Source organism: Sphingobium sp. D43FB (assembly GCF_002312805.1).
Taxonomy (GTDB): domain Bacteria; phylum Pseudomonadota; class Alphaproteobacteria; order Sphingomonadales; family Sphingomonadaceae; genus Sphingobium.
Genome location: NZ_NMUA01000021.1, coordinates 1 through 57,671, shown reverse-complemented (window position 1 = coordinate 57,671; position 57,671 = coordinate 1). Strand labels below are relative to the sequence as shown.

Annotated in this window: 38 protein-coding genes (1 of these 38 running past the window's edge); 11 read left to right on the top strand and 27 right to left on the bottom strand. The window is 62.1% G+C overall.

Translation table 11 applies throughout. From position 1 onward, the window contains the following. Window positions 1-799 carry the 5' end (the start) of a CocE/NonD family hydrolase gene (locus SxD43FB_RS16655; protein ID WP_096063151.1) on the bottom strand. It extends 926 nt beyond the left edge of the window, so the window shows 799 of its 1,725 coding nt (coding positions 1-799); its start codon is at window positions 797-799; its stop codon lies beyond the left edge, outside the window. Between the two features lie 119 nt (window positions 800-918). Here SxD43FB_RS16655 and SxD43FB_RS16650 point away from each other — a divergent pair, with 119 nt between their 5' ends. From SxD43FB_RS16650 to SxD43FB_RS16630, 5 genes are all read left to right on the top strand, one after another. Continuing rightward, the gene (locus SxD43FB_RS16650; RefSeq protein ID WP_096063150.1) at window positions 919-1,572 is read left to right on the top strand and encodes a GntR family transcriptional regulator; all 654 of its coding nucleotides are present in this window, start codon (window positions 919-921) and stop codon (window positions 1,570-1,572) included. A 608-nt stretch (window positions 1,573-2,180) separates the two neighbouring features. Next, complete coding sequence (locus SxD43FB_RS16645; RefSeq protein ID WP_096063149.1) at window positions 2,181-4,895, top strand: TonB-dependent receptor; 2,715 nt, start codon at window positions 2,181-2,183, stop codon at window positions 4,893-4,895. 108 nt (window positions 4,896-5,003) lie between these two features. Next, the gene (locus SxD43FB_RS16640; RefSeq protein ID WP_096063148.1) at window positions 5,004-5,690 is read left to right on the top strand and encodes a DUF6250 domain-containing protein; all 687 of its coding nucleotides are present in this window, start codon (window positions 5,004-5,006) and stop codon (window positions 5,688-5,690) included. A 19-nt stretch (window positions 5,691-5,709) separates the two neighbouring features. Continuing rightward, window positions 5,710-8,427, top strand: coding sequence for a Tat pathway signal sequence domain protein (locus SxD43FB_RS16635; RefSeq protein WP_096063147.1), 2,718 nt, complete (start codon window positions 5,710-5,712; stop codon window positions 8,425-8,427). 14 nt (window positions 8,428-8,441) lie between these two features. Continuing rightward, window positions 8,442-9,755, top strand: a complete 1,314-nt coding sequence (locus SxD43FB_RS16630) for an oligogalacturonate lyase family protein (protein ID WP_096063171.1) — start codon at window positions 8,442-8,444, stop codon at window positions 9,753-9,755. A gap of 23 nt (window positions 9,756-9,778) precedes the next feature. On the opposite strand, the gene SxD43FB_RS16625 is transcribed toward SxD43FB_RS16630, so the two are convergent. The 8 genes from SxD43FB_RS16625 to SxD43FB_RS16590 all read right to left on the bottom strand — a co-directional run bounded on the left by SxD43FB_RS16625 (window position 9,779) and on the right by SxD43FB_RS16590 (window position 18,837). Continuing rightward, on the bottom strand, window positions 9,779-10,948 hold the full coding sequence (locus tag SxD43FB_RS16625) for a PepSY-associated TM helix domain-containing protein (RefSeq protein WP_255245769.1): 1,170 nt from the start codon (window positions 10,946-10,948) through the stop codon (window positions 9,779-9,781). Between the two features lie 17 nt (window positions 10,949-10,965). Then, window positions 10,966-13,089, bottom strand: coding sequence for a TonB-dependent receptor (locus SxD43FB_RS16620; protein WP_176482818.1), 2,124 nt, complete (start codon window positions 13,087-13,089; stop codon window positions 10,966-10,968). A gap of 93 nt (window positions 13,090-13,182) precedes the next feature. Further along, window positions 13,183-14,544 (bottom strand): glycoside hydrolase family 27 protein, encoded by a 1,362-nt coding sequence (locus tag SxD43FB_RS16615; RefSeq protein WP_176482817.1) that lies wholly within the window; start codon window positions 14,542-14,544, stop codon window positions 13,183-13,185. 104 nt (window positions 14,545-14,648) lie between these two features. After that, window positions 14,649-15,311 (bottom strand): glutathione S-transferase, encoded by a 663-nt coding sequence (locus SxD43FB_RS16610; RefSeq protein ID WP_096063167.1) that lies wholly within the window; start codon window positions 15,309-15,311, stop codon window positions 14,649-14,651. 272 nt (window positions 15,312-15,583) lie between these two features. Then, window positions 15,584-16,345, bottom strand: coding sequence for an IclR family transcriptional regulator (locus tag SxD43FB_RS16605; RefSeq protein WP_096063146.1), 762 nt, complete (start codon window positions 16,343-16,345; stop codon window positions 15,584-15,586). A gap of 15 nt (window positions 16,346-16,360) precedes the next feature. Next, window positions 16,361-16,750, bottom strand: a complete 390-nt coding sequence (locus SxD43FB_RS16600) for a nuclear transport factor 2 family protein (RefSeq protein ID WP_176482816.1) — start codon at window positions 16,748-16,750, stop codon at window positions 16,361-16,363. Continuing rightward, window positions 16,747-17,874, bottom strand: a complete 1,128-nt coding sequence (locus SxD43FB_RS16595; protein WP_096063144.1) for a cobalamin-independent methionine synthase II family protein — start codon at window positions 17,872-17,874, stop codon at window positions 16,747-16,749. The genes SxD43FB_RS16600 and SxD43FB_RS16595 overlap by 4 nt, the downstream gene beginning before the upstream one ends. 117 nt (window positions 17,875-17,991) lie before the next feature. Further along, the gene (locus SxD43FB_RS16590; protein WP_096063143.1) at window positions 17,992-18,837 is read right to left on the bottom strand and encodes a p-hydroxycinnamoyl CoA hydratase/lyase; all 846 of its coding nucleotides are present in this window, start codon (window positions 18,835-18,837) and stop codon (window positions 17,992-17,994) included. A 135-nt stretch (window positions 18,838-18,972) separates the two neighbouring features. Here SxD43FB_RS16590 and SxD43FB_RS16585 point away from each other — a divergent pair, with 135 nt between their 5' ends. Continuing rightward, window positions 18,973-19,563, top strand: a complete 591-nt coding sequence (locus SxD43FB_RS16585; protein ID WP_096063142.1) for a TetR/AcrR family transcriptional regulator — start codon at window positions 18,973-18,975, stop codon at window positions 19,561-19,563. Window positions 19,564-19,572: 9 nt separating this feature from the next. On the opposite strand, the gene SxD43FB_RS16580 is transcribed toward SxD43FB_RS16585, so the two are convergent. From SxD43FB_RS16580 to SxD43FB_RS16565, 4 genes are all read right to left on the bottom strand, one after another. Beyond that, window positions 19,573-19,956 carry a cytochrome c family protein gene (locus tag SxD43FB_RS16580; RefSeq protein WP_096063141.1) on the bottom strand — a complete coding sequence of 128 codons (384 nt, stop codon included), beginning with the start codon at window positions 19,954-19,956 and terminating at the stop codon, window positions 19,573-19,575. A 112-nt stretch (window positions 19,957-20,068) separates the two neighbouring features. Further along, window positions 20,069-20,968 (bottom strand): alpha/beta hydrolase, encoded by a 900-nt coding sequence (locus SxD43FB_RS16575; protein ID WP_255245773.1) that lies wholly within the window; start codon window positions 20,966-20,968, stop codon window positions 20,069-20,071. Window positions 20,969-21,047: 79 nt separating this feature from the next. Continuing rightward, the gene (locus tag SxD43FB_RS16570) at window positions 21,048-23,672 is read right to left on the bottom strand and encodes a glycoside hydrolase family 3 C-terminal domain-containing protein (RefSeq protein ID WP_096063140.1); all 2,625 of its coding nucleotides are present in this window, start codon (window positions 23,670-23,672) and stop codon (window positions 21,048-21,050) included. A gap of 140 nt (window positions 23,673-23,812) precedes the next feature. Beyond that, window positions 23,813-24,940: a glycoside hydrolase family 43 protein gene (locus SxD43FB_RS16565; RefSeq protein WP_096063139.1), complete on the bottom strand. Its 1,128-nt coding sequence runs from the start codon at window positions 24,938-24,940 to the stop codon at window positions 23,813-23,815. Between the two features lie 150 nt (window positions 24,941-25,090). Between SxD43FB_RS16565 and SxD43FB_RS16560 the strand changes: the two genes are divergently transcribed. Then, window positions 25,091-27,610, top strand: a complete 2,520-nt coding sequence (locus SxD43FB_RS16560; RefSeq protein ID WP_096063138.1) for a glycoside hydrolase family 9 protein — start codon at window positions 25,091-25,093, stop codon at window positions 27,608-27,610. 20 nt (window positions 27,611-27,630) lie between these two features. Here SxD43FB_RS16560 and SxD43FB_RS16555 read toward each other — a convergent pair whose 3' ends face one another. Next, window positions 27,631-29,175 carry a tryptophan halogenase family protein gene (locus tag SxD43FB_RS16555; RefSeq protein ID WP_096063137.1) on the bottom strand — a complete coding sequence of 515 codons (1,545 nt, stop codon included), beginning with the start codon at window positions 29,173-29,175 and terminating at the stop codon, window positions 27,631-27,633. A gap of 64 nt (window positions 29,176-29,239) precedes the next feature. After that, window positions 29,240-32,161: a TonB-dependent receptor gene (locus SxD43FB_RS16550; RefSeq protein WP_096063136.1), complete on the bottom strand. Its 2,922-nt coding sequence runs from the start codon at window positions 32,159-32,161 to the stop codon at window positions 29,240-29,242. 282 nt (window positions 32,162-32,443) lie between these two features. Here SxD43FB_RS16550 and SxD43FB_RS16545 point away from each other — a divergent pair, with 282 nt between their 5' ends. The 4 genes from SxD43FB_RS16545 to SxD43FB_RS16530 all read left to right on the top strand — a co-directional run bounded on the left by SxD43FB_RS16545 (window position 32,444) and on the right by SxD43FB_RS16530 (window position 37,361). Continuing rightward, window positions 32,444-33,127 carry a SapC family protein gene (locus SxD43FB_RS16545; protein WP_096063135.1) on the top strand — a complete coding sequence of 228 codons (684 nt, stop codon included), beginning with the start codon at window positions 32,444-32,446 and terminating at the stop codon, window positions 33,125-33,127. 3 nt (window positions 33,128-33,130) lie between these two features. Continuing rightward, a complete protein-coding gene (locus SxD43FB_RS16540; protein ID WP_096063134.1) occupies window positions 33,131-34,150 on the top strand; it encodes a cupin-like domain-containing protein in 1,020 nt (339 codons plus the stop codon). A gap of 22 nt (window positions 34,151-34,172) precedes the next feature. Beyond that, a complete protein-coding gene (locus SxD43FB_RS16535) occupies window positions 34,173-35,246 on the top strand; it encodes an alpha/beta hydrolase-fold protein (RefSeq protein ID WP_255245768.1) in 1,074 nt (357 codons plus the stop codon). Window positions 35,247-35,462: 216 nt separating this feature from the next. Continuing rightward, entirely contained in the window at window positions 35,463-37,361 is a 1,899-nt protein-coding gene (locus SxD43FB_RS16530; RefSeq protein ID WP_255245767.1) for a sialate O-acetylesterase, read from the top strand. Between the two features lie 53 nt (window positions 37,362-37,414). Here SxD43FB_RS16530 and SxD43FB_RS16525 read toward each other — a convergent pair whose 3' ends face one another. From SxD43FB_RS16525 to SxD43FB_RS16470, 12 genes are all read right to left on the bottom strand, one after another. Beyond that, window positions 37,415-39,328, bottom strand: a complete 1,914-nt coding sequence (locus SxD43FB_RS16525) for an NPCBM/NEW2 domain-containing protein (RefSeq protein ID WP_096063132.1) — start codon at window positions 39,326-39,328, stop codon at window positions 37,415-37,417. After that, window positions 39,328-41,667 carry a glycoside hydrolase family 95 protein gene (locus tag SxD43FB_RS16520; protein WP_096063131.1) on the bottom strand — a complete coding sequence of 780 codons (2,340 nt, stop codon included), beginning with the start codon at window positions 41,665-41,667 and terminating at the stop codon, window positions 39,328-39,330. The genes SxD43FB_RS16525 and SxD43FB_RS16520 overlap by 1 nt, the downstream gene beginning before the upstream one ends. Continuing rightward, window positions 41,664-43,238, bottom strand: a complete 1,575-nt coding sequence (locus SxD43FB_RS16515) for a glycoside hydrolase 43 family protein (protein ID WP_096063130.1) — start codon at window positions 43,236-43,238, stop codon at window positions 41,664-41,666. The genes SxD43FB_RS16520 and SxD43FB_RS16515 overlap by 4 nt, the downstream gene beginning before the upstream one ends. 12 nt (window positions 43,239-43,250) lie before the next feature. Continuing rightward, window positions 43,251-44,918, bottom strand: coding sequence for a glycoside hydrolase family 43 protein (locus tag SxD43FB_RS16510; RefSeq protein WP_255245766.1), 1,668 nt, complete (start codon window positions 44,916-44,918; stop codon window positions 43,251-43,253). 267 nt (window positions 44,919-45,185) lie between these two features. Then, on the bottom strand, window positions 45,186-47,606 hold the full coding sequence (locus tag SxD43FB_RS16505) for a glycoside hydrolase family 3 protein (protein ID WP_255245765.1): 2,421 nt from the start codon (window positions 47,604-47,606) through the stop codon (window positions 45,186-45,188). Between the two features lie 113 nt (window positions 47,607-47,719). After that, window positions 47,720-48,904 carry an MFS transporter gene (locus tag SxD43FB_RS16500; protein WP_096063127.1) on the bottom strand — a complete coding sequence of 395 codons (1,185 nt, stop codon included), beginning with the start codon at window positions 48,902-48,904 and terminating at the stop codon, window positions 47,720-47,722. Further along, entirely contained in the window at window positions 48,894-49,967 is a 1,074-nt protein-coding gene (locus SxD43FB_RS16495; protein ID WP_096063126.1) for a LacI family DNA-binding transcriptional regulator, read from the bottom strand. The genes SxD43FB_RS16500 and SxD43FB_RS16495 overlap by 11 nt, the downstream gene beginning before the upstream one ends. Then, window positions 49,968-50,894 (bottom strand): glycoside hydrolase family 16 protein, encoded by a 927-nt coding sequence (locus tag SxD43FB_RS16490; protein ID WP_096063125.1) that lies wholly within the window; start codon window positions 50,892-50,894, stop codon window positions 49,968-49,970. Then, window positions 50,891-52,393 carry a tryptophan halogenase family protein gene (locus tag SxD43FB_RS16485; RefSeq protein WP_096063124.1) on the bottom strand — a complete coding sequence of 501 codons (1,503 nt, stop codon included), beginning with the start codon at window positions 52,391-52,393 and terminating at the stop codon, window positions 50,891-50,893. Before SxD43FB_RS16485 ends, SxD43FB_RS16490 begins: the two co-directional genes overlap by 4 nt. After that, window positions 52,390-53,418 carry a cupin-like domain-containing protein gene (locus SxD43FB_RS16480; RefSeq protein ID WP_096063123.1) on the bottom strand — a complete coding sequence of 343 codons (1,029 nt, stop codon included), beginning with the start codon at window positions 53,416-53,418 and terminating at the stop codon, window positions 52,390-52,392. Before SxD43FB_RS16480 ends, SxD43FB_RS16485 begins: the two co-directional genes overlap by 4 nt. Further along, window positions 53,411-54,133 carry a SapC family protein gene (locus tag SxD43FB_RS16475; RefSeq protein ID WP_096063122.1) on the bottom strand — a complete coding sequence of 241 codons (723 nt, stop codon included), beginning with the start codon at window positions 54,131-54,133 and terminating at the stop codon, window positions 53,411-53,413. The genes SxD43FB_RS16480 and SxD43FB_RS16475 overlap by 8 nt, the downstream gene beginning before the upstream one ends. Before the next feature lie 142 nt (window positions 54,134-54,275). Continuing rightward, a complete protein-coding gene (locus SxD43FB_RS16470) occupies window positions 54,276-57,242 on the bottom strand; it encodes a TonB-dependent receptor (protein ID WP_096063121.1) in 2,967 nt (988 codons plus the stop codon). Between the last annotated feature and the right edge of the window lie 429 nt (window positions 57,243-57,671).

The following is a 57,671-nucleotide window of genomic DNA, read 5'->3' as shown; positions in this document are numbered from 1 at the left end:
GGATCGCATCGAGATAGCGATAGACGCCGACCTCTTCCCAGAAGGCGTTGCCGGTCAGCGGCGACACGCTGTCGCGATACGGCATGCCATACCATAGCGCCGCCATCGGCGTGTTCTTCGCATGTTGCTGCACCGCCGCCTGCAATTGCGCGCCGTCGCGGTCGCCATCGACCGGCAGGCTCGCCAGATCGTCGCTCAGCGGCTCGTCCGGCCGAGTGTTGAATTGTGCCGTGATCCCGCCGCGCCGAACGAAAGCATATTTGTCGAGGTCGGACGCGCCGACGAACACCGCCTTGAGCGACGGCGGCGCGGTGGTGGCGGTGTGAAAGGTGGTGCCGCCCAGATAGGAGCAACCGATCATGCCGACCTTGCCGCTGGAAAAGGGCTGCCGCGCCAGCCATTCGACCAGATCATGGCCGTCACGCGCTTCGGTCCTGTCCTGAAAGCCGTGACGGCGACCAAAGGACGCGCCCTTGCCGCGAATATCCGCGACGGCGACGACATAGCCCGCCTTGATCAGCGATCGTAATGCCAGCCGGTCGTCCAGAGCGACTTCCTTGATCGTGCCATCCTTGTCCCGAAACCGTGCCCGATAAGGGGTGAAGACGAAGATCACCGGCAACTTTTCGGCCGCGACCTTGTCCTTGTCGCTGGGGCGATACAGGTTGACGGCCAGCTTCGTGCCATCGCGCACCGGCACATAGACCGAACTGCGCTGCACATCGGCATAGTCCCTGGCCAGCCCCGGCATGGCGACCCCCAAGGCCGCCAGCATTGCGATCGATCGCGCCGCCTGCATCGCTCTCTCCTATTGTTGACAATTTCATCAGCGATCAGGCGGGCCGATGCAACCAAAAACTCGCTGACAATATTGTTGACAATATTGTCCGATGGCGAGACTATCAGCCTATGGACGGTATGGAAAAACGCGCGCCAACGGGCGTGGAAGTGGCGGACTGGGTCCGCAACCGCATCAGAAACGGGCGTTTTTCGCCGGGACAGCGGCTGGTCGAGGTTGATATCATCCGCCAGACCGGGGCCAGCCGCTCAAAAGTGCGCGAGGCGCTGCAACGTCTAGAAGGGGAAGGCCTTGTCCAGATCGAGGAGTTTCGCGGTGCCTCCGTCAAGAGCACGGGCCTGGAGGAAGTCGCGCAAATCTACCGCGCCCGCATCGCGTTGGAAGGAATCTGCGCCGCGGATTTTGCGCGCCATGCCTCGGACGAAGATAAGCGCCAACTGTGCGCGGTGCAGGACCAGCTGGACCAGTGCGTGATCGATCGCGCGCCCGACCGCTTTGGTCGGCTGAATCTCGAATGGCATCGGATCATCGTGCAGGGGTCTGGTAACAGCGTTATCGCCGAATTGCTCAAGCGGCTGAACGTCCCCATCCACCGGCTATTGTTCGAAAGCTTCTACGACGAAGGCCGCCTGCGCACCGCAAACGCCGATCACAAGAAGATGGTCGCCTTGCTGTTGGCGGGCGATGCGGAAGGCGCCGAAGCCGCCATGCGCAGCCATATCGCCGATGGCTTCGACACGCTTTCAAAGATCGAGAGCGAATTTTACGGCTGATCGGCCACGCTGATGATCTCCTCCGATCAGATGCGTTGCAGATTCGCAGCGAGCTAAGGACGCAGGTCGGTCCACCGCTGAAAGACAGCCAGAGCGTAGGTGGCGCAGCTGGCGCCCGACCGCGACCCAGCGCCGCTCCTCGACATACTGAGTGAGGCGACGAAGGGCGAACGGGTGGTTGGCGCGCGACCGGACTTGCGCGAATCGGGTGGGGTTTGATGGCTTGATCCGCTCTGTCGACGCGGTGACCCTGTCATCACCAGCCACCACGCTCAGGCTGAATATCACGAAGGTCTGATCCTTCGTTCGCGCATAGGCTTCCTGCGAAATACGTGCCGGTGCCCGCTCCGCGACTGCGCCGCCACTATCGACAACGCGCGGACGATAACGCCAAATTCTGGGACCACGGTTTGAAAGCGCTTCGCCCGGCGTAACAGGTCGTCGCTCATATGGCTCATTCTGCCGCAAATTTCCCCTTCCCAAAAATATCCATATATAGAGATCTATGTTCAACATATGGAACTAACGGGTTTGAACGAGGCGGCAGGTCAAGTCGCCCACTGGCTCAACGCCCAGCATTATGTGCATTGATTTGGGGAGGATGGTTGATGAAGTTTTCCAGGAACGGCGCCTTGGTTTCGAGCGCTGCCATGGCCGTGTTTCTGCTTTCCGCCGGGACGGCAACCGCGCAGCAGGAGGCAGCCAGCGATAGCGACATCGTCGTCACCGGCATCCGCAGCAGTCTGCAGGGCGCGTTGAACGCCAAGCGCAATGCGCCGCAGGTGCTGGACGCGATTTCAGCCGAAGATATCGGCAAATTCCCCGACAAAAATATCGGCGAAGCGCTGCAGCGCGTGACCGGCGTGCAGCTTTCGCGCGCCGATGGCGAAGGCGCTGGCGTGACCATCCGCGGTGCCGACCCGTCGCTCAATCGCGTCGAGATCAATGGCACGACCGCTTTGTCCACCACGGTAGGCGGCGGCCGCGATGTCGACTTCCGCGACCTGCCCTCCGAATTCGTCAACCGGCTGGAAGTCGTCAAGTCCGCAACGGCCGACATGACGGAAGGCGGCGTCGGTGGCACCGTGCGCGTCATTACCCGGCGCCCGTTCGACAATGGCGGCAAAACCTATGTCGCCGGATCGGCCCAGGCCATCTATTCCGACATTGCCGACTATATGGACCCGCGCGTTGCCCTGATTGCCAGCGACACCTTTGCCGACGGCAAACTTGGCATATTGGTGTCGGGCACGTTCGAAAACCGCAATGTGGAAAGCCATCAGGCGCGTACCACCGGCTGGGTTCGGTTGGACAGCGACCGGACGACGCCGGGCTTGCAGGCCTATGATTTGAACGAAGACGGCGCGGCCGACTTCTTCCCCGACATTCCCCGTTACGTCATCAACCGCCTCGAAACGCGGCGTTATGCGCTGAACGGCATTCTCGAATGGCGGCCGAGCGATGATCTGACCGCTTATATGGAAGGGAATTGGACCCGGTCCAACCAGTCGGTCACATCGCAATTCCTGCAGACAGGGACCAGTGGCGGATTGGTCGATGTCGCCAATACCGTCATTGGCCCGGACAATACCGTCACCCATCTTGAGATGATCAACAACCCGGCTTTGGCGCAGACCAGCCAGCTGGGCGTATCCTATCGCAACATATTGGGCGACATCCGCCGCACCACCTATAATCTCGCCGTGGGTGCCGATTGGACCAGCGGCAATCTGAAGCTCAGCCCCAAAATCTCCTATTCCAAGGCGCAGGCCTATAATAATGAGATCAACGCGACGGCGGCGGTGACCGGCATGTCCCGCCTGATCGTCGACTATGACAATCCCCAGCAGGCGCCCCAGATCATCCTGCCCAATGATCCGACGACGATCGCCGGGATCAACCAGCTAACCGTGCTGCGTCGCCCGCGTTACGACGATCAGGCGGAAAAAATGGCGAAGCTCGACGCTGAATATACGTTCGACACCGGCTTCCTCACGTCGATCAAGGTGGGTGGTCAATATCGCGACCTGACCGTCAAGAGCCGCTTCTTCAGCCGGACGACAACGCTGAACGGCTTTAGCGATCCTGCGGTGCAGAGCCAGATCAGCGCCATTGTCGCCGGCAATGCGGGCCTTGGCACGTCGCCCTTCTTTAACACCGGAAATCTGGGCTTCGATGGCGGCTATACCGGCTGGCTGAACATGACCCAGGCAGTCGCGGATGCGGTGGGTGTGCCCGACCCGTTCGCGCCCGGCGGCTGCCCCGCCAATGCGGACGGCACATGCCAGGTCTTCACCGACACATGGGAAGTGGGCGAGCGCAACATTGCCGGCTATGCCCAGGCATCATTCGCCTTTGATGTCGGATCGGTCGCGGTCAGCGGCGTTGCCGGTGCGCGTGTCGTCAATACGCAGGTGGATACGTCCGGTTTCCTGCGGACGGCGCAGCCAGGCGGTCAGCCCGCGCTGATCAGCCCGGTTGCCTTCGACAGCAAGAACACCGAGTTCCTGCCATCGATCAACCTCAAAGCCGAGCTGATCCCGAACACGCTGATGGCGCGTTTGACGGCCAGCGAAGTGATGGCCCGTCCCCTGCCACAGCAGCTTGCTCCGCGGTTCACCCTGGATGTCGTGGGCTTGTCGGGTTCACGCGGCAATCCCGCGCTCCAGCCGTTCCGGGCACGCCAATATGATGCGGGTCTGGAATATTATATCAACAAGACGAGCTTTGCCTCGGTCACCTATTTCCGCAAGGAAATCGGTTCCTTCATCCAGAATACGACGGAGCCGTTCACGGACGCCAATGGTGTCACCTATGCGATCACGGTGCCGAGCAACGGAACGCAGAAGGTGACGATCAACGGCATCGAAGCGGGCGCACAGGTCGCGTTCGACTTCATCAACATACCCGTGGTCAAACATATGGGCGTGATCGCGAACTTCACTTACTCGAAGGATAGCGGTTATGAAGGCACCGACTTCTTCACCGGCGATTCCCTGCCGTTTCAGGGCCTGTCGCGCAAAAGCTACAATATTTCGGCCTATTATGAGGATGATGTCTTCAGCATCCGTGGCGCCTATAACTGGCGCTCGAAATATCTGATCACCGCGGTCGGGCGTGGCAATAATCCGGAATTCGGCGAAGCCTATGGCCAGCTGGACGCATCGCTCAACCTCAATCTGATGAAGGATGTCTCGCTGTTCCTGGAAGGCGTCAACTTGCTCGATGCCACGCGCAAGGAGAATGCCAACAGCATCTATCGCCGCACGATCATCGAAACGTTCGGGCGTCGTGTCTATGGCGGTATTCGGTTCAAGCTCTGATCCGCTCCCCCGTGGTTCCCCTTCTAGACCACGGCTCTTGCTGCGGGATCTCCCCCTTCTCCCGATCCCGCAGCATTTCTTCGTTCAGCCTGAACCGGGAATAGCGCCATGTTCAACCGCCGCACGATGCTGATGTCGCTGATGCTGGCACCGGTCGCCGTACGCGCGGATGGCGGACGCACCGTTTCGGGCGATGATTTTCGCGGCGGCCTCGAACAATGGCGGATGGAAGCGATCGGCGATGCCCGCGTCTCGGCGCGGGATGGCATTTTGGACATCGACGCCCCCGCCGGGGTCACGCTCTGGTTTCTGCCCGCCCTCATGGCACCCGTCGCGATCCGTTATGAGGTGCGGGCGGTGGCCCAAGGCGGACCCCATGACGCGGTCAGCGACGTCAACGCCTTCTGGATGGCGACCGACCCCGCCGCACCGGCCGGGTCGGTGCTGGGCCGACGGCGCAGCGGCGCGTTCGAGGATTATGATAGGCTGAAAACCTATTATGTCGGCATCGGCGGCAACCGCAACAGCACGACGCGGATGCGCCGCTATGTCGGCCGGGTGGGCGAACGACCGTTGCTGCCAGACCATGACCGACTGGCAAAGGCAGACATGCTGACACCGAACGCCTGGTTCGCCATTGGCCTGATCGCTGACGGCCATCATATCGCGGTCGAGCGCGATGGCGCGCCCCTGTTCGAGATGGACGACCCCGCCCCCTATCGTCGTGGTCATTTCGGGCTGCGCACCACGCAGAGCCACATTCAGGTCCGCAACCTGACCATCACCCATGGCTGACAAAAGGAGCGGAACGCCGATGAAGACAGGGATCATAGTCAGCCGCCGGGACAGCCTGAGGTTTGGCCTGCTGACCGGCGCTTCGGCGCTCCTGCCTGCCGCTGCACGGGCCGCGAACGCACGCGGCAGCAACGTGCCGCCGACACCCGTGCGCTGGATCGACGATGCCGCGCCGCCGCTTTCGCTGGGCCAGACCTTTGGCGTGCCATGGCCGCAAGGGGCATTGCGCGCTGGAACCGCCCTGTCCGTCAAAGACGCCGAGGGCAAGGCTCTGCCATCGCAGCACTGGCCCTTGGCCAGCTGGCCGGATGGATCGCTCAAATGGACCGCCCATGCGCTGCCCGCCGGAGACACCCCGTCGGCAAGCATGACGGTCGTCCAGGGCAAGCCCGTCGCGCCCCCCGCGCCGGTCCTGTTGCGCGAAACCGCCGACCGGATCATGATCACGGTCGGGTTGGTCCAATGGACGATCGGCAAGTCGGGCAATTCGATCATCCAGTCGGCAAAAGCAGGCGAGCGGACCGTCATGGGATCGCTGGCGCTGATCGCCAGCGTGGACAACGCACCGCAAGGCGGGGAGCGCAGCCATTTCACGGGCAGGATCGACAAGGCGACGGTCGAACAGAAGGGGCCGGTGCGCGCCGTCGTGAAACTGGAAGGGATGCATGAGGGGCAAGGGCGCGCCTGGCTGCCGTTTGTCGTCCGCCTTTATGCCTATGCAGGGGCCGATCATCTGCGGGTCGTGCATAGTTTCATCTTCGACGGCGATCCGGCCAGGGATTTCATCAGCGGCCTCGGCGTGCGGGCGCAAGTACCGATGGATGCTGCCCCGCATGACCGTCATGTGCGGATCAGCACGGGCGCGGACGGATTGTTCAGCGAGGCGGTCCGGCCGCTGACCGGCCTCCGCCGCGATCCGGGTGCGGCCGCGCGCAAGGCGCAGATTGCGGGCCAAGCCGTGGCCATCGACGCCATGGCACCGACGGTTCGCAATCTGCTCGACCGCATCCCGACCTGGGGCGATTTCACGCTGAGCCAGCTCTCCGCCGACGGCTTTGCCATCGCCAAGCGGACCAAGGCCGGGCAGGCGTGGATCGATGCGACATCGGGAACGCGCTCGCAGGGCCTGGGCTATGTTGGATCGCCCACAGGCGGCGTCGCGATCGCGGCGCGCTATTTCTGGCAGCGGCATCCCGCGCAGATCGACATTCGTGGCGCCGACACCGACCAGGCGTCGCTCACCGCCTGGCTCTGGTCCCCCAACGCACAGCCGATGGACATGCGCCCCTATAGGGACGTCATGGGCATGGAAGCCTATGCCGCCCAGAATGAAGGGCTGGACATCACCTATGAGGATTATGAACCCGGCTGGGATGACGCGACCGGCGCGGCCCGGACCAGCGAACTGACCCTCTGGGCCTGCGCGGCGACGCCCGGAGCGGCGCATCTGGCGGCGATGGCGCAGGCCAATGCGACGCCGCCGCAACTGATGGTGACGCCCGAACGCATCCATGCGGCCGACGTGCTGGGCATCTGGAGCCTGCCCGACCGATCCAGCCCGCTGAAGGCGCGGATCGAGGATCAACTGGTCAATCTGGTCGATTTCTATGCCGAAGAGGTCGACCGGCGCGGCTGGTATGGCTTCTGGAACCATGGCGACGTCATGCACACGTATGACGAGGATCGGCACGTCTGGCGCTATGATATCGGCGGCTATGCCTGGGCCAATAGCGAATTATCGCCCGACCTGTGGCTTTGGTATGATGTGCTGCGCAGCGGCCGGGCGCGCGCCTTTCGCCTGGCCGAAGCGATGACCCGCCATACAGGCGAAGTCGATGTCTATCATCTTGGCCGCTTTGCGGGCCTTGGCACGCGACATGGCGTTCAGCATTGGAGCGACAGCTCCAAACAGCCGCGCGTTAGCAACGCTGCCTATCGTCGCATCTTCTATTATCTGACCGGCGACGAACGGGTGGGCGACCTGATGCGCGCTTTGGTTCCCTCGGACCAAGCGCTCACCCATGTCGAGATCGGCCGCAAGGTGCCCGGTGCCGAGCGCAAGACCCTCCCCGAAGGCGTCGTGGATTTCAGCTTCGGTACCGTCTGGGGGTCGCTCGCGGCGGCCTGGCTGACGGAATGGGAACGGACGGGCGACGTGCGGTGGCGGGACCGGCTGGTCGCCGGCATGGATAGTATCGGGCGATTGAAATATGGCTGGCTGGCGGGCAGCGCCCCCTATGATCTCAAATCCGGGCGCTTCATCGGGTCGGGAGACAAAATATCCATCTCGCATCTCAACGCCGTATTCGGGGCGTTTGAAGTGAATGCCGAATTGTTGCAACTGATCGACGTGCCGCGCTATCGGGCGGCATGGCTCGATTATTGCCGCTGGTTCAACGCTTCGCCGCAGGAATGGGACGCGCATTTTTCTCTGCCCTTCGGCAAGCGGAACCTGAAGGAAGGGCATTCCCGCCTGACGGCCTATGTCGCGCGGGAAACCGGCGATGCCGCGCTATCGACACGCGCCGCGCGCGAATTTTTGGGGGGCGAGGCCGGATTGGGGCTGTCGGATGGCGACCCGCGGGTCGCGCATAGCGGCCCCGATTTCGTTCGCCTGACCGTCGAGTGGCCGGGGGTCTCCACTAACGCCGCATCGCAATGGGGATTGGCGGCGATCCAGAATCTGGCACTCATTCCCGACGCACTGGAATGGGCCGCCGCAGAAAAGAGGAATTGAGGATGCGCAAAGCGATGATCGGATGGGCCGCGATGGCGGCAGTTGGCCTCGCCGGGGCCGTGCAGGCAAAGCCGGCCGCCGAATGGATCGACCAGACGACCGGCCACCGTGTCCTGCGGCTGACGCAGCAGCCGGGCAGCGCCAGCCTCTATTTCCATCAGAACAGCTATACGCCCCAGGGCGACAAGATGGTGATATCGACGCCCGACGGCATCGCGGTGATGACGCTGGCCGACTGGACCATCAAGCCGCTGGTCAAGGGCAAGGATCTGCAACTGCTGTTCACCGGGCGCAAGACCCGCACGGCCTATTATGCCAGCCGCAAGCGCGATGACGGGGCGGGCGGCACGACCATCTTCGTGGCGGATATCGACAGCGGCAAGACCCGCAAAATCGCGACGGTCGATGGCGGTTCGATAGGGTCGATCAATGCCGACGAAACGCTGCTGCTTGGCCAATGGGCCGCCAGCGACAAGCCGCTTCAACCCGACGGCACGCAAAAGGCCGGGACGCCGGAGATTAAGCAGACCTTCGGCCAGGCGCATTATGCCGCCAATGGACCGGACGGAAAGCCGCTCAGCTTTGCCGAGGCGAAGGAAGTGCGGCTGAACGAACGGCTGGAAGCGAAGATTCCGATGGAGATCTTCACCATCGACATCCGCACCGGCGAGCGGAAGGTCGTCGTCGCCTCGACGGATTGGCTCAACCATATCCAATTTTCGCCGACCGATCCCGGCCTCATCATGTATTGCCACGAAGGGCCGTGGCACAAGGTCGATCGGATCTGGACGATCCGCACTGACGGCAGTGGCAAGCAGCTGATCCACAAGCGGATCATGAACATGGAAATTGCAGGCCATGAGTTCTTCTCGCCCGATGGCGCCTGGATCTGGTATGATCTGCAGACGCCGCGCGGCGAAGTCTTCTGGCTGGCGGGCTATGAGATCGCCACCGGTCGGCGGCAATGGTATCATGTCGATCGCAACCAATGGTCGGTCCATTATAATCAGGCACCTGACATGCGCCATTTTTCAGGCGATGGCGGCGATAGCGAGATGGTCGCCCATGCGCCCGATGGCAAATATCTCTACCTCTTCACCCCGCGCGCCATACCCGATGTCGCCGGCATTCATGCGGACAACGCTGCGGACCTGATCGCGCCGGGCACGTTCGGGGTCGAAAAGATCGTGGACATGCGCAAGCATGATTATCGGCTGGAACCCAACATCACTTTCACGCCCGACGGCAAATGGATGATCTTCCGCTCCAACATGGACGGCGCACCGCACATCTATGCTGCTGAATTGCGCAAACAGGGCGGATCATAGGGGGGGCAGGCTTCGCCTGAGCTTTAACTCGCCCCACCGATCGCTCCTGGCGTCAGGATGAGCGTCAGGAGAATGAGGGCGATGCCGATATATCCCCAGGCACCCATGCCCTGCCAGGCGATCTTCAGGCTGCTGGCGTCGGATCGCGCCGATCGGGCCAGCCGCATCGCGTAGATCATCGTGCCGGTGACGGCCATCGCCGTCAGCAGTGCGCCGAACAGGAACCAGAGGACTTTGGTCCACAGGCCGCCGAAGGTGCCGAAATGCAGCGGATCGGCCATTTCGGAAATGCGCTGATGCGCGCTCAACGTGCGTCCATCCAGCTGCGCGACGACGCGCGACGTTGCCGGATCGACGACCACTGCATTGGCGCGATCGCGCACCAACCAGGCGGAGGACTGGCCGAGGAAGATGACGCCATTGTCGGGTGTGAAGCGGATTTCCCGAATATCGAGCGCAGGATCGGCGCGGCGCGCGACGGCGACCAGCCGGTCCAGCGCGGCCCCGGTCGGCATCGCACCGGCCGCCACTTGCGGCAATTTGGGCACCTTGGCGTTCCCGCCCAATGTCTCGACCAGATACCAGAGGCCGGTCAGCGTGATCAGCGCCACGAACCACAGGCTCCACAAGCCCATCAGGCGATGTAAGTCGCCCGTTATCCGCCGCCTGTCCCCACCGCGCGGCGCGCGAAAGAAGCCGCGCCACCATTTCTTGTAGGTGACGATGCCCGACACCAAAGAGGCCGCCAGCAACAGGGCGAGCGAACAGACGATCGGTATGCCTATCTTCGTCGGCAGCATCAGGTGGCGATGGGCCTGCCGCAGGAAGCGGTGGACATTGGCCCAGCCATGCCGGCCTGTAACCTCCGCCGTCCACGGATCGACATAGACCCGCTCCGGCGCCCCCTTGCCGCGACTGACCCAGGCCTCGACCGCGAACCAGGGGTCGATCGGCGCATAAAGGGTCTGGAGCCGGGCATCGGGCGCAGCGCGGGCCGCCGCCTGCGCCAACGCCCCCCAGGATGCGACCGGTTCCGACCGGGGCGATACCCGCATGGCGGGCGTCGCCAGCCAGTCGATTTCATGCGCGAACACGGCAAAAGTGCCCGTCGCCAGGATGAAGGTCAGGAAGATCGACAGTTTGAGGCCGATCCAGCTATGCACCACCCACCAAAGCGACCGACCCTTTTTCACGCGCGCCTGATCCATGGTCAGAATTGAAAGCGCAGTTCGGCCAGGAATGTCCGCGGCTCGCCGGGGAAATGCCCGCTCTGCGCCGAAAAGCCCGATGCCGCATAGACCTTGTCGAACATATTATCGACGCGCAGCATCAGTTCGGCAAAGCCAAGCCCCTTGGTGATCGATGCGTCGAAGATCGTATAGGGTTTCACGGTCTGCCCCGACAGGCTGATGCGCTTCGACACATGTTCGCCGCCGACGGCAAAGGCGGCGTCGATCGTCGGCACCTGATAGCGGGTCCAGAAGCCGACCTTATGCTTGGGCGCATTGGCGAAGCGATTGCCGACGGCGTTGGTGATCGCCTGACCCGCGATCGTGCCGGTGATCTTCGTGTCGTTATAGCCATAATTGACCAGCGCGACCCAATTGGCGGTAATGTCGGTCGACAGGTCGATCTCAAACCCCTTGCTTGTCACTTCGCCGATCGGGCGTAGCTGGTCCTGGCCGTTGACGGGCGGCAGGCTGGTATCGGCCTGGAGGATATTCTTGCGGACGATGCGATAGGCGGCCAGATTGGCCTGGAGCCTGCCGTCGAACAGGTCGGTCTTGATGCCGCCTTCGAACTGGTCGCCGGTGACAGGGGCGAAGGGGCCACCAACATCGCCATTCTGGCTGGCGGCCGTCTGCGGCTCGAAACTTTGCGACCAGCTCAGATAGAGGGAGACATCCTTGCGCGGCTTGTAGATCGCGCCGGTGCGGAAGGTGATGTCGTCATCCTCGTAAGAAGCAGCGTTGACCACGCGATCCTCGAACTTGTCGTAGCGCACACCACCGACCAGCATGAAAGCCTCGCTCAGGCTGATCTGGTCCTGCAGATAAGCGCCCTGACGCTTCGTGCGCGTATCGGTCACGGTGAAGGGTAGCTTAGCGGCCCGCGCCACGTCGCGCGCGCTGTTGGTGTAGACGGGATTGCTGAGGCTGAGTGGCGTCACGCCTGCGTCTGTCCGCAGGATGCGCGAATGGAGCACGCTCGTCTCATCATACCAGTCCGCGCCGGTCTGGAACTTATGCTCCATGCCAAGCAGATCGACCCGCGTCGTCAGATTGGCGGAAAAGGACAGGCCATCGACATTGCGGATCTGGTCGCGAAACTCGCGCGCGACCAGATCGTCGCTACCCGCCACCAACCCGCGCGGCTCATGATATTGCTGCGTCTCGGTCGCCTTGAAATAGCGCACCCCCGCGTCGAACGTGACCCGCTCCCCGATCGCGGTCGCATAACGCGCCTGATAGGCCTGCGATTTAAGGTGAAGAAAATCGGTGGGTTCGTTGGCATTCCAGCGAATGTCGGTGCGGAAAGTGCCGTCATCCCTAGTCAATATGCCGCGCAGGCGGTTGGCCTGGAGGTCATTGTCGTAGACCGTCGCCTGCAACGTCAGCTTGCCGCCCTCATTGGTCTTGATCGCCAGGCCACCATCACCGATCAGCGACACATTCTTGGTATTGCGCCGATAGGGGTTCGTCGCCTCGTAAAAGCCGCCTATGCGGTAGGTGACGATCCCGTCCTTGTCGATTGGGCCGGTCGCTTCGGCGGATATGCCGCGACGATCATAATTGCCCGCCGTCGCCACCAGGCGCATGGCGCTGGTATCGCCGGGCACCTTCGACACATAGTTGATGATGCCGCCGGGCGAGCCCGGACCAAAGAAAAGCCCCGCCGGTCCCTTCAACACTTCCACCCGTTCGATATTGAAAAGCTGGGGCACGGAAAAACCGATGAACGGATTGCCGCGCATCCCGTCGTAGAAGGACTGGTCCTGGCGAAAGCCGCGGAAGGTGACGCCTGCATAGCTAAAGAAGCTGACACCCGAAATATTGCGATAGATGTCGGTCGCGTCGCGCGCGCCTTGATCGGCAAACAGATCCTTGTTGATCACCTGCAAGGCCTGCGGAATGTCGAGCGGGTCTTCGGCGCTTTTGCCGACGGTCGTAGTTTCGGTGCGGTAGAGGCGCTGCGCGCGGCCCGTCACGATGATCTGATCGCTATCGGCCATGGCTGCATCGGGTGCCGCCGCAGGAACCTCCTGCGCAGAAGCCACCGACGCCCAAGCCGACAGGGAAACAGACGCAAACAGCGCCGCGCGGAAAATGGACAAGACAAACCCCCATATCGTTCATCGCTAATGATAGTGATTCGCGATAGGGAGTTTAAAGGGTCAGGGCAAGCCGCCACTTCTCAATTTATGATCTTAACCCAACCGGAACAGCGCGCTCGCATGCGGCCTTAGCGAGATGGCGACATGTTTGGCGACCGGCGCGAGGTCGCGGCGCGCCCACAGATCGCGCAGCGTCATGGGCTGCCTCACGCCGATCGTTTCGAGGGGGATGGAAACGTCCCGCGTCTTGGTCCCAAGGTTGAACAGCGCAAGATAGCGCGCCTTCCCGTCCTCGGACGCCGCCGACCAGACCCGCAATCCGTCTTCCAGGAAGTGCGGGCGGTTGTCCTGGCTTGCCTGGTTGACCGCCAGCACTTCGGGGTTGGTCAGCAGCGCCAGCGTGGCCGCATCGAGGTGGCGCAGGTCGCCGCCCATGATCAACGGCGATCGGGTGATCGACCATAAAGTCATCAATGTCTGCTGTTCGTCGGGCGTGAACCGCGACACCCGCTCGCCCAAGGCGATGCGGCCGAGCGGCAGCATGTCCGCATCGGGCCAGGCGCCGGGACCACGAAACGGGGTCCAATTCTCCAGCCGCGTGAACTGCGCTTCCAATTGCGCCCATTCGTCCCAGAAATCATCGGAAATGCGCCACATCTGCGCATGACGGCGGACATGGTCGCCGCGCAACAGCGGTGTCTCGCCGGGGGACAGGCTCAGGATCATCGGCCGCCCGCAGCGGGCAATGGCCGTCGCCGCCGCTTCGATCTCCGGCGCGCGGCTGTCATAGGGACGGCTCATATCGTCCATTTTGATGAAATCGACACCCCATGAAGCGTAGAGTTTGAACAGCCCGTCATAATAGGCCTGCGCGCCGGGCTTCGTCATGTCCACGCCATACATGTCCGGGTTCCACGCGCAGATGGAAGTCGTGTCGGCAATATCCTGCGCGCGGACATTCGTACCCAGGATCGGCAGGTTCAGCTTCACCGCATGGCGCGAAATGCCGCGCATGACATGAATGCCAAATTGCAGCCCCATCGCATGGACCTTGGCGGCAATCGGCGCGAAGCCCGCACCACCCTTGGCCGATGGAAAGCGATTGGGCGCGGGCACCAGCCGCCCATAGGCGTCCAGCGCCGGAACCGGGTTGGCATTATAGGTGTAGCTGCTCGCTTCCGGCTCATACCACTGAATGTCGATCGTGAAGACATTATAGCCCGATGGCAGCAAGGCGTCCCGCATGATCGCAGCGGTCTCCAGCGCCTGATCCTCGGTGATGGTGCCCGCAAAACTGTTCCAGCTGTTCCAACCCATGGGCGGGCGCGGGGCGAGGGGGGAGGCAGGCGGCGGCAGACTGGGTGAGGATGCGGGGGCATTGGCCACCGCCTTTTGCGCAACGCCCGCAAGCGATGCGGCGGTCGCGGCGAACATGGTCCGGCGGGAGATATCCATAATGATGCTGTCCTCTGCCCAATAGAGTTTTGCTCTATTTGTCAGACTAATTGCCGCCCCGCAACCGGGGACGGAAAGGGACAAGGCTGCAATGAAAGACCGCTCTATCGGTCCGGGTCGCTTGCCTGCCAGCACACACGCACAGGCGCATCCCCCGGCCGCCACGGAGGGACGCGCATCATGATCGCGCCGAACAGGTACGACGTCAGATAGCTGGACAGCCAGTTTTGAAGGTTGGGCAGCGGCTGCATGGCAAACCAGGTTGGATCGACAGCGGCGAATTGCCGCACGAACGGGATGATCGCGGCATCGGCGAACCCGCGGGCCGGGCCGCATAGATAAATCGACCCTGCCAACCGTTGTTCGATCTCCAGCAGAAAGGCCAAGCCGCTTGCGCGATGCGTTTCGGCGTGCGTGCCATGACGGTCGGGATATTTGTAGAGATCCAGATCATGTTTGAACGCGCCATCATTGGCCGCCACGAGCGCGGGATCGTTGCGGCTCAGCCAGTCCTCTGGATCATGCTGCGTCAAAGCCCATCGCATGATGTCGATGCTCTGGTCGATGACGGTGCCATTGGGCAAGACCAGCACAGGGACGGTCCCCTTGGGCGAAGCGGCCAACATCGCGTCGGGCTTGGCCGACAGCTTCACCTCGCGCAATTCGACCTCCAGGCCACTCACCGCCAGCGCCAGCCGCGCCCGCATCGCATAAGGACAGCGGCGAAAACTGTAGAGGATCGGTGCTGGCACGCTGCGGTCACTCATGTTGGAGCCAAGGATAGGCACGGCATCACCCCTTCCAATATAGGATTTCATCTGATCTATCCTGATAGATGGACCAGCCCGCCAAAGCACGTCCGATGCACGCCATGGCCACGCATAGCCTGTGTCGCGCCACTGTCGCGTTTTCGTCGCGTCACTGTGACCCAATAGTGGCTTCAGCCTTACCTGGGCGGTACGTCGTCGGGACTATTGACGCACCATTGGGCCTTTTCACCCGACGACATCGTGAACTTCGCGCTGTGACCCATGTGTCGCTACACCGGCGGTGCCTCAGCCGCAGTGAACAGCGCGACCGCCTGTTCCAGCCGGGCGACGGCGCGGGTTTCCAGGTCCGGGGTGAAGCGGGGCAGGGGGATGGCGACGGCGAACGCGCCGACCGCGACCCCATCGACCACCGCCGCCATGCCCAGACCGCAAATGCCCGGCGTATATTCCTCGCGCGTGCGCCCCACGCCCGACGCGCGGATCGCCGCCAACTCGGTGCGCAACGCCTGTTCGTCGGTCACGCTTTGCGGCGTGAACGGCTCCAGTGGCACCTGCGCGAAATAGGCATCGATCTCGTCGTCGCCCAGACTCGCCAGCAACGCCTTGCCCGCCGCCAGGCTGTGCATCGGGATGCGCGTGCCCACGCTGATCGAATAGCGCAGCGACTGTTCCGCCGTCTCGGTGACGATCGCCACCAATTGCCAGCCGTCGCGCACGAAGAAGGAGGCGGTTTCGTTGGTCTGCGTCCGCAGCGATTTGACCAGCGGCCGCACCTTGTCCGCCAGCGACAGGGCGACCCGTGGCGACCCCAGCCGTGCCAGCGCCGGGCCGGGCAGGTAGCGCCGCCCCTCCCGCGCCAGATAATGCCGCTCCACCAATGTCGCGAGCAGATAGGACAGGCTGCTCACCGGAATGGCGAGGCCCGCCGCAATCTCCTGCGCCACCACACCGGCCGGGCGCGCCACGACATATTCGATGATGTCGATGGTCCGCATCGCCGATTTGACGGTGGATGGCGTGGTGGCATTCATGATGGGCGCCCTCCGTTAAAAGGTCAGGCTACCGCGCCGTTCGGCAAAGCGCCATCCCGCCGCGGTCAGGACGAAACGGTCGTGGAACGATCCGACCTTGGGCGCGCCTTCGCCGGTGAACAGCAGCATCGCGCTTTCGCCGACGGCTTGCGTCGGGCTGGTCACGTCGATCACGACGTTGGAACAGACATGCCGCGTCGTCCGCGCCGGTCGGGCGAGGAAGGCGGCGAGGATCGCCGCGCGCCCCCGCGTCCAGTCGTCCGGCGCGGTCGGGCGCGCCATCCGTCCGTCTTCGGCATAGAGATCGGCCACGCCCTGCCAGTCGGCCGCGTCGTTGAGATTGGCGTAGCGAGCAATCAGCCTGGCGCAATCCGCCTCGATCGCGCGGCGCTCCTCTTCGCTCACAGCCGCGCGTCCGCCAGGTCCGCACCGGCACGGAGCGAACGCAGCTTCTTCCACGTCACCGCCGGGTCGATCTTGCCATATCCGGCAAAGGTGCCAAACCCGCAATCGGTGCTGGCGATGACCCGATCCTTGCCGACGATCCCGGCAAAGCGCTCGATCCGCTGGGCGATCAGTTCGGGATGTTCGACATAGTTGGAGCAGGTATCGATCAGGCCGGGGGCCAGGATCTTGTGATCCGGGATGGTCGCGTCGCGCCATACCGCCCATTCATGTTCGTGGCACGGATTGGCGGCTTCGAACAGGACGGTGGCCGGGCGCGCGGGCAGGATGATGTCGATGACTTTTTCCAGCGGAATGTCATGGTCATGCGGGCCTTCATAATTGCCCCAGCAAATATGCATCCGCATCCGTTCGGGCGGAATATTGGCGGTGGCGGCGTTGAGCGCATCGACATTGGCGGACGCGATCTTGAGGAACTCCTCGTCGCTGGCATCCTGATAGCCGGTGTGGCGCGACATCGCCAGATCGGGGCAATCGAGTTGCAGGTCGAAGCCCGCCGCCACGATCGTTTCATATTCCTCGCGCATCGCATCGACCAGATCGGCCAGATAGGCTTCGTGGCTGGGATAATGGCGGTTGACCTGGAAGGCGGTGATCAAGCCGGGCGAAGCCGCATTCATGAAGGCGCGCACGCCCTCGCCATGGGGCGCGAGCGCCGTTTTGAACCGGCGGATATCGTCATGCAGCGGCTCCAACGTCACCAGTCGCACCGGGCCGATGCAGGAGGCGCGGGTAAATTCCTGGGAACCCATGATCCCAGCCAGCTTCTGCCGCAATTCGGGCAGCGGGGCGAGGTCGGCGGCGGGCCTGCGGTCGATATGGCCGCCAAAGCCGGTCAGCCGCTCGATCATATAGGTGGAATAGCCGACCTTGCCCAATTCGCCGTCGCTGACGATGGTGACGCCGGCGTCGATCTGGGCGGTTACCGCGTCTGTAACGGCGGCCTGGACTTGCGTGTCAAAGGCGTGCGCGTCATAGGGTTCACCCTTGTCGCGGGCCAGCAACAGTGGGGTCAGGGCGTCGCCGCGCGGCAGGCTGCCGACATGGGTCGTGGCTATGGGCATGAAAATCCTCCTCCAGTTGAAGGACATTCTGCCACAAATTCATGGATGTGGATATATCGCAAACATGAAAATACGCACCGGGGCGAACCCCGGTGCGTTGCACGGCGATCGGACCATTCAGCCCTCGGTCGGTGCCTTCGCCTTGGTCAGGTCATAGGCGCCCAGACCCGGCTTGTAGCTCTTTTCGTCGATGAACTGGCGGATGCCTTCCTTGCGGCCTTCGCTCTTGTCATGGAAATTGGCCGCTTCCTGCATACGGACCAGATAATCCTCCGCCTCGTCATAGGTCATGGTGCTGACCCGGCGCACCGCATCCTTGGCGAATTTGAGCGCGACCGGGTTCTTGGCCAGCAGCTTGTTGGCGACCTCGCGGGTGCGCTCCTTGAGCTGGTCGAGCGGCACGCTTTCATTGACCAGCCGCATGGCCGACGCCTGCTTGCCGTCGATCAGGTCGCCGGTCAGCGTCAGCCACATGGCGTCGCGCATCGGCAGCAGGTCGACAACCACCTTGGTCACGCCACCGCCGGGCAGGATGCCCCAGTTGATTTCGGACAGGCCGAACTGCGCTTCATCGGCGCAGATGGCGAGGTCGCAGGCAAAGAGCGGGCCGAAACCGCCGCCAAAGCACCAGCCATTGACCATGGCGATGGTGGGCTTTTGATACCAGCGCAGGCGGCGGAACCAGCCATAGCTTTCGCGCTGCGACTTGCGCACGCCGCGCAGGCCGTCGGCTTCGGTCTCACGGAAATATTCCTTCAGGTCCATGCCCGCCGACCAGGCCGTGCCTTTGCCGCTCAGCACCAGCACGCCGACATCGTCACGAAATTCCAACTCGTCCAGAACCTCCATCATGCGCCGGTTCAGCGTCGGGCTCATCGCATTGCGCTTGGCGGGGCGGGCGAAATTCACCCAGGCGATGCCGTCCTCGACCGCAAAGGAAACGACGTCTTCTTGGTTTTCCATGATCCTGCTCCCGATAGAATGTATGCTTGGGATACAGTAAGCGGGGGGAGAGTTGCAAGTGAATAATGCAGTGCCCCTTTCCGCACACGCCAAGGCGGATGATCTCTGGCGATCGAATATGCTAGGTCGCGCTGCATGAGCAGGACAGACGCACAGGCCAAGGGTGAAGAAACGGACGGCGCGGGCACGCGGCGGCGGCAGATATTGGCGATCGCCGCGCAACTCTTCGCGCGCAAGGGCTATCGCGGCACGTCGATGCGCGACATCGGCGAGGCGGCTGGCGTGCTGGGCGGCTCACTCTACCACCATATCAAATCGAAGGACGCGCTGTTCGTCGAGCTGCATCACGCCGCGCTGGACGGTGCCGAGGCGCGGATCGCAGCGGCCGTAGCGGCGCAGGACGATCCTTGGGCACAGCTGGAAGCGGCCTGTGGCGCGCTGCTGGAAGTCCAGCTCGATCCCGATTCGCTGACCATGCCGATGATGAATGATTTTCGCGAAGTGCCCGACGCCGTGCGCGTGGCGCTGGTCGAACGGCGCGACCGGTTCGAACAATTGTTCCGCGCTATCGTCGCCGCGCTGCCGCTACCGGCTAAGATCGACCGGTCGCTCTATCGCAACCTGCTGCTGTCGCAGCTCAACAGCGTGGCGGACTGGTATCGGCCGGGGCGGCTGAGCCCAAGCGACATCGCCGCGCAGATCGCCCGGATCTACCGCCATGACTGACGCTGGACGTTATTTCGTGGCGCTCTTGAGATATGCGATGAGATTGTCACGATCGGCAGCCTGCGGCACACCGGCAAAGGCCATACGATTGCCCGGAACGACGGCGCTGGGCTTGGCGAGGAAGGCATCCAACGTCTTGGCATCCCACCGTATCTTCGCCTTTTGCATGGCGGGCGAGTAAGTGAAGCCTGCCGACGTACCCGATGTCCGCCCAAACAGGCCGTTGAGCGCCGGACCCATTTTCTTGGGGCCAGGCTTTACGTCATGACAGAGCGCGCAACGGGCAAATACCACCTTGCCCTTTACGGCATCGCCTGCCTGCGCGAGGGCCGCTACAGGCGTGACTGCCGCAACGGCAAGCAAAGATCCGGCAAAAATACGCGCTATCGTCATTTTCTGGTCTCTGTCCCTTACCCGGATTCGCAGGCTGCATGCCCAGCGTTATCGAACATGCAGCCTGAACGGTAGTGGAAGATTGACGCAGAGCGTAGGTGAATGAATAGGCTTAGCGCGTGAGCGCGCCGTGCGTCCCGATCCAGCGCACGAAGGCGTCGAACCAGCCGGTGCTGGTCGTGTCCTTCTGATACATGCCAAAGCCATGGCCACCGCGTTCGTAGAGATGGAATTCGGCCGGACGCTTGGCGGCGCGCCAGTCGTCGATCAGCGCGATGCCGCCATTGGCAAAGAACGGGTCGTCGGCGGCCAGGGCCACGAACAACGGCGGCGCGTCGGCCGGGACGTTCATGGAGGATAGCGGGCCATAGATATTGCCGATGAAGGCAGGCTTGGCATCCTGGCCCGCAAGCGCCGTCGCCATGGTCAGCATGGCACCGGCCGAAAAGCCGACCATGCCGATCCGATCGGCATCGACGCCCCATTCGGCCTTGCGCTGACGGATCAGCGCGAAGGCCGCGCGGGCATCGGCGATCTGGGGCGAGAGGTCGCCGAAATTGGGCTCGGGGGCTGGACGGGGTGGTCGAGCGGTAGTGGAAAACATCTCCTGCATCGACTTTTCAAAGGCCGGCATGTCCGCTGGCGTCTGGCGCAGGCGATATTTCAGGACGAAAGCGGCAACGCCGCGATCAGCCAGCGCCTTGGCGACATCCCAGCCTTCATTGTTCATCGACAGGGTTCGAAATCCGCCGCCTGGCGCCACGACGATGGCCGCGCCGGTCGCCTTGGCAGGATCGGGCAGGAAGGGTGTGAGGGTTGCGACCGTGACGTTGCGGGCGAACAGGCTGCCATATTGGCTGTGCCAGGATTCCTTGGCCGTCGCACCGGGGAGGGCAGGCGTTCCCAGTTCAATGGCGGTCGGCTGCGCGGGGATGGCGATCGGCACCATCTTGTCGTCCTGAGCCTGGGCCGCGATCGGCGCTGTGACGAGCCAGGTGGCTGCTCCGATCATTGTGGCGAAACCAAATATGCGTTTCATCTGCATCTCTCCTTTGCCTTTTATCTGTTTAGCTGTCCCCAATCGCCGCCTGTCATTTTGGCAGGTCGACCTTCTCGCGGATGGTGTAGCCGACGGTCTGGACCGGGCTGCCGGTGCCCGGCTGTCCGCCGCCGATGCTCAATTGATAGTCGCCGGGGATGAGCGCGCGCACGCCGTCTCGCGTCACGAAGCTCAAGTCGCGGGGCGACAGGGTGAAGGCGACTTCCTTCCCTTCGCCCGGCTTGAGCGATACGCGCGCAAAGCCACGCAGAGCCGTGCGGGGTGCGCCATCGAAGCCGGGGGGCGTCACGTAAAGCTGGACGACATCATCGCCCGCCCGTGCGCCGCTGTTGGTGACGACCGTCCGCACGGTCAGGCCGTCCTTGGCAATGGTGTCGGTCGCGCCCAGCGTGAGCGCTGCATAGCTGAACTGCGTGTAGCTGAGCCCATGGCCGAACGGATAGACGGGTGTACCCTTGAAATAGCGATAGGTGCGTCCGTCCATGCTATAGTCGGTAAAGGGCGGAAGATCATCGACGCTCTTGTAGAAAGTGACGGGCAGGCGTCCGGCCGGATTGGTCTTTCCCGACAGGACATTGGCGACCGCCAACCCGCCCGACTGGCCGGGATACCAGGCCTCGACGATGGCCGAGGCATGATCCTTGGCCCAGGATAGATCGACCGCGCTGCCGTTCATGACAACCACGACCAGCGGTTTACCCAGCGCCTTGGCCTTTTCCAGAAAGGCGCGCTGATCGCTGGGCAGGTCGAGCGATGTCTTGTCGCCGCCGATAAAGCCCTTGATCTTGACCGGCATTTCCTCGCCCTCGATATCGGACGTCAGGCCGACGACGGCGACGATCACATCGGCATCCTTCGCGCCGTCCGCCAGGTCGCGATCGACATTGTCGGAAATGCGCTTCCAGAAGATGGTGGGGCTGGGCGCAATGCTGCTCTCCCCCTGGAGACGGATGGCATAGCGCTGGCCCTTGGTCATGCGAACATCGGTCAGATCGAGCGGTTCGGCCCAGCGGGAATAGTCTTCGGCGCTGACCACCGCTTTGCCGTTGAGCGAGACGGTGCCTTTGACACCGGTCAGCGCGACGCGATACAGCCCCGTTTCCGGCGCGACCAGATAGCCGATCCAGACGACCTTATAGCGTTTCGACACCTGCTGGAATTCACTCGCGCGGGAAACGAGGCTTGTTTCTACGCGGGTCAGCACGGGCTTGGCTTCGAAGCCGTCATCCCCGCTGGCATTGAAATATTCGGCGCGCAGACCGGGCTTGCCGTCCGGGGTCAACAGCGCGGTGCCGGGAACCGGATCGCCATCGGTAATGGAGGGGCCAAAGGGGACGAGGGTGAGCGCGGAGCCGGGCATCGCCTGCCGAATGCCATCGGCCACCGAGATGGGCGGAGCGCTGCGGGGCGAGGAATAATTGCCGCGCAAAACGCGGGTTGCGTCGGCCAGCGGCCCGGTCAATGCAATCTTGGTTCCGGCCTTCAGCGGCAGGATGCCGTCATTCTTGAGCAGGACCAGGCTCTTTTCTGCCGAGGTCAGGGCAAGCGCCTGATGTTCCGCCGTCCCAATCCGACTGACCGGCATGGCATTGGGCTTGCGGCTCGACAGGCCAGGGAGGTCGCCATTGCGATAGCGCGCGGAAAACAGCCGGACGAGCGCGGTGTCGATATCGCTCATGCCGATATAGCCGCGCGCGAGCGAGGCTTTGTAGCGATCGCCCAGACCTGTCTGGCCATTGAGCGTCGCATTATTGCATTCGCTATCGACACCCTGGCGCAGCGCGAACGCGACACCGGTTGCGGCGTCGGGCGCAAATTTATGGTTGTCATATATGTCAACGACGGCGTCGCAATCGGACACGACATAGCCGGTAAAGCCCCATGCATCGCGCAGATAATCCTGCAACAACATAGGACTCCCGCAGGCGGGTTGGCCATCGACTCGGTTATAGGCGCACATGATCGACCCGGCCTTGCCCTCGACGATGGCGGCGCGGAAGGCGGGCAGGTAGCTGTCCTCCAGATCGCGCTTGGTTGCGAAGATATTGTCGGTGTGGCGGCTTGGTTCCGGCCCGCTATGGACAGCGAAATGCTTGGGTGTGGCGACGATGTCAGGCAGATCGGGATTGTCGCCCTGCATCCCCTGAATGAAGGCCACGCCGATCCGGGCCGTCAGGAACGGGTCTTCGCCATAGGTCTCCTGGCCGCGGCCCCATCGGGGATCGCGGAAGAGATTGATGTTGGGCGACCAGGTGTTGAGGCCCGTGCCGATCTTGCCGAGATGGCCGGTCTGGCGACCAAGGGTGTGGAGCGCCTGCACCTCCGTACTGATGGTGGCCGCAACCGTCTTGATCAGCGGCGCATCGAATGTCGCGGCAAGGCCGATGGGTTCCGGGAAATTGGTGGTCGGAACCGCGCCGATCGCGCCATGCAGCGATTCTGTCCACCAGTTATAGGCCGGGATTTTGAGCCGGGGGATGGCCGGTGCCACGTTGAGGAGCTGTTCGACTTTTTCATCCAGCGTCAATTGATCGACGATGGCCTGCGCCTTGGCATCCGCCTCTTTCCAACTGTCATTGGCAAGCGCAACGCTATGCACAGTCAAGCCGGCCAGGATCATCGCGCCCGCAGCACAGCGTAGCAAAGATGCCTTCATCCTCATGTCTCCCTGAATGCGTCGTTGCGACGTCGGTCTTGTCGAAAAGGGCCGCGTGGCCCTTGGGCATTGTCGTCGCTCATGGCGTCGGCGCACAAGCAGCGGCCGAGGAAGCGATGGCTTCCCCGGCCGGTGTAGTGTCACTGGGCAGCGCTCTTCGTCGCTGCGCCGCTCAGGATCGGGTTGATCGTGCGGATGCTGCCATCGTCATTATGATGGAGTTCGGTAACCTTGACGTTGCGCAGGCGGGTTTGGCCCGACAATTGTGTGTCGGCATAGAAAAGCCACCAGCGGCCATCCCATTCGGCGATCGAATGATGGGTGGTCCAGCCTTCCACCGGTTCAAGGATGCGGCCCTTATAGGTGAAGGGACCATAGGGCGAGTCGCCTACGGCATAGACCAGATAATGGGTGTCGCCGGTCGAATAGCTGAAATAATATTTGCCGTTAAATTTGTGCATCCATGATGCTTCGAAGAAACGGCGATCATGGTCGCCGCCCAGCAGGGGCTTGCCCTGTTCATCGACGATCTGCAACGGCCGGGGCGTTTCGGCGAATTCCAGCATGTCGCCGGTCATCTTGGCCACGCGGGGCAGTAGCGCGGGCTTGTCATCCTGCTCCAGGTCGGTCTTCGACCCGTTCGGATCATATTTGCCGTTGGCATAACGCTGCAACTGGCCGCCCCAGATGCCGCCGAAATACATATAGCTTGCGCCATCATCATCGGTAAAGACGGCGGGATCGATCGAATAGCTACCCTTGATCGGCTGTGGTTGCGCCTTGAACGGACCCATCGGATCCTTCGACGTTGCAACGCCGATGCGGAACACGCCTTCCTTATCCTTGGCCGGGAAGTAGAGATAATAAGTGCCATTCTTGCGCGCGGCGTCGGGTGCCCACATCTGGCGATCCGCCCACGGCACATCCTTGACGTCTAGCGCTACCGGTCCGACCGTTACCGGCCCGCCGATCTTGTCCATCGACAGTATGCGATAGTCGCGCATCTCGAAATGGCTGCCAAGATCATCCTCGGCGGTTGGTCCGTCGATATCGTGGCTGGGGTAAACATAGATTTTGCCATCCCAGACATGGGCAGACGGGTCGGCGGTATAGATGTCCTTGACCAGCGGCTGGGACAGATATTTCGAAGCGTCTGCGGCATTGGCGGCTGGCGCCTGCGCATTGTCCGCGCTCTGCTGGCACCCGGCGGTCAACAGGGCCATCGCCAAGGGCAGGGTTCCGAGCAATATCCGTCGCGTCCGGGGCATCAGTCTCTCCTTCATGTTTCGATCATGAATAGCGCTATCATAAGCGCATGGCAATCAGCCTATTGGATATTGTGCCCATCTATAATCGCTGCGATATAAGGCGTGAGAATTGCGGCCCGGATGATGGTAGCGCAATCAAGGGAGAGAGACATGAAGCGTTTACGAGCCTCCTGCGTCGGGATTGCGCTGCTGCTGAGCAGCACGGCGGCAATAGCACAGACGCCGAGCGAACCCGCCCTGCAGTTAAACGAAAAGGGCTATTTCGAAGGCCCGGCGGTCAATGTTCTGGCCTTTTCTAACTGGTATGACGGCCTGTTTGCGGATGCAAAGATCAGCGGTATCGAAATCATCCAGCAGGGTATGCGCAGCGCGACCAATGGCGACGTGCGTTTGTCGGCGACGCCCGGACAATGGGATGCGATCGGTGCGCTGGTGGATCGCAAGGTGGATGCCAAGGCCGGGGTCATTGAAACGACGCTGCGCTATGCCGCCCATGACTGGCAATACGTCATTCGCGCCGAGCGGCGCGGGGGCGCGGTTGAACTGAGCATCATTCTCGACAAGCCGGTGCCGCAGGCCTTGGCGGGCAAGGCCGGGTTCAACCTGGAACTGCTGCCGTCGGCCTATTTCCATCATGCCTATCTGGCGGACGAGCGTACCGGCACCTTCCCGATCTATCCTGCAAGCGCCATGGAGCGGACAGCGGAGCGCAATGCGGCCAGCGGGCGGAGCGAAGGGCCGGGTGCGGAACCGTTGCCGATGGCCAGCGGTCGCCGCTTCGTCCTGGCACCGGAAGACCCCGCGCGCCGGATCAGCGTGAGCAGCGATCAGCCGATCGAGCTCTATGATGGACGCAATCAGGCGCAAAATGGCTGGTTCGTGTTGCGATCGATTCTGCCTGCAAACAAGACCGGTACGGTGCTGCAGTGGACGGTGAAGCCGCAGGCCGACCCCGATTGGCTGCGCACGCCCGTCATCGCACATTCGCAGCTCGGCTATGCGCCCGATGGCCCCAAGATCGCCACGGTGGAACTGGATCGCAACGACAAGCGGCGGCCACCGCTCAAATTGCTGCGCCTGGACGCCAACGGCGCGGCGGTGCCGGTGGCGACTGGCCTGCTGAAGCCTTGGGGCGACTATCTACGTTATCATTATCTGCAACTCGATTTCAGCGCGGTTAAGCAACCGGGGCTCTACATGCTGGAATATGGCGATGTCCGCACCGCGCCGTTTCGGATCGCGCAGGATGTCTATGCCGATGCCTGGCACCCGACCAACGATGTCTATTTCCCGGTCGCGATGGACCATATGTCGGTCAATGAAGCCTATCGCAGTTGGCATGGCGATTCCCATCGCGATGATGCGCGTCAGGCACCGCTGAACCATGAGCATATCGACCTGTACCGGCAGGGACCAACGACCGATACGCGCTTCAAGCCGGGCGAGCATATTCCGGGCCTCAATGTCGGTGGCTGGTATGATGCCGGCGATTTCGATATCCGTACCCAATCCCAATATCAGGTGGTGCGCTCGCTTGCCGATGCGGCGGAGCGGTATCGGCTGGATCGCGATACGGTAAGCGTCGATCAGGCGCGGCGGCATGTGGAAATGCATGTGCCCGACGGAAAGCCCGACATGGCGCAACAGGTGGCGCATGGCACCCTGCAATTGCTGGCCCAATTCGAAGCTGTCGGTCACGCCATTCATGGCATCGTGGAGCCCGATGTCGCCCAATATACGCATTTGGGCGATGCGGTGAACAAGACCGATGGGTTGCCCTATGACCCGGCCTTGAAACCGGGTGAGGTTCGCAATGGTCGGAGCGGAACGCCTGACGATCGCTGGGCCTTCACGAGCAAGTCATCGGCGCTTAACTATGGATCGATCGCCGGGCTGGCGGCCGCCGTGCGGGTGTTGCGCGGGCAGGATGATGCGCTGGCGCAGCGCGCGTTGGCAACCGCCGAGCGGGTCTGGCAGCAGGAACAGGGGCAGGCTCCGGATATGTTCAGCCACGGCAACACCACAGGCGGGCCGCTTGATGCGGAGATGTTCGCGGCGGCGGTGGAATTACTGCGCACAACCCGCAGGCCAGTCTATGCCGCCAAGGTGCAGGCGCTCTGGCCCGCCATCGAAAAGGGTTTTGGCATCAACGCGCAGACGGCTGTCGCGGCGATTCCCTACATGCCCGCTTCCTATCGCACCAAGATGATCCCGGCGGTGCGCCGTTGGCAGGCGCAGAGCGTGGAGATGGCACGCGCCAATCCCTTCGCCGTCCCGATTACCACTGGCGGCTGGGCTGGATCGGGAACGGTGCTTGGCTATGCGCTGACGGCCGAGGCTTTGCATCGGGTCTTCCCTGATATTGTCGGGCGGGACGCGCTATTTCATGGCATGGCGTTTCTGACTGGTCACCATCCCGCGTCCGATATTTCCTTCGTGTCGGGTGTCGGCACGGTGTCGAAGGAAGTCGCCTATGGCAATAATCGGGCTGATTTTTCCTTCATCGCAGGCGGCGTCGTGCCCGGCATATTGGTGATCAAGCCGGACTTCCCCGAAAATCACGAAGATTGGCCCTATTTCTGGGGCCAGAATGAATATGTCATTCCTGAAGGCGCAGCGTGGATCGAACTGGCCAATGCGGCCAATCATCTCAGCAAGGGGACGCAGTAAGCGGTAACGGTTGCCGCCGGTCAGACCGGCGGCAGTCCGTGCGCGACGATCTTGTTGATCAGATCCCGGTGGCGGGGTAGCCCGGCGCATAATTTGTCGGTCAGCGCGGCATTTTCACGGCGGGCGCGATCGGCCAGGCGATGATCCCGGCTGAGCGAGGCGGGATCGACTTCGGTATGATAGCCCATGCCGTACAGGACATATTGATAGCTGGCGGCCGGGAAGACTTCCTCCACGCGGTCGAACTCGTCGTGGAACCAGGGGGACTGGTAGCGCCAGAGCAGCAGCAATTCCTTCAAGCGATCCGGGATGGTTTCATCGCGCACATTGTCGCGCCAGAAATCGCTGTCGGTGCGCTTTGTCAGCACATAATGGAGCTTGAGGAAGTCGATGATGCGGCCCCAGCGATAGTGGGTCGTCGCGTTGAAGCGCGAGGAGATGATGTCCATCACCTCGCGACAGGCGGGCATTTGTTCGGCAATGATCTTGGCCGACAATTCGATCAGCACGATCGCGGAGGCTTCGAGCGGTTCGAGGAAACCGGCGGCCAGGCCCACGGCCACGCAATTGCCTTTCCAGAAGGTTTCGCGATGGCCGGACCGGATCTTGATCTTGCGGGCGTTCAGCCCATCGGCCGCCGGGCCGATATAGGCGCGCAGTTCGCGTTCGGCCTCTTCGTCCGAAATATGGCTGCTGGAAAAGACATGGCCGACGCCACGGCGCGTCTGGATGCCTATGTCCCAAATCCAGCCTGATGTTTGCGCTGTCGAGATGGTGTGGGATGCCATCGGACTGTCCGGCTGCTCATAGGGCACTTGCATGGCCAATGCCGTATCGCAGAACAGGACGTCGTTGCAGTCCTTGAACGGCACATTCATCGCGCCTTCGATCAACAGCGCCTTGAAGCCGGTGCAATCGACGAACAGGTCGCCTTCGATCTCGCCTGCTTGCGCGGTCTGGATCGCGCGGATATCGCCATTCTCGTGCATCAGCACCTGTTCGACATCCGCTAGGACGTGCCGCACCCCGAGCGTTTCACAGCAATGGCGCTGGATGAAGGGCGCGAATTTGCCCGCGTCCAGATGATAGGCATAATTGGCGAGGGCATCATATTCAGCCGTCGCAATCGTCTTCGGGGCCAGGCCGTCGTCGCAGATGCGCCCCTGCGCGCTGACGCTGTCGCAAAAACTTTCGCCCTGATTGCTTGCCAGCCAATGCGGGGCAAGGTTCACCTGCCCGAAATTCTGCGGGAGCATCAGGGGATGATAATAGCCATCATCGACCGCGCCGGTGGTCCAGCGGTCGAAGCGTGCGCCCTGTTTGAACGCGGCGTCGCATTCGCGGAAGAAATCGGATTCCGACACGCCCATGCGCGATAGGGTGGTGCGGAGCGTTGGCCATGTTCCCTCTCCCACGCCGATGATCGGGGTGTTGGGGGATTCGACCAAAGTGACGCTGAAACCCTGGCCAATGCGGGTGCGATGGCGGGCCGCGATGATGCCAGCGGTCAACCAGCCGGCTGTCCCGCCGCCGACGATCACGATGTTGCGGACAGGATGAACCATAAGAGAGAAATCACCATTAAAAAGGAGGGGATGTCAATCGACATCCCCTCCAGGGCGAGAACCGTTAGAAGCGGTAGCGTGCGCCCGCCGTGAAACGGCGGCCATAAGCGTACACATCAAGCAACTGGTTGGAGAAGCGGCCATGGGTGCTGACCGTTTCGTTGGTGATGTTGAGCGCTTCGCCGAACAGGCTGAACCGTTCGGTCAGCTGGTAGCTGGTGCTCAAATCGATCTGCAGGCTGGAATTGACGAAGGTCGGTTCCGCGCCAAAGGCCGAGTTGTTCTGGGCCTGACCAAAGACCTGCAGATATTTGTCGCGCCAGTTGACGGCGGTACGGAATTGGAAGCCGTTCTTGTCGTAGAAGGCCACCAGGTTGGCCGAGTTGGCAAGCCCGGTCACGGCAAAGCCGCTCTGCGACAGATTGGTTTCGTCATAGGGCTTGTTGGTTTCGACGAAGGTAGCATTGGCGTTGAAGCCAAAACCGCTGTCACCGAAGACATGCTGCCATGCCAGTTCGACACCCTTGATCGTGGCCGACGGTCCATTGACCCGTTGCGACACGGTAAAGACCGCAGGCGCACCAGTGGTCGGATCAACGACGCCGTTGATCGTCTGCCGCTGGGTACCTGCAACCACGAAGTTCGTCACATCCTTGAGGAAGAAATTGACGGAGGCGTAGGAATTGCGCTGGTAATACCATTCCATCGCGAGGTCGAAGTTATCGGCCAAATAGGGCTTCAGGTTGGGGTTGCCGCCCGTCGCCGTCAGTGCGCCGACGCGCTGGCCGACGCCGACGTTAAGAACTGGCGTAAGCGTATTCAGCGCCGGGCGTGTCAACGTACGCGAAGCGTCGAAACGCAGGTGCAGGCTGTCTGTTAGTTCCAGCTTCATGTCGAGGCTCGGCAGGAAGTAGGAATAACTGCTCTTCGTGGAGATAGGCTGAGATTCACCGAAGCCTACCGTGAGCAAAGTTGGATCAGCCGTGCTGCCTGTGATTGAGGTTGGCAATCGCCCAATGCCAGCCGATACGAGCTTTGTGATTTCTTCGCGCGCGCCTGCATTGAAGTAGAAGGGCATACCCGCGACATCGGCTTCGAAATTCACCCGAACATAGGCCGACCAGGTCTTCTCGCGCACATTCTGAACGCTGCCTGGGTCCAACAACAGATCAAACATACCGCGATAATTGAGCAGGCCGTTGTTAGGGTCGTTTGGACCGGGATAGTTAAAGCCCGGCACATTCTGCGCATATGGATTGCCGAGGCCTTCCAGAATACGCTGATATTCCTTAGCGTCGTATTTCAGCAAGCCGGGTGGCAGGACGCCGGAGAATCCAGGAATGAAATTATTGGTACCGATCACGCCCTGGATCAGGCTGGCGGGCATCAGGACACCACTGCCTTGGCCGGACGGACCGCCGTAGCCAGCATAAGCCTGCCAGAAGTTATTGGTGAAGGTGCTGCTGTTCTGGAGCGTGAATTGATCCTCCATATAGCGGCCACCGAACTTGATGGTCAGATTATCCTGTTCCCAGGTTGCGCCGAGGCGGAATTGCTTGATCTCGTCGCTGTTGACCTGCTGCTGCCGCACGGTGACGTGCGAGCCGATAATGGTCTGGTCCAGCCAACGCGAGGCATCGCCATTGGGACCATAGGCCGTCAGTTCCGGGAAAGCCTTGCTGCTGTTACCGGATACACGAATGCCATTGGCGGTGCCCAGCGCGCCACCATAGCCGATATCGCCATTTTCGCTGCTTATTTCACCATCGGGGTTCTGACGGCTCTTCGAATAGCTGGCATCCGCCTCGATCTTGAGGTTGGACGTGGCGTCCCACACCATGTTCAAACCGATTTGGTTGGTTTCAAGCACGCGAGTATCCGTGCCAGCGGTGAAATCGGTTGGCGATCCCTGCTGCACGAAGTCGATTGTCGTGCCGTTTTCATCCTGTTGGACATCGCGCATAGAGCCCTGGTTGAACCAGACGCCGAAACCGGCAATGTCGGTGACAATCTTCTGTCGCGAATAATTGTCGTCCAGCGTCAGGACAATGTCGTCGGACGGTGCCCATTGCAGGGCGATGCGGCCGTCGATACGCTCATCCTTGGTATAACGCTGGTCGGCGCCATATTGCTGGCCATACCAGCCGACGACGCTCTTGCGGTCACTCGGCGCTGCGTCGACAGCATCGGATGGCGCACAGGTTGCCGCATTGCTGCCTGCCAACTGGCATGGCGCGAAAAGGCCGCCCTGCCAACCGGATACATAGACGCGGTTCACCTGTGTATCGCGACGGGTGTAGATGCCGTCGATCAGGATGCCGAGCGTGTCATCGGCAAAGGTCTTGCTGAACAGGGCACCGACGGTCGGCACCACCTTGCCAGCATCGTCCTGGATCGAACCAGCGGCGCTGAACGCGACGCGCGTGCCGGGGCTGTCGAACGGCTTGGGGTAGGAGATGTTGACGGTCGCACCGATCGAGCTGCTCGACAGCGATACGTCAGGCGTCTTGAGCACGGCGAGCTGGCCGACGAAATCGGCACCGACCGAGGAGAAGTCGACCGAACGGCCACCGGTCGCGGTGGAGATGCGGCGACCATCGATCAGCGTTTCGTTGAAGTCGCCGCCGAAGCCGCGCACGGTGATGCCATCGGGCTCGCCGCGCGAACCGGACCGGTTGATCGACACGCCCGGAAGGCGCTGCAGCGATGCCGCAACGTTGGAATCCGGGAACTTGCCGATATCTTCCGCCGAAATGACGTCGACGACACCAGCCGAGTTACGCTTGATGTCGAGATTGCGTTGCAGCGACCCACGGATGCCGGTGACGACGATGTCCGCTTCGCTGGCAGGGTTCGTGATGGTGGCCTGTTCGGCCACTTGCGCAACGGCCGGAAAGGCGATTGCCAAGGCCAAGCCGCTGGCTGTCGCCGCCAGGCTCTTGCGGCTGCGCTTCGCCAAACGAGCGCGATCGAAATCTGTCTTCATGATCCTCCCCTTACTCCCACTTCTTCTCGCCCGAACGTCGCGACACTATTGTCACGCACGATCACAGTTTCAGGCTTTGGGGGGGAGGGGCCGTCGCACGAACGGATTTGATCCTCACCCAAGCCTTTTCTTTTCTAGGCGTAAATGGTAGCGCTATCGAAACGGGCAATCAAGCGAAATTGTATGTGTAAATATCGCCCCGTGTGATTAGGCTGTCGGAGACGAAAAATGCGTCCAGACAGGGCGGCGGCAGCGTGAGAATGTGCCGCAGGAGGAGAGGGTATGGAATCGCTTCAGTTGCTCAATAATGTGGCGCATGCCGGTTTGCGGATGCGGGCACCGGACCATGGATCTGGTCCGTTCGTGCGAATCGTCGTTGGTGAAATCCTGGCCGCTGCCGCTGCCTGCCCGATTCTTTTTTCCAAACATGCCGAGACGGGCCGATTCTATCTGGGGGCGCTAACCGGGTTGAAGCCTGGCGAGCATCTGGTGGATTCGCCCGATGATCGTCCCGCCTTTCGGGCGCTGGAGGCGGATCGCGAAGGCTTCTTTACGGCCGAGGAGAATATCGCCTTCGACCCGGACCATCCCCGCTTTGCATCCGGCGATGGTGACCCGTTGTTCGATGCGGAAGGGAAGCCCACCCTACAATTGCGCGTCGTCCAACAGGCGCTAAGCCGCCTGGTTGCGGGGATGGAGGCGACCGAAGCCTTCATCGCCGCCTTGCTTGCGCACCGGCTGATCGAGCCGATCGACATCGCGCTCAGCTTTGATGATGGGGAGACGGTGCGGCTGGATGGGCTCTATACGGTGAGCCTCGATAGTCTCGATGATCTGGACGATGCGGCCGTTATGATGCTGTTTCGATCCGGGCATCTGCGCCTTGCCTATGCCATCGCCGGATCGTTGCAGCATATCAGCCTGATGGCGCGTCGGCGGAACGACAGGCTTGGACGGTTCGGCTGACCGATGGCCAGTGCCGCTGTCCCTATCCTGGAACGAACCGTTGCCGAAGTCGGAGGTGTCGAAGGTTTGCGACATTTGGCGCAGGCGTGCCGCCCCGTTGTGATTCGGGGTGTCTGTAGCGACTGGCCTGCGATGCAGATGAGCGTACAAAGCAATGACGCCGTGCTTGCCTATCTGGCGCGATTCGACAGCGGATCGACAGCGGAATATTTCGCTGGTCCGCCAAATTTATGTGGGCGCTATCATTATGGCGATGGGCCTGGCGGCTTCAACTTTGCCAGGGAAACCATCGCCGTTCGGCAAGCGATCGCGCGGATCGCCGTCAATGCGCAGGATGCGGGCGAGACCGGCTATCTGGGTTCGCTGCCGACCGATCATCATTTCCCCGGCTTTGCCGAGGCGAATCCATGCGCGTTGTTGCCGCCGAACGTCCGCCCCCGGATATGGCTGGGCAATGCCTCGACCGTTGCCTGCCATTATGACACCTATGATAATCTGGCCTGCGCAGTAGCCGGGCGGCGACGCTTCACCCTCTATCCGCCCGATGCGATCGGCGATCTCTATGTCGGGCCGATCGACCATACATTGTCGGGCCAGCCGATATCGCTGGCGGCTGGAACTGCAGGCGACGATCCGCAATATCCCCGCTTTGCGGCCGCGCGGGCGAGGGCCGTGGTAGTGGATATGGCCCCCGGAGACGCGCTCTACCTCCCCAAATTATGGTGGCACCAGGTCGAGGCGCTCGATCCCGTCAACATCCTCGTCAATTATTGGTGGGATGGTTTCAGCGCCGGGCCGGATGCGCCGCACACCGCCATGCTGCTCGCCATGATCGCCATCGCAGAACGGCCAGCGGCAGAACGGGACGCCTGGCGCGCCTATTTCGACCATTATGTCTTTCGCCCCGACGGCCATCCTTTGGCCCATATGCCGGAAGGGCAGCATGGGGTGTTGGGGCCGCTAGGCCAAGGAAATTATGGGCGGATACGCGCCTTGGTGATGCGCCTGTTGCGCGGACAATAACGACGAAAATGGAGGGGTTGGCATGACGTTCAAGACACGGATGATGGTCGTTGCGGCGTTGGCGATGGCCGGGGCATCGATGCCTGCGTTGGCGCAGGTTGCGACGGGTGCGCCGCCAGCTGTCGCCGGGGCAAAGCCGGTAACGATCGAGCGCATCAAGGTGCATGCTCCGACGATCGAGGGCAATCTGGAAGGCGAAGCGGCCGACCGCGATGTGTTGGTGATCCTGCCGCCCAGCTACGGCCGCGAACCATCACGGCGTTATCCGGTCGTGTATGCCCTGCACGGCTATTCGATCGGCGCGGAGGAATGGGCGAAGGAAATCCACATTCCCCGGACCGTGGAAGGCGCCTTCGCCAAGGGCGCGCAGGAGATGATCCTGGTGCTGCCCGATTCCAAGACGGTCCATAATGGGTCGATGTATTCCAGTTCGGTGACGACCGGCGATTTCGAGAGTTTCGTTGCGCGCGATCTGGTCCGTTATATCGACGGCCATTATCGGACGATCGCACAGCGCGAAAGCCGGGGGCTGGCCGGGCATAGCATGGGCGGTTACGGGACCAGCCGCATCGGCCTGAAACATGCCGATATGTTCGGTGCGCTTTATATGATGAGCCCCTGCTGCCTGTCGCCCCGCGATCCGGCGCAGATCGATCCGGCCGTGTTCAAACAGCTCGAAGCGGTAAAGTCGCCCGCCGATTCGGCTGGGCTATCCTTCATGCTGCGCGCGCAATTGGCGACGGCTGCCGCCTGGTCGCCCAACCCGCAAAAGCCGCCGCTTTATCTGGACATGCCGGTCAAGGACGGGGTGGTGCAACCCGATGTCGTGGCCAAATGGGCAGCGAATGCGCCGTTGGCGTTCGTCGATCAATATATCGGCAATCTCCGCCGCTATCGTGCGATCGCCATCGATGTCGGCGAGAAGGATGGATTGAAAGCTGATGCGCAGACGCTGCATGGCGTGCTTGATCGCTATGGCATTCCCAACAGTTTCGAAATCTATGAGGGCGATCATACCAACCGGGTGGCTTGGCGATTTCAGGATAAGCTGCTGCCCTTCTTCAGCGCGCATCTCGCCTTTCAGGGCGCGCGATAAGCGGGCGGGTCAGACCTCCAGGTTGTTAAACGAATGAAAATGGCGGCACTAAAAGATAGCGTTAACATTAATGGCCTGATCGGCGCTTGTAAGCGGCGCTGTTCGGACGTTCTGCAAGCGCGGAACGGCATAATTTGCATAGCGGGAGGATCACATATGAAGCGCTCAAATCGGTATATCACGGCCGTAGCTATGGGATTCCTCCCGGTGATAGCTATGCCTGCTGCTGCAGCACCTGGCTTCGACGCGCTATCTGGTGACCATTCGGTTATCCAGCGCGATCGTCCGGCCCTGATCCGTGGGAGGGCTGATCCGGGCGAGATGATCACGATAACATTGGGCGCGGTGACTCAGGTCGTGACGGCGGATGCGCAGGGGCGGTTCCAAGCGGGGTTTGCCGCGCTTACCAAGGCTGGACCGATCGCACTGTCGGCGCGCAGCGACAAGGGGCAGGCAACTGCGCGAGACGTGGTCGTGGGCGACGTCTTCCTATGTTCGGGCCAGTCGAACATGGAATTGGAAGTGCGCAATGCGCAGGATGCCATGGGGCAGATACGCAATTCGTCGGACGAGCAACTGCGCCTGATGACGGTTCCGCGCGAAGCGGCGGACCAGGCACGGCAGGACTTTGCCAGTGCGGTGTCGTGGAAGACGGCCAGCTCGGAAAGCGTGCCCGATTTTTCCGCTGCCTGCTATTATATGGCGCGAGACCTGCGCAAGACGGCGGGCGTTCCGATCGGCGCCATCTCCAGCAGTTGGGGCGGATCGCAGATCAGCCCCTGGATGGGGGAAGTGGCCCAGGCCGCGATCGGTCGCGCCGATCGCTCCGCCATGGTGAGGTTGCACGCCAGCGATCCCATCGCAGCCGAACGGGCGGCGAGCGCCGAATGGGAAGACTGGTGGCGCGCAGCCACCGGCGATGCAGTCGGTAAAGAACCTTGGCAGCCTGGTAGCGCTCTTGCATGGGCAGATGTGCCGAAATTGGGGCCGTGGGAAGAATGGGGCGTCAGTGCTCTCGCCGAATTCAACGGCATGGTCTGGTTCCGGCGCGAGGTCATTTTGACCGCTGCGCAGGCGGGCCAGGCGGCGACCCTGTCCTTGGGTACTATGGATGATGTCGGCCGGGTCTGGATCAATGGCAGTCCAGTGGGGATGAGCGCCAAGGCATGGCAGCCCACCAGCCTGACCGTGCCACCAGGTCTGTTGAAGGCGGGTCGTAATGTCCTGATCATCAATGTGATGGATAATTATGCCAATGGCGGGTTGCTGGGACCGGCGAGCGACATGGCCTTGCGGTTTGCAGATGGGGGCGATGTGCCGTTGGGCGACAAGTGGCGCTATGCCGTGGCAGCCAAATCGCCCCCCGGCGCGCCGCGTGTGCCATGGGCTGATGTGACCGGCGCGGGCACGCTCTTTAATGGCATGATCGCGCCGCTGGGTGCGATCGGCTTGAAGGGTGTTGCCTGGTATCAGGGCGAGTCCGATGTTGACCTGCCTGGCTATGCCGATCGGCTGGCGGCAATGATGGCCGAATGGCGCGACCAATTCCGCGCGCCCGACCTGCCCTTCGTCATCGTGCAGCTCGCCGCCTATGGCAAGCCGACGACGACACCGTCGGAGAGTGGCTGGGCGCGGATGCGCGATACGCAATATCGGGCCGTGGCAGCGGACCCCCATGCGGCGTTGGCCACGGCGATCGATCTGGGCGATCCGTTCGATATTCATCCCGGAGAGAAGCAGGAATTGGGTCGTCGTCTCGCGCGCTCGATGCGGGCTGTTGCCTATGGCGAACGGCATGCCGCCAGCGGTCCGCAGGCGGCCAGAGCCATCGCTACGCCGGATGGCGGGGCCATGATCGAATTTTTAGGGCTAACGGGCGCCCTTCAGACGCGTAGCGCCGCGCAGGCGATCGGCTTTGAGCTTTGCGGGCAAGCGGCGGATAGCTGTCGCTATGTCGGCGGCGAGGTGGAAGGATTGCGCATCCATCTTGCAGGTGATGGTCAGCCAGCCGTGCGGGTGCGATATGGCTGGGCGGATTCGCCGGTCATCAACCTCTATGACGAGGCCCCTCTACCGGTCGGTTCGTTCGAGCTGCCGATCGGGACAGGTCGTTAGGGAATGGCTATGATGGGCGGGCGGATTACTACACCGCCCACCCATCATGGCGATCAGCGTAGCAGGGCCGCGTCACCCCAACTGACGGGCAGCATTTCGCCCGGAACCCCGTCATCGGCTTGCGCGACCATCTCGATGAGGGCGACGCCTTTTACATCGACGGCAATCGGCGTTGGCGTTTCGCCGCGGCGAACAAGCGGCGTTCGCGCCAGCAGCTTGCCGTCGCCATAGACAGCGAAACGGACACCATGGCGCGAGTCCGCTGCACTGTCATCTACCCCAGCCATGGCCGTCAGGCGGCTATAGCCCTTGTTCCGAATTTCCAGCCGTGAATTGGCAAGGACGCCAATGCCGGACGCATAGGTCTTGCCAGCGATCGCGAGCGGCTGGTTATAGGGGGTCGCATCGGGCTGCGCGCCGCCCCAACCCGCATAGATGGGACGTTCGCCCAGCCCGCGCGTGCTGCGCCAGCCGGGAATGGAGCGGAAGATCGTGGGATCAGGCGCAGGGGCGGTAACCCCATCGACGGCCGGGTTGATATTGCCAGGTTGCTCCGAAAGATAAAGACCGTCCGCTAGGGTCCGATCGCCCTTGGCCATGAAGACAAGCGTCTGTCGTGGCGCAACCTTCAAGGCCTGCTCCCCGGTAAAGCGGCTCTGTTCGCCCGTCCAAAGGTCGGTCAAAGCCACGGCTTGGTCATCGCGGAATTTGAGATGGCCGGCCGTCAGTACTGCATCGACCGGCGCAAGGCCCCGGTTGAACAGCGCGACCGCCTTGTCGCCATTGGCCAATGTCTTGACCAAAATCTGCAATGAATCGCTGTCGAAGGCGACGATGGCCTGATGGCCAGCCGGATCCTGATTGACGGCGATCAGGTCGGCATTGCCGAAAATATCCATCAAGGATTGCGGGGTCTTGCGTAGGTCCGCGCCGATCAGCAGCGGGGCGTTCATCATCGCCCAGAGCGCAAAATGCGATCGCGCTTCGGTCAGATGCTCAGCGTCGAAATCGCCCTGACCGATGAACAGCATGTCGGGATCGTTCCACGACCCTGGATGGGCATAGAGCGCCCGGCGTACCGCGCTGTCGTAGTTCGTCAGCATCCGCGCCCAATGGGGCGTGATATCGTCGCTGGTGCGCGAGCTATTGCCATAATCCTTGCCCCAGGCGCGCACGTTGGCGCTACCCCACACGCAGAGCGAGAGCAGATAGTCATTGTCCGGGTTATGACGGGTAAGCGACTGGTTGATCTGGCTGAACAATCCCTGCACCGCGGGAACATCCGAGCGGGTGACCGACGCCTGGTCGATCAGGGGCGCGAGCATGCGATACTTGCCGGACTTCACCGGTGCGCTGCCCTCGCCAAAGGCGCGGATGCCGCATCCGTCCACTTTGATGAGATCGAAACCCCAATCGGCGAAGAAGAGCCGAATATCCTGATCGATATGGCCATAGAGTCCGACCTCGCGTTCAGCGATCGACCCTTCGGGCAATTGCGCTTCGCCAGTCGAATAGGCCTGCGAACAACTGTTGCGACCAAGGTCCGAATAAATGCCCGCCTTGAACCCCATGGCATGGAGCTTGTCGGTCAGGGGACGGAAAGACGGGTCGCCCTTGCCCGCGCGCAGGGACGATGGGAATTTCTCCGAACGGATCAGCAATTTGCCGTCATTCGTGCGGCGCTTAAGCCACCAACCATCGTCGATATTGATATATTGATAGCCCTTCTTGGCGAGGCCGCTGTCGATGATCCGCTGCGCCGATCCGAGTAGCTTTTCCTCATCGATCTCGGTGAAAAAGGCGTTCCAGCTGTTCCACCCCATGGGCGGCAGGGCGGCACTGCCCCCCTGATAGGCGCTCCAACGGCCTTGCGGCGCGAGCGGATCGGCTGTCTGTGCAGACAGGCTGGTGCTGGCGGCAAGGGCAGTTAGGCCGAGCAGCAAGCCCCGGACGTAAACCTTCGACATCAGGCAAAATCTCCATCTTCAAGCATGAGGGTGCGTCCGGCCTTGAGCGATGCCGTTGCGCGACGACCACCGAACCTTATGGTCCTTTGGCCGTCCATGTCGGGGTGCAGCGTGACGCGCGTGAGCCGCCCATCGCGCCAGGCGAGATCGACGCCGCACCGTCCGCGCGCGCGCAGCCCGGTGACACGTCCTTCCGGCCATGCGCTTGGCAAAGCGGGCAGCAGGTCGATGACATCGCCACGGCTGTAAAGCAGCATTTCGACGAGCCCGGCCGTTCCGCCGAAATTGCCGTCGATCTGAAAGGGTGGGTGGGCGTCGAACATATTGGGATAGCTGTGATCGGGGCCGAGCAGGTAGCCCAATATGCGATGGGCATGATCGCCATCGCGTAACCGCGCCCATAGCGTGATACGCCATGCGGTCGCCCAGCCGGTCGCCCGGTCGCCCCGAATTTCCAGCGTCCGGCGCGCCGCGGCGGCCAATTCTGGTGTATCCTCAACGCTGATCTGGTGCGAGGGATAAAGCCCATAGAGATGCGAGACATGGCGATGATCCTGTTCGGGTGCATCGGCATCCCAATCCTCCCGCCACTCCTGCAACTGTCCCTGTCGGCCAACCTGATAAGGCGCAAGGCGTGACCGGGCAGCCTCCAGTTCGTCCACGAAGCCGGCATCTACTTTCAGAATTTGCGCGGCCGCGATCGTCTGACCGAACAGGTCGCGCAGGATCGCCATGTCCATGGTCGGCCCGGCGCAGAGGGTGCCGCCATGACCATGCGGATTTTCCGGGCTCATCGACGGGTTGGTGACGAGGTAGCCGGTCTTTGGTTCTGGCTGCAACGTATCGAGGAAGAAGCGGGCGGCTCCGGCCATCAGCGGATAGATGGAGGTCAGGAATGCGCGATCCCGGCCATAATCATAATGATCCCACAAATGTGTGCAGAGCCATGCGCCGCCCGTCGGCCATAGCCCGAACTGCGCGCCGTCGATCGGCGCGCTGGCGCGCCAGATGTCGGTATTATGATGCGCGACCCAGCCGCGGGCGCCATACATGGTCGCCGCGGTGCCCGCGCCGGTGACAGCGAGGTCGCGGACCATATCGACCAGCGGTGTGACGCACTCACCCAGATGCGTGGTCTCGGCAGGCCAATAATTCATCTCGGTATTGACGTTGATCGTATATTTCGACCCCCAGGGCGGGCTGAGGCTATCGTTCCACAGGCCTTGCAGATTGGCAGGCTGGCCACCCGGCCGTGACGAAGAGATCAGCAGGTAGCGACCATATTGGAAATAGAGCGCTGCAAGCGCCGGGTCGTCCTGGGTCGGCGACGCGGCAATGCGCTTGTCGGTCGGCAGGTCTGCGGCGGCCGATCGGCCAAGGTCGATCGACACGCGGCGAAAGAGCCGCCGATGCGCGTCGGTTGCATCCGCCGCGACCCGCGCAAAGGAACGGCCACGCAGGCGATCCAGCGTGGCCTGGGTCGCAGCTACGGGATCGCCGCTGACATCGTCGAACCGACGATAGCTGGTCGCCATGGCGATCATTAGCGTGACCGCATCGGCGCCGCGTACTTGCAATCTGCCGCCTGCACCTGGCTCAATCCGCCCGCCCTCTACCGAAGCGGACAGGCGGGCGGCGAACTGCAAGCCGCCCTTTATGCCTGCGGCATCGCCATTGCGGCCGGTCATCAACAGGTTTGCCGATCCATCGGCCTCAACCGCGACGATCTTGTGCGGGGACGCCAGGCCGATATCGACGTTGAGCTGTCCTTCGCCCGATGCCGTCAGACGCATTGCGATGACCTGATCGCCTGCCGACGCAATCACCTGGCGCTGATGATCGATGCCATCGGCGGTAAATCGGGTGGTTGCCATGGCGCTGTCCAGATCCAGGCTGCGCCGATAGTCGGACGTCTGCCCTAGGCCGGAGAAATCCAGCATGAGATCGCAAAAGGCCTGATAGGGCATTTGCGTGGATGGCGTGGCGAGGACGGCGTCGTTCGCCAGGGCTTCGGCCTCGGCAATCTTGCCTTCGAAGATCAACGCGCGGACTTTGGATAGCGCGACACGCGCCGCAGGGTTGACCGGGTCATAGGGCTGGCCCGCCCATAGGGTGGACTCGTTGAGTTGCAATCGTTCCTGGCGGATGCCACCAAAGACCATCGCGCCCATTCGTCCGTTGCCGACAGGCAGCGCCTCCGTCCACACCGATGCGGGCTGTTCATACCAGAGCATAAGAGGTGAGGGCGGGCGAGCGACTGCCCCACGCGCGCGCGCGGTTGAGAGGGCAGCGGTGCCCGCTGCTATCGCCGCAACGCTCTCGCGACGGCTGAATTTCATGGCCTTGCTTCCTCCACCGCTTCGGGCAAGGGCGACAGGGTGAAGCTGTCGATATCGATATAGCCGCCGTCCGGCCGCGCATTATAGCAGGAAAGGGCGAATTGCTGCCCCTGGAACGTGCCGGTGCGCCAATCGAATTTGAGCGGGAAATGATCGCCTACGCCAGTCCATTTTCTTCCGTCCCGGCTGTAGGCGACGCGGCCTTCGTCACGGACGAAGTCCATGTCGGTGCGTAGCCAGAGCGTCTGGCCCGACACGGGCACGGATGCGACACGGGTTTCGGTGCGGGGGCCATCCTCCGTGGAATCGGTCACCATCATGGTCAGGGTGCGGCGACCCTTGTCGCCTCCGACGATCGACAATTGGGCGCTGATCTTGCCGAATGTGCCAAAGCCGCACACATCGCCTGAACGTAACCCGCGCATGTCCACTTTGACGATAGCGCGGCTGCGAGGCCCCTGCCCCTTTTGCGTCAGCGTATTGCGTGCCGTCCATAGCCGGTCGGCCTGGGTTGCGTGAAGCCGCAGGAAGCCTGGCCGTTCGCGCAAAGACCAGCGGCGGTCATCGGGATTATGGTTCCATTGCCATTGCAGGCCCAATGTCGATGCGGAAAAATCATCCGATGCGGGCGGTTCGGCAAAGGGGTGGCCCATGATCGGCTTGGGCGCGCGGTCGGGTACGCGGCCCGGTGCGTCGGGCGTGCCCCATATCGGCCAGTCGTCCTGCCAATATACCGGGCTGATATTGGTCATCCGGCCGATCGATCCGGCATCGACCATGACAAAGCCGGCCCATTCGCCATTGGCCAGATCAACCAATGCGCCCTGATGGCCGCCGCTGGTGTCGTCGATCTGCGGACGGGTCTCCCACGGTCCCTGCAAGCTGCGCGCCCGCGAGACGCTCAGCGCCAGTTTGGAAGGGAGCGCGTTGAAAAGATAATACCAGCCCGCGCGCTTGATGATCTTCGATCCTTCCGCGCCTTTGTTATAATGGACGACCTTGGACGCGGTAATCTTGGTGACGTCCTCGTTCAGCGTCAGCAATGTCACGGTGCCGTCCGTCCCGATCGACGTCATCAGATAGGCTTGGCCATCATCCTCGAAGAACAGCGCCGGGTCGAAAGCGTGGCGATCCAGTTCGGTATAGGTCCAGGGGCCGGTCGGGCTGCTCGCGCGATAAATGCGCGTGTTGAGCCCTATCGGGCTGACGGCCACATAGAAAGTGCCTTTGTGATGGCGCATGCTGGCCGCGAAGAAGCCCCGGCGATAATCGCCGCCATCGCTCAGATCATAGCGCGGGTTGCCCTCCAGTCGGTCCATGAGGTGGCCGGCAATCTGCCAGTTCACCAGATCCTTCGAATGAAGAATGGTCATGCCTGGCGCATTGGCGAAGGTCGTGGTGATGAAATAGAAATCCTCGCCGACGCGAATGATGTCGGGATCGGGATAGTCGGCGAAGAGGACGGGATTGCGATAGGTGCCATCGCCCTGGTCCGCCCGCCAGACTTGCGCGGGCAGGGTGGTGGCGGCCAGCGACAGCCCCAGCAGGGCGATGGATGACTTGATGGTCATGAGACGCCCTTTTCAGGATGCAGGGGTGTAGCGATAGGGGCCGACGACCGTTCCGACGAAACCTCCCGCTTTACGCGTGCTCAGCAGTGTCGCGTCCAGATCGGATTTCAGCGTCGCCCGCTTTCCGTCCACTTCATAGTCGAACGCCATCTTGCCACCTTCGGCGCGGATGGTGAGCGTTACCGGGCCGGTGGCGGTCAGCGGTGCGGAGGTGACCAGCATATCGGTATCGGCATTGTCGCGCGACGTCAGCGCGATCATCTTTTTACCGCCAACCTGGGTAACGCCGAACACTATATGGCTGCGGTCGCTTTGGATTGCGGCCAGCCCGGCGGTGTCGCCATCCTTCTCCGGCGTGAAGCGCATGGTCGTGGACATAGTGGCGACGGCATGTTGCTGCCGCCGTCCGACGAAGGCCGGAACTCCGTTCAGATCGCCGAGCGGCGTGCTACTTTCCAATTCCAGTGCGCCGTTGGTCACGCGATAGAAGGGTTGGTGGGGCGTGCGGATACCGATCCACTGCATCGCCAGACGATCGCCGTCGAAATCATCGGTGTAGGTGAAGTTGCCGCTCACCGGCAGCGCAGGGCTAGGCTGGGCGGGCAGGTCAGGCACCTTGCCGACATGGGGTATCTTTTCGCCACGGGGCAGAATGATCGGCCAGCCATCTTTCCATGTTACGGGCAGCAGGAAGGTTTCACGCCCGATATTGTAGAAGTCGCCCTTATAGGGGCGTACCGCCAAGAAGGTCGCCCACCAGTCCCCCTTTTGCGTCTGGATCAACTTGGCGTGCCCGGCGGACCCAATCGGATCGGGCCGGTTGGGGTCCATATCCCGCTGGGTGAGAATGGGATTGTCCGCATAAGGGAGATAGGGGCCGCGCAGTTTCTTCGATCGCAGCACGACCTGGGAGTGATTGACGCTGGTGCCGCCCTCGGCTGCAGTCAGATAATAATAGCCATCCTTGCGGAAAATATGCGGCCCTTCGATCCATACCGGCTTTTTGCTGATGTCGACGCCGCCATTGATCAACTGGGTGCTGGGGCCGACCATTTTGCCGGCGCGCCAGTCATATTCCTGAATCCAGATGGCGCGATGCCCGTCATAGCGCGGCGGTTCATCGGGCGCGCGATTGTTCACGATATAGGCTTTATCCCCTTCCCAATAGATGGATGGGTCGATCCCTTCGAAGGGTAGCCAGATGGGGTCGGACCAAGGACCGGCCGGATCAGTGGCCGTGATTACGAAGTTGTTGCGGCAAGCGACGCAGGTATTGACGATGTAGAAGACGCCATCATGCCAACTGATGTCAGGTGCGAAGACGGCTTCCGATGTGCGGCGACCGGTAAAATCGAGCTGGCTAGGCCGGTCGATCGCATTGCCGATCTGGACCCAGTTCACCAGATCCTTCGACTTGAAGATCGGCAGGCCGGGGAAATGGGCGAAGGAGGAATTGACGAGATAATAGTCGTCGCCCACGCGGGTAATGGTCGGATCGGGATAATAGCCCGACAATATGGGATTGATATATTCGCCTGGTCCGGCCTTCACCTGCTCGATCGACTGGCCGTCATAAGTGAAGCGCTCGAAGCGTGCTGGCTCGGCCTGCGCCGCCGTGCTGGATAGTGCCAATGCGGCAAATGGCAGCAGCCGACCCATTATTCCCAGGCCAATATGCATCAATCCCTCTCCTCATTCTATCCGACGCGGCATGACGGAGTGGACGCCTTGAAACATCTCACGCCATCGCTTCGATATGTGATAGCGCTAACATATGTCGTTGTCGACCCGCTTGCGAAAGCCGGTTTGACCCGGTGAGCCGACCGCAGACGCCGGGTTTTCGCGTGCCCAACATCAATTATCAAAAAATGGCCCGCCTCCTGGTGAAGAAGCGGGCCATGTCGCGATGCCGTTTACGGCTTCAGCGTCTCGCGGCGATTCGCAGCCTCAGGGGAGGGCTGGCGGACAGGGAACAGGCGTGCCGATGCCCTCGATCCGCACATTGCGCAGGCTGACCGTCATCGGCGCATCCGCTCCCATGCGGAACGGCGTTCCGATCGCCTTGAAATCGGCACCCTTATCCTTGAAACATTGGAGCGGGATTTGGATGCTGCTTTCCTGGCCCAGCGGCGCTGCCGCCGCCAGTGCGCTGACATCCAGCCGCGCATTGCCCATCGCGATCGAGACGGGGCCAGTGCCACGGGCATCCATCCGCCAGTCGATGCGCAGGGCAAAGCCGCCATTGAGTTGCCGCAACATGTCAACGGCCGGGCCGTCAATGGCGATATCGCCCTTGCCGCTCCACTTGAACTGGCGCGCATCTTCCTGCGCGGCGATATCGACGGCGCGCATGGACACGCTGCTGTCGAGGCCCAGCCGCCATGGATCGAGCACCCGACCGGTGCGCAGGAACAGGCTGTCGCTGACCGCTGGCCCCTGCTCGACGCGGGGGTCTTCATTCACTGGGCCTTGGGCATGGGGATGGGCGTAATCCAGGCCATAGCCGACTGGGAAAAGGGGTGCGGTGACTGGAGAGCGGGCGTCCGCGGGCCACGCAAAAGGCAAGCGGCCGGTGAAGTCGCGTGCCGGTTTGCCGTCCTTGCCCGCCACCAGCACATCAGCAACGCCCTGCCCTTGCGATCCGGGAAGCCAGCCGGCCACGAAGGCATCGGCAAGGTTGAACGCCGGGCCGACGAACAAGGGGCGGCCCGACAGGAAAAGCGCGACCGTCGGAATGCCCTGCGCCTTCAATTTGGCGAGCAGTTCGCGTTCGCCATCCTGACCCTGGAAGATGAGGTTCGATACGTCGCCCTGAAATTCGGCATAGGGCTGCTCGCCGAAGACGACGATCGCGACGTCTGGCTTGTCGGTAAAATCGCCGGTGGGTGCCAGCTGCCCGCTACCGCCAGCCTGCTCGACGGCATCGACGATGGCACGGCCGATCGTGCTGCCTTTGGGGAAATCCGCAGCGCTCGTGTCCGTGCCCTGCCAGGTGATGGTCCAGCCGCCGGCCTGCATCGCCATATTGTCGGCGCCGGGGCCGGTGACCAGGACTTTCGCGCCCGGACGGATGGGGAGCAATGAGCCTTCATTTTTGAGGAGAACGAGCGACTTGGCGACCGCTTCGCGGGCGATCGCCAGATGCGCATCGGCTCCGACCAGTGCCGGATCGCCGCGCGCGATCCGGTTCGGCCCCATCAGGCCTAGCTTATATTTGACCCGCAAATTGCGCCGCACGGCGTCGTCCAGTCGCGCCATCGGAATGGTGCCGTTGCGCACATCGCGCAGCGTGGCATCGAACAACCCCTTCCAGCTATCGGGAGCCATGAACAGGTCCAGCCCCGCATTGATCGAAGCTGCGCAATCCGTGACAGTGCAGCCGGGGATCTGTCCATGACCGTTCCAGTCGCCGACGATCAGCCCTTCAAAGCCCATCCGCTTTTTCAGAACATCGGTCAGCAACGTCGGATTGCCGTGGTTCTTTGCCCCATTCCAACTGGAAAAGCTGGCCATGACGGTGAGTGCCCCGGCGTCGATGGCGGCGGGGTAGCCTTGCGCATGGATGCGGATCAATTCTGCTTCGGGCAATCGGGCGTCGCCCTGATCCTTGCCGTCTTTGGTCCCGCCATCGGCCAGAAAATGCTTGGCGGTTGCCGCGACCTGTACCGAGCCGAGCGGTTTGCCGGGGAGCAGGTCGCCCTGCAAACCCTCCACCATCGCCTTGGAATAGGCTTTCACCAGCGCCGGGTCGGCGGCATAGCCTTCATAGCTGCGGCCCCAGCGCAGATCCTGCGGCACCGCCAATGTCGGGGCAAAGGTCCATTCTATCCCGGACCCAGCGATTTCCGCTGCGGTGGCGATACCGATGCGCTGGATCAGTTCGGGATCATGCGCGGCGCCAAGGCCGATATTGTGCGGGAAGATGGTTGCGCCCGGCAGGTTGGAATGACCGTGAACAGCATCGACGCCGAACAGGATGGGGACGCCAGCCCCCGCCCTTTCGGACGCGGCGCGATAGTCGCTGACCAGCTTGATCCAGGTCGCGGCATCGGCGCGCTCATTGCCGAATGGGCCGGAGTTGCCGCCCGCCAGGATCGATCCTAAGGGATAGCGTGCCAGTTCCGCCGGCGTAATCGCGCTGATGTCGGCCTGTATCGTCTGTCCGACCTTCTGCTCCACCGTCATGCGCGCGATCAGGCGATCGATGGCCGCTTCGGTCTGGCGATCGGTAATGGCGGCCGGGCTGTGGGCCGCGGGCCAGACTGACGGGTCTGCCTTCGCTTCCGGTGGCACAACGACGGGATCGGCGGATGTCCGCGGCTGCCCCGACGCCTGCACAGTGCCGCCAATGGCCAGCGCCATGATCATGATTCCCGCTGCTGAGCGCATCGGCATCCTTCCTCGCAATTTTGTGTGAACGTTCTCAACGCCTGTTTGTCATGGCTTGCGAGCAGGATCAAGCCTTTTGCGCCGATTGGTGATCAGTGCCGTTTTGTATCGCGCAGCAGGATGGCTGCGATGGCGGACAGCAAAGCCAGAACCGCAAATAATCCTGAAAAGCCGAGCGTCGGCACCAGCACAAGCGTCAGCGATGGCATGATGAGCGAGGGGACGGTGTTGGTGAGGTTGAACAGGCCAAGATTGCGGCCCCGTCGTCCATCGTCGGGCAGCACGCGCAATGTCTGCGCGCTATGCAGCGCCAGGAAGATGTTGGTGGAAAGGCCAAACAGCATGAATCCCGCGATTGCCGCTACCGGCCCACGCGCCAGGGCCATGGCGGTAAGGCCGATTGCGGCAAGCAGGGCGGCGATGCAGAGCGGGGCTATCGGCCGATCGCGGCGGTCGGCCCAGCGTCCGGCTATCAAGGCGCAGGGTGCCGCCAGGAACAGAACCAAGGTCAGGATGCGGGCCGTAATGGCATCGTCGAAGCGTGTGTCGATCGTCTGAAACCAGAAATAAAGATAGGCAAAGAGGGCGGCCTCCGCGATCTGGACCAGCAGGCGGGCGCACCACATGCGCGTGATCATCGCGCGCAACCAGGGCAGCGGCGCTATGGCCGCGCCTTGCAAACGCCGTGTGGCGACAGCGCCCGATGGGCCCAACAGCAGCAGCGGCAGGACGCAGGCCATCGCCATCATGCCCACCATCGCAAAGCGCCAAGGCGGATCGGCGAGGCCAGGCACTGTAACCAACGCGCCGGCCAGCGCCCCGGACGCTGGCGCAAAGGCGAGTAGTCCGCCCAGCCGTCCTTTTTGCCTGTCGGGCACGCAATCGCCCGCCCAGGCGGCCAATGGACCCAACATCATGTTGAGCGCCATTTGCCACAGCAGGATGAGCAGAATCAGTGGCCCCAACCGCTCAATATGCGGGAACAGGCAAAGTATCCCGCTGGACAAGAGCAAGCCGGTTGCGACCCAGAGGCGGCGATGCCCTGTCACGTCGCTGAGCCAGCCGAACAGGATATTGGCGAGACTGGCGGCGATGGCACCAAGGAAGGTGGTCGCAGCCAGCCAGCGCACATTGTCCGTCCCTGCGAGCAGATCGACGCGCACCGGCAGCAGGATGGTCAAAAACGGCGTGTAGGCGATCGCGGCACCGGCCCATGCGAGCGCATAGAGAAACAGGAAGCGAGGATCGCTACCCGCCGCCACTTGTTCAGGCGACATTGGGCGGCGGCGCGGTCGAGCCACGTTCGACCAGGCCCATGGGAATGATGACGGGGGCGGGTGGATCAAGCGTCACACTGGGCGCGGTGATGAGAAGACGCACCGCCATGGCCGTCGTCTCGGCGATAGGCTGGTCCACTGCGGTCAATGGTGGTGTCGTGAAGCGGACCAGCGGCGTGTTATCGAAACTGACCAGCGATAGGTCGGCGGGGATGGCGAGGCCCGCGTCACGCGCCGCCTCGATCGTGGCGAGCGCCATCTGATCATTGCTGGCGATGATGGCGGTTGGTCGGTCTTCCCGTGCCAGCAACGCCTGCGCCGCGCGCAAGCCCGACGCATAGCCGAAATCGCCGGTTTCCAGCAGGGCTTCGGTAGGCAGGCCCGCCGCCGCCATTTCCGCCTGCCAGCCATCGACGCGCCAGCCCGACAGCCGATATTCGGCGGGCCCTGAAATGAAGCCGATGCGCCGATGGCCAAGATCCAGCAAGTGCCGTGTCGCGCGCCGCGCCGCGCCCTCGTCATCCATCGACACGCGGATACCCGCAGGCAGCGCGCCATCGTCCCGCCCTTGCGCCCCGATACGCGCATAAGGGACATGATGGCGTTTGAGCGTCGCCAATATGCGCGGATTGTCCGAATGGGGCGGGGTCAGAATCGCCCCATCGGGTTGCAGCGCCGACAGGGCGGCACCCAGTTCGCGCTCCAGATGATCGGCATGGGTATCGACCAGCTCGAAGATCAACCGATAGCCATGTTCGGCACATTCCAGCATGCCGCCCAGCAACATCTGGTCGACCCAGTCCGTACCCTGCCGCGCGCGCCAGTCCGCGATCGTGCGTTCGCGGTCATTGAGCGCCAGAATGAGGTAGGAGCGCGATCCGCTCATCCGTTGCGCCGCTATCGACGGCACATAGCCCAGCCGATCGATCGACGCCTGTACCCGGTCGCGCATTTCCGGGCGGACATTGGGTTCGCTGTTGATGACGCGACTCACCGTCTGCAGGGATACGCCCGCATCTGCCGCAACATGTTTGATCGTGACTGCCAGCCGCCGTCGCGCCATTTACTGCCCATTCTCCGTCGGGGGAGTGGCGTCTTTCTGCCAGACCCGCACCCAATCGATCTGCATCGTCTTGGGAAAGCCGGTGGGATCGACGCCCTTGCTGTTGCGTCCTTCGGGCAAGTGGCCGCCGATGGCAAGGTTGAGGATGAGATGGAAGGGGCGGTCGAACGGCGCGCCTGGCTTGTCGGACCCCAGGCTGTGCCATTCATGCGGCGCGCGCCGTGCAAAATCCACGCCGTCGACCCGCCAGACGATGCCGGTGGCGTCCCACTCGATTTCATAGACGTGGAAGCCATCAAGCGGGGTCGGCATGGGCGTTTCGTCGCCGATATAGCGGTTACGCGGCGGGAGGCCGCCGAAATGGATCGTTCCCAGGACACGATCTTCTATCTGTCCTGCGCAGGTGTCGCAGGAGGTGCCTAGATTGACGGCCTCCATGATGTCGATCTCACCGGACTGCGCCCAGCCGCCATAATCCCATCCTTCGGGCAGCATCCATATGGCGGGCCAGGTTCCCTGGCCCTGCGGCAGTTTCGCGCGAACCTGCACCTTGCCATAAAGCCACGATGCCTTGCTATCGGTCGAGAGGCGCGCCGATGTAAAGGGCTTGGTGCGGGTGGCGCGCGCCTTGTCCGGCGTCGTGCGCTGATCCGGCGGGAAAGCCGGGCCTTCATGGGATTCCTGCCGCGCGATGATGTCCAATAGGCCATTGGCGATGCGGTGGTTGGCCGCAGAGATTGTGTAGCATTGCCGCTCTTCATTGCCGCCGCCCCAGCAATTGTCGGCAAGGTTCCATTTGCGCGGGTCGAGTGCCGGACCATCAAATTCATCCGCCCAGACCTTGTGCCAGCCCGGCTGTTCCGGCGCGGCAGCAGCCACATCGGCACTGGCGCACAGCAGCGTCGCGATGAGGAAACGCGCGATCATGCCGCCACCGGCTCCTGCGCGCTGCAATAGCGCGCAATATAGGCCGCATGATCCGGCAGGTTCGCCACGGTACGGGAAACCTGGTCCTTGAGCGACGCCAGAAGATGGGTCAGTTCGTCGGGCCGCAGCTTGCTGGCTACGGGGTGATGGCTTTGCGGGGTGATGCCCTGTCCCATCATGACCTGCACCCAGCTATTTTCTGCGAATAATTCCTCATTCTTGCGGAAGACGCGGCCGGTCTGCCGGAATAATTCCATGCGGTGGGCAAGGCTGTCGGGCACCGCCATGGCGGCGCAATGGCGCCAGAAGGGCGTATCGCGCCGATCGGTCGCCTTATAATGCAGGATCAGGAAATCGCGGATCTGCTCCATGTCCGTCATCTGTTGATCGTTGAATTCTGCGATGTCGAGCGGGCTGACGGTGCCCGCGGGCAGCATCCGCAAGATCCGCAGCACGGCGCGCTGGATCAGATGGATGGACGTGGACTCCAGTGGTTCCATGAATCCGCCCGACAGGCCCACCGCCACGCAGTTGCGATGCCATTGCCGCCGTCGCGCCCCGGTGCGGAACCGGATCGGGTTGGGCTGCACCAGCTTGTCGCCTTCGACCGAGGCCAGAAGTTTTTCGAGCGCAGCGTCCGGGTCCAGGAAGCCGCTACAATAGACGATGCCATTGCCCTGCCGATGCTGCAGCGGAATGCGCCATTGCCAGCCCGCCTCATGCGCGATGGCGCGGGTATAGGGGACGGGCGGCCGCACGCTGCTGGTCTGGATCGCCACCGCGCCATCACAAGGCAGCCAGTGGGTCCAGTCGTCATAGCCAACATGCAGCGCGCCTTCGATCAGCAACGCGCGAAAGCCGGTGCAGTCGATGAACAGATCGCCTTCGATCCGCCGATCGCCGTCCAGTCGCAGCGCGGCAATGTCGCCGCTTTCGCTGTCGAGTTCGACCTTAGCGATGCGCCCTTCGATCCGCTGGGCGCCATCCGCTTCCGCCATCCTCCGCAGGAAGCGGGCATAAAGCCCCGAATCGAGCTGATAGGCATAGTTCATCCGGTCGTCGGGCAGATGCGCAAAGCGGCCAGCCTCCGCCGCCTTCAACTCCAGGCAATAGTCGCCATAGGGCGCGTCATGCCCTTGGGCTTGCCCGTGCATCCAGAAATGCTGGAATCCCGCCGACCAATGATCCTTGCCGGTCCCGCCGAAACTGTGGAAATAGCTTTCGCCCGGCACGCGCCAATTCTCGAAATTGATCCCCAGCTTGAACGTCGCCTGGGTCGCGCGCATGAAGTCGGCTTCGTTGATGCCCAATATGCGATTATAGGCGACCAACGGCGGGATGGTGCTTTCGCCCACGCCGATCGTCCCGATCTGCTCGCTTTCGACCAAGGTGACTTGCGCCACTGGTCCCAGCGTGCGGGCGAGTGCGGCGGCTGTCATCCAACCGGCCGTGCCGCCACCGGCGACGACGATGCGACGAGGCGGGGGTAGCGTGCTCATAGCGACAGGCTCCTCAGCAGGAAATGATGCATGCGTTGCGCAGATTCTGCGTCGAGCGGGGCCAGCACGCCACGGCCCTTTTCCGGCAGATGGGCGCGGGCTGCCTCACCGCCCGAAAATACATAATGGTCGAACATGGCTTGCCAGATCGCGCGCTCCTCTTCGGGCAGGTCGCGGATGGTCATGATCGCATGGTGCAGCGCATTATAGGGCTGGCCCAAATAACGCGGCGTGTCGCGCCACCAATAGTTCACTAATATATTAAAGTCGGCCAGCCCTTCGACATGATGATACCAAAGGGACGGTATGAAGAGTGCATCCCCCGGCTCCAGCTCGGCAATCTGGGCGGGCGCGAGCGCATCGCGGAAACGGGGATAGGCCGCAAAATCGGGGGCCGCGAAATCGACCATGGAGATTGGGCGCCCGGCTGGGGTGATGTCGATCGGGCCAAGATAGAGGTTGGCGAACTGGTCGGGCGGGAACAGAGTGAAGCGGCGACGCCCCACGGCACAGCAGGCCAGATTATCGGGAAAGTCGTTATGTGCCGCGATGCGGCTGGCATTGCCGATCCACAGGGATGTTAATGGGGTGCGCGAACCCAGTGGCATGGGGTGTGCGTCGGCCAGTCCGTCAAAAAACTCATGGATATCAACGGAACCGAGATAGACGGTGGGGACTTGCGCCACATCTCGTCCTTCGGCCGCATCTAATTGTGCAAAAATGTCGGACAACCTGCCTTTGCCCATGCGGAAATTGACCGCCATGGCGTCATCGTAAAACAGGCGTCCTTTGGCATCCGGCTCGGCCATCGACACCACAAAATCGCGGTCACGCGCATGGGCCAGCAAAAAGGCGCGGGCGGCGCTATCGGATTCCAGACCGGCCTGCACCAGCGGCCAGTCGCGCACCAGTCCCCGCACGACAAAAGGCGTATCTTCTTCCCGCAGCAAAGTATCCAGCGTTGCATCGTCGGTGGCTTGTAGCACCCTGACCGAAGGCAGGCCGACCGGAGCCGCCTCAGCCACCGGCCACTCTACGATTCTTGCGCGCGACCAGCTCGTTGAACTGCGCGATTGACGCCACCGCCATGAACAATGGCATCAAATGTCCGGCCCGGTGCAGCTCATCCAACGCGACGGCATCGAGCGCGCGCAACCGCTCCTCGTCGATGATGTGAAAGCCGACCAGGCTGTTCCGCGTCCCATCGACCAATGGCACGTCCAGCGTAAAGGGTTCGAGCAGCGCATGACGTTCCAGCGCAGCAAAGAAATCGGCGCTGGCCTGAAAGGCGGCATCCAGGTCGCCGAGCCGTTGCGCAATGCTGTCCAGCCAGGGGGAGGGCTGCCCTGCCTCGTCGAACAGGGCAACGCCTTCGTCCCCCTCATGGACGAGCCGGGGGCTGCCCATATCGACATGGACCTGCGGCGGCCTGCTACCATCGGACGAACGGCCGATCAGGAAGGGTTGCACCGCCTGCGCCAGCGGTTTGTAGGCCGCATCCCAATGACCTGCTTCCAGAAAGAGATTTTCGCCATTGGCAAAGCCGAACAACGCCACCGCCGAGAGGGTGCCGCTTTCCAGGTCGCGCCGGAACAATATGGGGAAATGCGCCTGCGCCTGGCGGAATTCGGCCGGCATCAACAGGCAGGCCATGACGGCATCACCCAATGCCGCGCCGCTGTCGGTCCGAACACGCAGAGCGCGATGGGTCAGGGAATCAAGGATCTGGTGCTGGGTCATGACGCTCTAATGGCTCCTTGGCGGAGGTGCCGGTGTCCCGTCACATCACCGCTGTCTCTCCACCCGGCTGATGCGGGACAAGGCCGCACCGGTTCAGGTGCGGCCTTGTCCCATCGTGCCGGACTTCAATCAAGTCATCCCGTCAAAAGTTGACGCGAAGGCCCGCGCCATATCGGGCATAGCCGGGCGAAGCGAAGAAGGCGTTGTTTTCGCTACGCAGATGGCCACGGCGGCTGGCGCCGTTTAGATTGATGGCTTCGACAAAGGCGGTATAGCCCTTCTTGAACTGCCAGCTCGCGCTGGCATCCACCTGGCCATAGGCTTCGATATAGAAGGGGTTGGGACCTGTTCCGCCCAGGAACTTGTCGCGCCAGTTATAGGCGATACGCGCCTGAATACCCTTTTTGTCATAGAAGAGGACGGCGTTGGCGCTGTCCGAGAGGCCCGTCAGCGCAAATTGCGGAACGCTGGACGGCTGACTGTTGTCGTATGTCGCGTCGCCACGAACGATCGTGTAGTTCAGGATCGTGCCAAATCCCGTGTCCCAGAAATTATGCTGGATGGCTAATTCAAAGCCATAGAGATGCGCGCTCTGATCCGAGTTGATCGGGGTCGACACCTGGAAATTCACCGCACCATCTTCGGGCAGCCCCAATATCTTGCCGGTATAATTGCCGGTCGCCGGATCGAAGCTGTCGACGATGACCGATGCCGGATAATTGGCGAAGATATAGTTGCGCAGATCGGTCGTGCTGGCATTGGCGCCCAATGCCGCGACGGCCGCCTGATAGCGTGGGCCATCCGCCGGGTTGGTCAGGCCGAACGCGTCGGTGTCGATCCGGGTGCTCGAAATGAAGTTGCGCACCCGCTTGTCGAAAAATCCGACCGACAGATAGCTGGATGGCGCATAATACCATTCGGCCGACAGATCGATATTCTTCGATTTATAAGGAAGCAGGCCCGGATTGCCCTGGCTGCCGGTGCCGCCGCCGATGCGGAACAGCTGATCGACGGTACGACCACCCTGCATCGATGCATAGTCCGGGCGGGTAATGGTATGGCTATAGCTTGCGCGCAGCTTCACATTCTCGATCGGTTCGAAATCGACGTCGATGGCGGGTAGCCAATTGTCATAATCACCCCGGAATGTGGTGAAGTCGCTGCCAGTGCCATAGGTGAGGTTGAACTCGTTGGCGGACACCCATTGCGTGCCGGTCGGGATCGGCACCAGCGCGGACGAACGGACCTTGGTCTTTTCATAGCGCACGCCCGCACGGAAATGAGCCGGACGGTTGGCAACGTCGAAGGCCAGGTTGGCCTGCAGGTAAGGCGCGATGGTGCGTTCGCGGATTCGGCGATCGACCGTGAAGCTTGCCAGGCAATTGCCGTCACCACCGCAGATGCCGTTCAGATCGTCGAGGAAACCGACCATCTTCTCGAAGTTGAACGTGTAGAATTGCTGGATCATCGCCGCGTCGCCCGCGCCCGACAAGCCCTTGAACTTGTCCGGCAGGGTTTCGAGCGTGAAGAGGTCGTCGGACAGCTGGTCCTTGGTGGTCGATCCGCCCCATGTGTCGTTCTGGATGAAGCCATAGGCCGACCGCACCTTGTTTTCGGTATAGGTTACACCGAAGTCGAGGCTGTCGAGGATCGAGCTTTCGAAATCATAGCTGCCACGCAGCTGGCCTTCGTTGATGCGATCCTTGAAATAGGCATTGCGGAACGCATTGCCGGTCGCCTGGATGTTCCCGGCGTCCAACGCATTGATGCCCGGATGCATTTCGACCGAAATGATGGGCAGGTCGTTAGTGTAATCGACCGTCTGGCTACGCACGCCGAACACGGCCGTGCCGACCGAGGTGCTGGTGCCATAGGGATTGTTGGCGCCCGACTCTGCCGTAGAATGATGCGCGTCGAGTTCCAGGCGCAATCCGCCCGGCCCATCCCATGCCAGGTTTCCGCCCAGCGACTTGTTGGTCGATTGGTTTTCCACCAGCGAACCGGAATAGGACAGATCCTTGCCTTCATTGGCACCGAACTGTTCGGAATAGAATTTCGGACCGGCGACTGGACCGTCGGTCCAGGCGCTTGATACGTCATTGAAGTTGAACCAGATGCCGACGTTGGAATTGCGCACCTGCACGGTGTTGCGCGAATAGGTATAGTCGAACGTCGCGGTCAAATTGTCAGCGGGACGAACCTGCAATACGATCTGGCCGTTCAGCCGCTCGCGCTCGATATCATTAAGGTCGTAGCTGGCATTTTGCTGGACCTGATAGACGTCATTGGGGCCGGGACGGTTTTCGATATTAGCAAAACGTGGATCGCCTGCCTGGGGCAATGATCCCCAATTATTTTCGGAGCCCAGATATCCGTCGCGCCAGCCGACATTGGCCTGGTTGACGCTGGCCTTGCGCTTCTGCCACGATCCGCTGACCGCGATGCCGAACAGACCATCGGCGAAAGTGTCGGAAATGATGCCGGATATTTCAGGCGTGATCGGGTCACCCTCATTGCGCGAGCTGTCATAGACACCCTTCACCGCGACGCTGCCTTTGAGGCCCGGCCGATCGAGAGGGCGGGGCGTCTTGATATTGATGGTCGATCCGATGCCGCCGGTGGGCAGGGTAGCGCGACCCGACTTATAGACCTCGACGCCGGCGACGCCTTCCGATGCCAGATTGGCAAAGTCGAAGGAACGGCTGGCGGGCGCGCTGGCCCCATCATCCAAGGTCGATGTCGGCATCTGGCGGCCATTGAGCAGCACCAGGTTGAATTCAGGACCGAAGCCGCGAACGGTAACGGTCGAACCTTCGCCGTTCGAACGGTCGATCGACACGCCGGTGATACGCTGCAGCGATTCTGCCAAGTTGGTGTCGGGGAACTTGCCTATATCCTCGGCGGAGATGGCATCCACCACACCCTGGGCGTTGCGCTTGATGTCGCTGGCGGCATTCAAGCTCGCGCGAATGCCTGTCACCACGATTTCAGCAGGCTGATCTTCGGCTATGCTATCCTGCGCAAAGGCTGGCTGCAGGCCCATGCTCAGCGCCAGAGCAGACGCGCCCGACACATAAGCAGATAGAATCCGAGTCTTGGAAATCGTCATTTTATCCTCCCCGCGCCGCGAATCGGCGTCTGACGTCCTTGTTGTGAACGTTCACCTAATTGATAACGTTCACTTGGTCAACTGCCTGCGCAGTCCATGCCGATGATTTCGCGCCGTGGCCAAGGTGTGACAGTGGGGCCGCGGCATGCCGTTTCAAGGCTCGCATATATAGAGTGGGGCCACTTGGTCGCTTGGACGGGCCTGCGCGGCAAATTCAGGGCAGTGTCGTTTCTTTGTCATTTTCCTGTTGACCGACTCAGTGTCCCCGCTTAGAGGCGTGTTCACCGGACGGGGCGCTGCTGTATGGAAGCGCTCTGGAAGGTTGCCACTATGGCGGGACGCTGGTTCACCTGGACCGTAAGGATCAGGTGGGGTTTGCTGTCCGGATTTTAGTTTGGCGGGTTCTTTGACATTGTTGGTTTAGATGAA

Coding starts and splice junctions, on each gene's coding strand:
- SxD43FB_RS16560 (WP_096063138.1), top strand. CDS start 25,091: ATGAAGCGTTTACGAGCCTCCTGCGTCGGGATTGCGCTGCTGCTGAGC.
- SxD43FB_RS16515 (WP_096063130.1), bottom strand. CDS start 43,238: ATGACCATCAAGTCATCCATCGCCCTGCTGGGGCTGTCGCTGGCCGCC.
- SxD43FB_RS16550 (WP_096063136.1), bottom strand. CDS start 32,161: ATGAAGACAGATTTCGATCGCGCTCGTTTGGCGAAGCGCAGCCGCAAG.
- SxD43FB_RS16535 (WP_255245768.1), top strand. CDS start 34,173: ATGACGTTCAAGACACGGATGATGGTCGTTGCGGCGTTGGCGATGGCC.
- SxD43FB_RS16575 (WP_255245773.1), bottom strand. CDS start 20,968: ATGATCGGAGCAGCCACCTGGCTCGTCACAGCGCCGATCGCGGCCCAG.
- SxD43FB_RS16555 (WP_096063137.1), bottom strand. CDS start 29,175: ATGGTTCATCCTGTCCGCAACATCGTGATCGTCGGCGGCGGGACAGCC.
- SxD43FB_RS16470 (WP_096063121.1), bottom strand. CDS start 57,242: ATGACGATTTCCAAGACTCGGATTCTATCTGCTTATGTGTCGGGCGCG.
- SxD43FB_RS16510 (WP_255245766.1), bottom strand. CDS start 44,918: ATGCATATTGGCCTGGGAATAATGGGTCGGCTGCTGCCATTTGCCGCA.
- SxD43FB_RS16495 (WP_096063126.1), bottom strand. CDS start 49,967: ATGGCGCGACGGCGGCTGGCAGTCACGATCAAACATGTTGCGGCAGAT.
- SxD43FB_RS16610 (WP_096063167.1), bottom strand. CDS start 15,311: ATGAGTGACCGCAGCGTGCCAGCACCGATCCTCTACAGTTTTCGCCGC.
- SxD43FB_RS16540 (WP_096063134.1), top strand. CDS start 33,131: ATGGCCAGTGCCGCTGTCCCTATCCTGGAACGAACCGTTGCCGAAGTC.
- SxD43FB_RS16635 (WP_096063147.1), top strand. CDS start 5,710: ATGAAGACAGGGATCATAGTCAGCCGCCGGGACAGCCTGAGGTTTGGC.
- SxD43FB_RS16525 (WP_096063132.1), bottom strand. CDS start 39,328: ATGTCGAAGGTTTACGTCCGGGGCTTGCTGCTCGGCCTAACTGCCCTT.
- SxD43FB_RS16585 (WP_096063142.1), top strand. CDS start 18,973: ATGAGCAGGACAGACGCACAGGCCAAGGGTGAAGAAACGGACGGCGCG.
- SxD43FB_RS16520 (WP_096063131.1), bottom strand. CDS start 41,667: ATGAAATTCAGCCGTCGCGAGAGCGTTGCGGCGATAGCAGCGGGCACC.
- SxD43FB_RS16490 (WP_096063125.1), bottom strand. CDS start 50,894: ATGATCGCGCGTTTCCTCATCGCGACGCTGCTGTGCGCCAGTGCCGAT.
- SxD43FB_RS16570 (WP_096063140.1), bottom strand. CDS start 23,672: ATGAAGGCATCTTTGCTACGCTGTGCTGCGGGCGCGATGATCCTGGCC.
- SxD43FB_RS16500 (WP_096063127.1), bottom strand. CDS start 48,904: ATGTCGCCTGAACAAGTGGCGGCGGGTAGCGATCCTCGCTTCCTGTTT.
- SxD43FB_RS16590 (WP_096063143.1), bottom strand. CDS start 18,837: ATGGAAAACCAAGAAGACGTCGTTTCCTTTGCGGTCGAGGACGGCATC.
- SxD43FB_RS16565 (WP_096063139.1), bottom strand. CDS start 24,940: ATGCCCCGGACGCGACGGATATTGCTCGGAACCCTGCCCTTGGCGATG.
- SxD43FB_RS16645 (WP_096063149.1), top strand. CDS start 2,181: ATGAAGTTTTCCAGGAACGGCGCCTTGGTTTCGAGCGCTGCCATGGCC.
- SxD43FB_RS16640 (WP_096063148.1), top strand. CDS start 5,004: ATGTTCAACCGCCGCACGATGCTGATGTCGCTGATGCTGGCACCGGTC.
- SxD43FB_RS16650 (WP_096063150.1), top strand. CDS start 919: ATGGAAAAACGCGCGCCAACGGGCGTGGAAGTGGCGGACTGGGTCCGC.
- SxD43FB_RS16615 (WP_176482817.1), bottom strand. CDS start 14,544: ATGGATATCTCCCGCCGGACCATGTTCGCCGCGACCGCCGCATCGCTT.
- SxD43FB_RS16630 (WP_096063171.1), top strand. CDS start 8,442: ATGATCGGATGGGCCGCGATGGCGGCAGTTGGCCTCGCCGGGGCCGTG.
- SxD43FB_RS16605 (WP_096063146.1), bottom strand. CDS start 16,345: ATGAATGCCACCACGCCATCCACCGTCAAATCGGCGATGCGGACCATC.
- SxD43FB_RS16530 (WP_255245767.1), top strand. CDS start 35,463: ATGCCTGCTGCTGCAGCACCTGGCTTCGACGCGCTATCTGGTGACCAT.
- SxD43FB_RS16595 (WP_096063144.1), bottom strand. CDS start 17,874: ATGCCCATAGCCACGACCCATGTCGGCAGCCTGCCGCGCGGCGACGCC.
- SxD43FB_RS16475 (WP_096063122.1), bottom strand. CDS start 54,133: ATGACCCAGCACCAGATCCTTGATTCCCTGACCCATCGCGCTCTGCGT.
- SxD43FB_RS16485 (WP_096063124.1), bottom strand. CDS start 52,393: ATGAGCACGCTACCCCCGCCTCGTCGCATCGTCGTCGCCGGTGGCGGC.
- SxD43FB_RS16545 (WP_096063135.1), top strand. CDS start 32,444: ATGGAATCGCTTCAGTTGCTCAATAATGTGGCGCATGCCGGTTTGCGG.
- SxD43FB_RS16505 (WP_255245765.1), bottom strand. CDS start 47,606: ATGATCATGGCGCTGGCCATTGGCGGCACTGTGCAGGCGTCGGGGCAG.
- SxD43FB_RS16580 (WP_096063141.1), bottom strand. CDS start 19,956: ATGACGATAGCGCGTATTTTTGCCGGATCTTTGCTTGCCGTTGCGGCA.